Annotated in this window: 53 protein-coding genes and 1 pseudogene (1 of these 54 only partly in view); 18 read left to right on the top strand and 36 right to left on the bottom strand. The window is 58.6% G+C overall.

Features of this window, described 5'->3' with window-relative positions; all coding sequences use genetic code 11:
- The 5 genes from ACRER8_RS18475 to ppc form a co-directional block, all read right to left on the bottom strand.
- On the bottom strand, nt 1-860 hold the 5' portion of the coding sequence (locus ACRER8_RS18475; protein WP_431747669.1) for a DUF72 domain-containing protein. 22 nt of this gene lie to the left of the window's left edge; the window shows 860 of its 882 coding nt (coding positions 1-860); it begins with the start codon at nt 858-860; its stop codon lies off the left edge, out of view.
- Between the two features lie 2 nt (nt 861-862).
- On the bottom strand, nt 863-1,156 hold the full coding sequence (locus ACRER8_RS18470; RefSeq protein WP_431747656.1) for a hypothetical protein: 294 nt from the start codon (nt 1,154-1,156) through the stop codon (nt 863-865).
- Between the two features lie 297 nt (nt 1,157-1,453).
- Nucleotides 1,454-2,128, bottom strand: coding sequence for a tRNA (adenosine(37)-N6)-threonylcarbamoyltransferase complex dimerization subunit type 1 TsaB (tsaB, locus tag ACRER8_RS18465; RefSeq protein WP_431747655.1), 675 nt, complete (start codon nt 2,126-2,128; stop codon nt 1,454-1,456).
- A gap of 117 nt (nt 2,129-2,245) precedes the next feature.
- On the bottom strand, nt 2,246-2,893 hold the full coding sequence (gene adk, locus ACRER8_RS18460) for an adenylate kinase (RefSeq protein WP_431747654.1): 648 nt from the start codon (nt 2,891-2,893) through the stop codon (nt 2,246-2,248).
- A 285-nt stretch (nt 2,894-3,178) separates the two neighbouring features.
- Entirely contained in the window at nt 3,179-5,815 is a 2,637-nt protein-coding gene (ppc, locus tag ACRER8_RS18455) for a phosphoenolpyruvate carboxylase (protein WP_431747653.1), read from the bottom strand.
- A gap of 243 nt (nt 5,816-6,058) precedes the next feature.
- Here ppc and ACRER8_RS18450 point away from each other — a divergent pair, with 243 nt between their 5' ends.
- Together ACRER8_RS18450 and ACRER8_RS18445 are read left to right on the top strand one after the other, a co-directional pair.
- Nucleotides 6,059-6,367 (top strand): hypothetical protein, encoded by a 309-nt coding sequence (locus ACRER8_RS18450; protein WP_431747652.1) that lies wholly within the window; start codon nt 6,059-6,061, stop codon nt 6,365-6,367.
- 89 nt (nt 6,368-6,456) lie between these two features.
- Nucleotides 6,457-6,777, top strand: coding sequence for a hypothetical protein (locus ACRER8_RS18445; protein WP_431747651.1), 321 nt, complete (start codon nt 6,457-6,459; stop codon nt 6,775-6,777).
- A gap of 34 nt (nt 6,778-6,811) precedes the next feature.
- Here ACRER8_RS18445 and ACRER8_RS18440 read toward each other — a convergent pair whose 3' ends face one another.
- The 3 genes from ACRER8_RS18440 to ACRER8_RS18430 all read right to left on the bottom strand — a co-directional run bounded on the left by ACRER8_RS18440 (nt 6,812) and on the right by ACRER8_RS18430 (nt 10,104).
- Nucleotides 6,812-8,584, bottom strand: coding sequence for a P-loop NTPase fold protein (locus ACRER8_RS18440; RefSeq protein ID WP_431747650.1), 1,773 nt, complete (start codon nt 8,582-8,584; stop codon nt 6,812-6,814).
- Nucleotides 8,585-8,689: 105 nt separating this feature from the next.
- Nucleotides 8,690-9,832 (bottom strand): hypothetical protein, encoded by a 1,143-nt coding sequence (locus ACRER8_RS18435; protein ID WP_087715924.1) that lies wholly within the window; start codon nt 9,830-9,832, stop codon nt 8,690-8,692.
- Nucleotides 9,833-9,870: 38 nt separating this feature from the next.
- Entirely contained in the window at nt 9,871-10,104 is a 234-nt protein-coding gene (locus tag ACRER8_RS18430; RefSeq protein ID WP_054889483.1) for a hypothetical protein, read from the bottom strand.
- A 189-nt stretch (nt 10,105-10,293) separates the two neighbouring features.
- On the opposite strand from ACRER8_RS18430, the pseudogene ACRER8_RS18425 reads away from it, so the two are divergent.
- The 3 genes and pseudogenes from ACRER8_RS18425 to ACRER8_RS18415 all read left to right on the top strand — a co-directional run.
- Nucleotides 10,294-10,392: pseudogene (locus ACRER8_RS18425) on the top strand (pilin assembly protein); the annotation flags it as partial.
- Between the two features lie 280 nt (nt 10,393-10,672).
- Nucleotides 10,673-11,098 (top strand): DUF4398 domain-containing protein, encoded by a 426-nt coding sequence (locus tag ACRER8_RS18420; protein ID WP_431747649.1) that lies wholly within the window; start codon nt 10,673-10,675, stop codon nt 11,096-11,098.
- A 47-nt stretch (nt 11,099-11,145) separates the two neighbouring features.
- Nucleotides 11,146-11,928 (top strand): OmpA family protein, encoded by a 783-nt coding sequence (locus ACRER8_RS18415; protein ID WP_431747648.1) that lies wholly within the window; start codon nt 11,146-11,148, stop codon nt 11,926-11,928.
- Between the two features lie 228 nt (nt 11,929-12,156).
- On the opposite strand, the gene ACRER8_RS18410 is transcribed toward ACRER8_RS18415, so the two are convergent.
- The 8 genes from ACRER8_RS18410 to ACRER8_RS18375 all read right to left on the bottom strand — a co-directional run bounded on the left by ACRER8_RS18410 (nt 12,157) and on the right by ACRER8_RS18375 (nt 20,113).
- Complete coding sequence (locus ACRER8_RS18410; protein ID WP_431747647.1) at nt 12,157-12,483, bottom strand: hypothetical protein; 327 nt, start codon at nt 12,481-12,483, stop codon at nt 12,157-12,159.
- A complete protein-coding gene (locus tag ACRER8_RS18405) occupies nt 12,480-13,415 on the bottom strand; it encodes an alpha/beta hydrolase (RefSeq protein ID WP_431747646.1) in 936 nt (311 codons plus the stop codon). The genes ACRER8_RS18410 and ACRER8_RS18405 overlap by 4 nt, the downstream gene beginning before the upstream one ends.
- Before the next feature lie 204 nt (nt 13,416-13,619).
- Nucleotides 13,620-14,897 carry a flavohemoglobin expression-modulating QEGLA motif protein gene (locus ACRER8_RS18400; RefSeq protein ID WP_431747645.1) on the bottom strand — a complete coding sequence of 426 codons (1,278 nt, stop codon included), beginning with the start codon at nt 14,895-14,897 and terminating at the stop codon, nt 13,620-13,622.
- 28 nt (nt 14,898-14,925) lie between these two features.
- Entirely contained in the window at nt 14,926-15,483 is a 558-nt protein-coding gene (locus ACRER8_RS18395; protein WP_431747644.1) for a hypothetical protein, read from the bottom strand.
- A 37-nt stretch (nt 15,484-15,520) separates the two neighbouring features.
- The gene (locus ACRER8_RS18390; protein ID WP_431747668.1) at nt 15,521-16,243 is read right to left on the bottom strand and encodes a TetR/AcrR family transcriptional regulator; all 723 of its coding nucleotides are present in this window, start codon (nt 16,241-16,243) and stop codon (nt 15,521-15,523) included.
- Between the two features lie 240 nt (nt 16,244-16,483).
- Nucleotides 16,484-17,986, bottom strand: a complete 1,503-nt coding sequence (gene lysS, locus ACRER8_RS18385) for a lysine--tRNA ligase (protein ID WP_431747643.1) — start codon at nt 17,984-17,986, stop codon at nt 16,484-16,486.
- A 112-nt stretch (nt 17,987-18,098) separates the two neighbouring features.
- Nucleotides 18,099-19,194 (bottom strand): peptide chain release factor 2 gene (gene prfB, locus ACRER8_RS18380; RefSeq protein WP_431747642.1). Its coding sequence is split into 2 segments (ribosomal slippage): nt 18,099-19,121 and nt 19,123-19,194, totalling 1,095 coding nucleotides; the frame shifts between segments, so codons are not numbered across the junction.
- Nucleotides 19,195-19,381: 187 nt separating this feature from the next.
- A complete protein-coding gene (locus ACRER8_RS18375; RefSeq protein ID WP_431747641.1) occupies nt 19,382-20,113 on the bottom strand; it encodes a tellurite resistance TerB family protein in 732 nt (243 codons plus the stop codon).
- Between the two features lie 84 nt (nt 20,114-20,197).
- Here ACRER8_RS18375 and ACRER8_RS18370 point away from each other — a divergent pair, with 84 nt between their 5' ends.
- The 7 genes from ACRER8_RS18370 (at nt 20,198) to ACRER8_RS18340 (ending at nt 29,308) form a co-directional block, all read left to right on the top strand.
- Nucleotides 20,198-20,503, top strand: coding sequence for a hypothetical protein (locus tag ACRER8_RS18370; protein WP_431747640.1), 306 nt, complete (start codon nt 20,198-20,200; stop codon nt 20,501-20,503).
- A gap of 262 nt (nt 20,504-20,765) precedes the next feature.
- Nucleotides 20,766-21,917, top strand: coding sequence for a putative ABC transporter substrate-binding protein YdcS (gene ydcS / locus ACRER8_RS18365; protein ID WP_431747639.1), 1,152 nt, complete (start codon nt 20,766-20,768; stop codon nt 21,915-21,917).
- A 207-nt stretch (nt 21,918-22,124) separates the two neighbouring features.
- Complete coding sequence (locus tag ACRER8_RS18360; RefSeq protein ID WP_431747638.1) at nt 22,125-23,177, top strand: ABC transporter ATP-binding protein; 1,053 nt, start codon at nt 22,125-22,127, stop codon at nt 23,175-23,177.
- Nucleotide 23,178: 1 nt separating this feature from the next.
- Nucleotides 23,179-24,129, top strand: a complete 951-nt coding sequence (locus ACRER8_RS18355; RefSeq protein WP_431747637.1) for an ABC transporter permease — start codon at nt 23,179-23,181, stop codon at nt 24,127-24,129.
- A complete protein-coding gene (locus tag ACRER8_RS18350; RefSeq protein ID WP_431747636.1) occupies nt 24,119-24,946 on the top strand; it encodes an ABC transporter permease in 828 nt (275 codons plus the stop codon). The genes ACRER8_RS18355 and ACRER8_RS18350 overlap by 11 nt, the downstream gene beginning before the upstream one ends.
- 204 nt (nt 24,947-25,150) lie before the next feature.
- Nucleotides 25,151-26,575 carry a gamma-aminobutyraldehyde dehydrogenase gene (locus ACRER8_RS18345; protein ID WP_431747635.1) on the top strand — a complete coding sequence of 475 codons (1,425 nt, stop codon included), beginning with the start codon at nt 25,151-25,153 and terminating at the stop codon, nt 26,573-26,575.
- Between the two features lie 309 nt (nt 26,576-26,884).
- A complete protein-coding gene (locus ACRER8_RS18340; RefSeq protein WP_431747634.1) occupies nt 26,885-29,308 on the top strand; it encodes a PAS domain S-box protein in 2,424 nt (807 codons plus the stop codon).
- Between the two features lie 193 nt (nt 29,309-29,501).
- Here the strand turns inward: ACRER8_RS18340 and ACRER8_RS18335 are convergent, their stop codons facing one another.
- From ACRER8_RS18335 to ACRER8_RS18325, 3 genes are all read right to left on the bottom strand, one after another.
- Nucleotides 29,502-30,608 carry an NADH:flavin oxidoreductase/NADH oxidase gene (locus ACRER8_RS18335; RefSeq protein WP_431747633.1) on the bottom strand — a complete coding sequence of 369 codons (1,107 nt, stop codon included), beginning with the start codon at nt 30,606-30,608 and terminating at the stop codon, nt 29,502-29,504.
- 100 nt (nt 30,609-30,708) lie between these two features.
- Nucleotides 30,709-32,430 (bottom strand): single-stranded-DNA-specific exonuclease RecJ, encoded by a 1,722-nt coding sequence (recJ, locus tag ACRER8_RS18330; RefSeq protein WP_431747632.1) that lies wholly within the window; start codon nt 32,428-32,430, stop codon nt 30,709-30,711.
- Nucleotides 32,431-32,492: 62 nt separating this feature from the next.
- On the bottom strand, nt 32,493-33,035 hold the full coding sequence (locus ACRER8_RS18325) for a YaeQ family protein (RefSeq protein WP_431747631.1): 543 nt from the start codon (nt 33,033-33,035) through the stop codon (nt 32,493-32,495).
- Nucleotides 33,036-33,324: 289 nt separating this feature from the next.
- Here ACRER8_RS18325 and ACRER8_RS18320 point away from each other — a divergent pair, with 289 nt between their 5' ends.
- A complete protein-coding gene (locus ACRER8_RS18320; RefSeq protein WP_431747667.1) occupies nt 33,325-34,218 on the top strand; it encodes a TIGR02285 family protein in 894 nt (297 codons plus the stop codon).
- Nucleotides 34,219-34,380: 162 nt separating this feature from the next.
- On the opposite strand, the gene ACRER8_RS18315 is transcribed toward ACRER8_RS18320, so the two are convergent.
- Both ACRER8_RS18315 and ACRER8_RS18310 read right to left on the bottom strand, forming a co-directional pair.
- A complete protein-coding gene (locus tag ACRER8_RS18315; protein ID WP_431747630.1) occupies nt 34,381-34,677 on the bottom strand; it encodes a DUF3509 domain-containing protein in 297 nt (98 codons plus the stop codon).
- 181 nt (nt 34,678-34,858) lie between these two features.
- Nucleotides 34,859-35,047, bottom strand: coding sequence for a hypothetical protein (locus tag ACRER8_RS18310; protein ID WP_431747629.1), 189 nt, complete (start codon nt 35,045-35,047; stop codon nt 34,859-34,861).
- 101 nt (nt 35,048-35,148) lie between these two features.
- Here ACRER8_RS18310 and ACRER8_RS18305 point away from each other — a divergent pair, with 101 nt between their 5' ends.
- On the top strand, nt 35,149-35,808 hold the full coding sequence (locus ACRER8_RS18305; RefSeq protein ID WP_431747628.1) for a response regulator: 660 nt from the start codon (nt 35,149-35,151) through the stop codon (nt 35,806-35,808).
- Here ACRER8_RS18305 and ACRER8_RS18300 read toward each other — a convergent pair.
- From ACRER8_RS18300 to ffh, 11 genes are all read right to left on the bottom strand, one after another.
- Nucleotides 35,777-37,030, bottom strand: coding sequence for an EAL domain-containing response regulator (locus ACRER8_RS18300; protein ID WP_431747627.1), 1,254 nt, complete (start codon nt 37,028-37,030; stop codon nt 35,777-35,779). The genes ACRER8_RS18305 and ACRER8_RS18300 overlap by 32 nt on opposite strands.
- An 85-nt stretch (nt 37,031-37,115) precedes the next feature.
- A complete protein-coding gene (locus ACRER8_RS18295; RefSeq protein ID WP_431747626.1) occupies nt 37,116-40,742 on the bottom strand; it encodes an ATP-binding protein in 3,627 nt (1,208 codons plus the stop codon).
- A gap of 121 nt (nt 40,743-40,863) precedes the next feature.
- The gene (gene thrC / locus ACRER8_RS18290) at nt 40,864-42,273 is read right to left on the bottom strand and encodes a threonine synthase (protein WP_431747625.1); all 1,410 of its coding nucleotides are present in this window, start codon (nt 42,271-42,273) and stop codon (nt 40,864-40,866) included.
- Nucleotides 42,274-42,376: 103 nt separating this feature from the next.
- Nucleotides 42,377-43,681, bottom strand: a complete 1,305-nt coding sequence (locus ACRER8_RS18285; protein WP_431747624.1) for a homoserine dehydrogenase — start codon at nt 43,679-43,681, stop codon at nt 42,377-42,379.
- A 135-nt stretch (nt 43,682-43,816) separates the two neighbouring features.
- On the bottom strand, nt 43,817-44,557 hold the full coding sequence (dsbC, locus tag ACRER8_RS18280) for a bifunctional protein-disulfide isomerase/oxidoreductase DsbC (RefSeq protein WP_431747623.1): 741 nt from the start codon (nt 44,555-44,557) through the stop codon (nt 43,817-43,819).
- A 168-nt stretch (nt 44,558-44,725) separates the two neighbouring features.
- On the bottom strand, nt 44,726-45,622 hold the full coding sequence (gene xerD, locus ACRER8_RS18275) for a site-specific tyrosine recombinase XerD (protein ID WP_431747622.1): 897 nt from the start codon (nt 45,620-45,622) through the stop codon (nt 44,726-44,728).
- 255 nt (nt 45,623-45,877) lie between these two features.
- A complete protein-coding gene (gene rplS / locus ACRER8_RS18270) occupies nt 45,878-46,228 on the bottom strand; it encodes a 50S ribosomal protein L19 (RefSeq protein WP_008018567.1) in 351 nt (116 codons plus the stop codon).
- 43 nt (nt 46,229-46,271) lie between these two features.
- On the bottom strand, nt 46,272-47,024 hold the full coding sequence (gene trmD, locus ACRER8_RS18265; protein WP_431747621.1) for a tRNA (guanosine(37)-N1)-methyltransferase TrmD: 753 nt from the start codon (nt 47,022-47,024) through the stop codon (nt 46,272-46,274).
- A 3-nt stretch (nt 47,025-47,027) separates the two neighbouring features.
- Entirely contained in the window at nt 47,028-47,564 is a 537-nt protein-coding gene (rimM, locus tag ACRER8_RS18260; protein WP_431747620.1) for a ribosome maturation factor RimM, read from the bottom strand.
- A 5-nt stretch (nt 47,565-47,569) separates the two neighbouring features.
- On the bottom strand, nt 47,570-47,821 hold the full coding sequence (gene rpsP, locus ACRER8_RS18255) for a 30S ribosomal protein S16 (protein ID WP_110949946.1): 252 nt from the start codon (nt 47,819-47,821) through the stop codon (nt 47,570-47,572).
- Nucleotides 47,822-48,068: 247 nt separating this feature from the next.
- On the bottom strand, nt 48,069-49,445 hold the full coding sequence (gene ffh / locus ACRER8_RS18250) for a signal recognition particle protein (protein ID WP_431747619.1): 1,377 nt from the start codon (nt 49,443-49,445) through the stop codon (nt 48,069-48,071).
- Between the two features lie 242 nt (nt 49,446-49,687).
- On the opposite strand from ffh, the gene ACRER8_RS18245 reads away from it, so the two are divergent.
- The 3 genes from ACRER8_RS18245 (at nt 49,688) to ACRER8_RS18235 (ending at nt 53,375) form a co-directional block, all read left to right on the top strand.
- A complete protein-coding gene (locus tag ACRER8_RS18245) occupies nt 49,688-50,500 on the top strand; it encodes a cytochrome C assembly family protein (protein WP_431747618.1) in 813 nt (270 codons plus the stop codon).
- 12 nt (nt 50,501-50,512) lie between these two features.
- Nucleotides 50,513-51,751 (top strand): CNNM domain-containing protein, encoded by a 1,239-nt coding sequence (locus ACRER8_RS18240; protein WP_431747617.1) that lies wholly within the window; start codon nt 50,513-50,515, stop codon nt 51,749-51,751.
- Between the two features lie 301 nt (nt 51,752-52,052).
- Nucleotides 52,053-53,375 carry an MFS transporter gene (locus tag ACRER8_RS18235; RefSeq protein ID WP_431747616.1) on the top strand — a complete coding sequence of 441 codons (1,323 nt, stop codon included), beginning with the start codon at nt 52,053-52,055 and terminating at the stop codon, nt 53,373-53,375.
- A gap of 201 nt (nt 53,376-53,576) precedes the next feature.
- On the opposite strand, the gene purT is transcribed toward ACRER8_RS18235, so the two are convergent.
- From purT to ACRER8_RS18215, 4 genes are all read right to left on the bottom strand, one after another.
- Nucleotides 53,577-54,758, bottom strand: a complete 1,182-nt coding sequence (gene purT / locus ACRER8_RS18230; protein WP_431747615.1) for a formate-dependent phosphoribosylglycinamide formyltransferase — start codon at nt 54,756-54,758, stop codon at nt 53,577-53,579.
- Between the two features lie 239 nt (nt 54,759-54,997).
- Nucleotides 54,998-55,237 (bottom strand): DUF1289 domain-containing protein, encoded by a 240-nt coding sequence (locus tag ACRER8_RS18225; RefSeq protein ID WP_431747614.1) that lies wholly within the window; start codon nt 55,235-55,237, stop codon nt 54,998-55,000.
- Nucleotides 55,237-55,761 (bottom strand): gamma carbonic anhydrase family protein, encoded by a 525-nt coding sequence (locus ACRER8_RS18220; protein ID WP_431747613.1) that lies wholly within the window; start codon nt 55,759-55,761, stop codon nt 55,237-55,239. Before ACRER8_RS18220 ends, ACRER8_RS18225 begins: the two co-directional genes overlap by 1 nt.
- A 74-nt stretch (nt 55,762-55,835) precedes the next feature.
- Complete coding sequence (locus ACRER8_RS18215) at nt 55,836-56,444, bottom strand: CoA pyrophosphatase (protein WP_431747612.1); 609 nt, start codon at nt 56,442-56,444, stop codon at nt 55,836-55,838.
- Between the two features lie 173 nt (nt 56,445-56,617).
- On the opposite strand from ACRER8_RS18215, the gene ACRER8_RS18210 reads away from it, so the two are divergent.
- Nucleotides 56,618-56,811: NUDIX hydrolase (locus ACRER8_RS18210; protein ID WP_431747611.1), on the top strand; the 194-nt coding region annotated here is incomplete at its 3' end.

Genomic DNA, 56,811 nt, shown 5'->3' with positions numbered 1-56,811 from the left:
ACCTCTGGCCCACGCTCAAGGGTCGGCAATTCAGGCAAGCCCGGCAGCAATGTCATCAACTGTCGATGGAAACGCCGCGCAAGGTCTGGGGCCTGAACATTGTCTGGTGTGTGCAGAAACACATAAGGCGTGCGCCCTTCCTCGATCCAGCCAGCGACCTTCTGCGCCCATTGCTCGACGAAACTGTCATTGGCCTCCAACTCCGGGCGCCCAATGAAACGCACTTGAGGGAACTGCGTCAGCGCGGCCGGCCGTACCGGAACTTTCGGTTTCTTCGATTGCGCGTGTAAAACCGCAGCATCGCTGGATACGCAACTGAACAGCGGTCTCGAATCCAGGCAGATGCGCTCGACACCACGATCCAGCAACAGGCGGTTTAGCCTACGCTCATCCTCGCCCTTGTCGAAGAAGCCCATGTTGCGCACCTCCACCGCCAGCGACCGGCCCCCCAGCGCCTGACTCTGCAGCGCATCGATGAACGTCGCCAACTCGCCAACACGATTGGGCGTGAAACTCGCGGGCAACTGTAGCCACAGCGGCTGAGCGCGGGCACCCAGCGGGGCAAGCAATTGCAGGAAGTCTTCAGCAGCGGTCAGGTGTTCGCGCAGGTCGCCCGCGTGGCTGATATCGCCGGGAAATTTGGCGGTAAAACGAAAATGCTCGGGCAGGACCTGCGCCCAGCGTTGCAGGATAGAGTCCTTGGGGCGAGCATAGAACGTGGTGTTGCCTTCAACGGCGTTGAACACCTGCGCATACAACCGCAGAAATTCGGAACTGTGAGCATCTTCGGGATACAGCGACTGACGCCAGGCGTTTTCACTCCAGGACGGGCAACCGATGTAGTAAGGCGGGTTGGCAATATTCAAACGTGCAGATCTAGACCCGAGACTTCCAAATCCCAATCCACGAACGTGGATGTTGTCAGATAGCTGCTAAGGGCATAGGCAACCCGTGAGCTCATGGCACGCGGAAAGATGATGTCCTGCTGACGAGCTGGAACGTTGGCCGTGCTGCCGGTTTGACTACGAGCCGTCTGCGGAGCGACTTCGATAACGTCGTCGATCACTTCTTCGGAGGTGCTGTCGATCGTCGCAGAGCCGTTGCGGGGCTTGCGCTTGATCGGGTACGAATGTTGTGAAAGACCGTTGATCCGCATCGATAGTTACTCGGCGTCTTGTAGTGGCAATTTAATTTCACGCGCGCATTTAAGCAAACGCGCGAACGATAACTAGACCACAGTTATTGCCAAATGTTTGAAGCCACGGGCAGAAACGCTTTATTTGTCGCCGAACGGTAGTAATTGCTTTGACTTGGGCCGCGTTCGGGGGGCAACGAACTAGAGCTTGTAGGAGCCGGCTTGCTGGCGAATGCGGTGCCAGCCAAGCGCAACGTGTCTGACCCAGGGCGTTCGCCAGCAAGCCGGCTCCTACAGTAGTGCGCGCTAAACGGCAGTTCAGCGAGCCTTGGGGGTCGCCACTTTATCCCGCAGATAAACCGGCTGAGCATCGTCCGCAACGATAGCCTCGCCGCGGCTCCAGGCGAAGGTGCCGAGGGTCAGCAGATCCTGCGCGTGGGGCAGCATGGTGGCGTCCTGACCGGACAGGTCGACCGCGATGCGATCTGCGTAGCCCCAACCCGTACCGGCGCCGAACCATTGGCCAGTCGCATCATCGGGCAGCGAAGCGTGTTCCGGCGGCATCACGGCTTCGGCGCCCACCAGCCTCATTTCGCCAGCGGTCTCGCGATAGCAGCCCCAGTACACCTCGTCCATGCGCGCATCGATGGCAGCGGCTACTTGAGTGACGCCATGCTCGCGCAGTGCGCGCTGCGCCAGCACGGCCAGATTGGACACCGGCAACACCGGTCGATCCAGCCCGAACGCCAGCCCCTGCACCACGCCGATGGCAATACGTACCCCGGTGAATGCACCCGGGCCGCGACCAAATGCAATCGCATCCAGCGCCGACAAGCCGATCCCTGCCTCGGCCAGCAGATCCTTGATCATGGGCAATAGCTTTTGCGCATGCAGCCGCGGGATCACCTCGTAGTGAGTCAGCACTTTGCCGTCGTGCAGCAAAGCGACTGAGCAGGCTTCAGTGGCGGTGTCCAGGGCCAGCAAGGTCGTCATCGGGGTTTCCAAGTTGTGCAAAGAGGTTATGCAATTGAGGGTTGTGCGAAAAAACGTCGCATTATAAACAACAACGACCCGCAAGCGGGCCGTTGTTCATTGTGTCGAAAACTCGACTCAGCTCAGAGCTTCGAGCACCTTGGCGGTAATCGATTCGACCGAGCCGACGCCCTCGATGTGGCTGCACTTGGGCGTGCCATCTTTTGCCTGCAGCTTCTCGTAGAAGTCCACCAGCGGCTTGGTCTGTGAGTGATAGACCGACAGACGATGGCGCACAGTGGCTTCCACGTCGTCCTTGCGCTGTACCAGTGGCTCGCCGGTCACATCGTCCACACCTTCAACCTTCGGTGGGTTGAAGACGGTGTGATAAACCCGGCCCGAACCTTCATGCACACGACGGCCGGAAATACGCTTGACGATCTCTTCGTCATCGACCTTGATCTCCACCACATGATCGATCGCCAGGCCCGCATTCTTCAGGGCTTCAGCCTGAGGAATGGTGCGTGGGAAACCGTCGAACAGGCAGCCGTTGGCGCAGTCGGGCTGCGACAGGCGATCCTTGATCAGGCCGATGATCAGGTCATCGGAAACCAGACCGCCGCTGTCCATGACGCTTTTGGCTTTCAGACCCAGTTCGGTGCCCGCCTTGACTGCTGCGCGCAGCATGTCGCCGGTGGAGATTTGCGGAATGTCGAATTTCTTCGTGATGAACGTAGCCTGAGTACCTTTACCGGCCCCGGGAGCTCCCAGCAGAATCACGCGCATTGTTGTGCTCCTCAATTTTTATAGAGATTTCGTCGGATTCGCCTAAATGGGGCCAATCACCTAAAAAGATTTACTGACCCAACGGCCAAAGGCTGATCAAGATACACAGCCGATTCATGCCGCACAAGACGCCGAAAGTCGCAGCAACCCGCGAAAAACCAGTAGCTTGCCAACGATCAATACTTTGCTACGGCCCGGTGCGACTTAACGGATGTACACCGCTGCCAGTCAGCCCCGCAGCGCGGGATGAGGGCCTTCGCCCTCACCCGTGTCGGAAAAGTCGCGTCAGCCGGTGTTACGCAAACCGGCGGCAATGCCCGCGACAGACACCAGCAGCGCCTGTACCAAAGGACTGTCCAGAGCGGCCTCCTGGCTGCGCGATCGGGCAAGCAACTCGGCCTGCAATAGATGAAGCGGATCGAGGTAGGTGTTGCGCAGGCTGATGAACTTCAGCGTCTCGGGACTGTGGGCCAGCAGCTGCTCCTGATCGGTCAGGCCGAGCACCACGTCACACGCCTGCGACAATAGGTCGCGCAAATGCGCACCTAAATGCAGCAGCCCCGGCTCCACCAAACGTTCATCGTAGAGCTGCGCGATGTCGCTGTCGGCTTTGGCGAGGACCATCTCCAGCATGTCGATACGCGTGCGGAAGAACGGCCATTGCTCGCGCATCTGCCCCAGAAGCTCGCCCTGCCCTCGTTCAAGCGCCTTGTTCAGGGCGTTTTCCCAGCCAAGCCAGGCAGGCAGCATCAGGCGCGTCTGGGTCCAGGCGAAGATCCACGGAATCGCTCGCAGGCTCTCGACGCCGCCTTCGCGGCGCTTGGCCGGACGACTGCCCAGCGGCAAACGGCCCAACTCCTGTTCCGGCGTGGCCTGACGGAAGTATTCGACGAACTCGGGGTTTTCCCGCACGACCGCACGATAGGCGTTTACGCCATCTGCCGCCAGTTCATCCATCATTTGCCGCCATGCAGGCTCCGGCAGGGGTGGCGGCTGAAGCGTCGCCTCCAACACCGCAGCCAGATACAGGTTGAGATTTTGCTCGGCAATGTCCGGCAAACCAAATTTGAAGCGAATCATCTCGCCCTGTTCGGTGGTGCGGAAACGCCCCGCGACCGATCCTGGTGGCTGCGACAGAATCGCCGCGTGAGCAGGTCCGCCACCACGGCCGACGGTGCCTCCCCGACCGTGGAACAGCAGCAGCTCGACTTGCTGGGCGCGGCAGATGTCCACCAGTTTTTCCTGAGCGCGATACTGCGCCCAGGCAGCCGCCGTGGTACCTGCGTCCTTGGCTGAGTCGGAGTAGCCGATCATGACCTCCTGCGGGCCGTGAAGGCGCAGGCGATAGCCGGGAAGGCTGAGCAAATGTTCGATCACGGGCCCGGCGTTATCCAGGTCGGCAAGCGTCTCGAACAACGGCACCACGCGCATGGGTCGCTGTAATCCAGCTTCTTTAAGCAGCAGTTGCACGGCCAACACATCGGACGCCGCGCCCGCCATGGATATCACGTAGGAACCCAGCGATGCCGCAGGTGCAGCGGCCACTTCACGACAGGTCGACAGCACTTCGGCGGTGTCAGCAGCCGGTTTGAAATGCGGGGGCAACAGCGGGCGTTTGTTGCCCAACTCACGCAGCAGGAATTCAATGCGTGCGTCTTCATCCCACTCGTTGTAGCGGCCAAGTCCGAGATAATCGGTAATCTCGGTCATTGCCGCGCTGTGGCGGGTGGAATCCTGGCGCACATCGAGCTTGACCAGAAACAGGCCGAAGGTGACGGCACGACGCAGGCAGTCGAGCAGCGGGCCGTCGGCGATCACACCCATGCCGCACTCGTGCAATGACTGGAAACACAACTGCAACGGTTCGAGCAATTCGCGGTTACTGTTCAGCACGCCTTCAGGCGCAGGTTGCGTGACGCTCAGCGAGGCATGGGCCCAGTTTCGCGTCGCACGCAGACGCTCGCGCAGCTTTTTCAAAACGCTGCGATATGGCTCGGCGCTGTCTCCGGCCACCTCCAGCAGGGCAGGGCTCGCCTGTTGCATCGACAGTTCGGCCGCCAGTTGGTCGACATCGCGCAGATACAGGTCGGCTGCCATCCAGCGCGCCAGCAGCAATACTTCGCGGGTGACAGCGGCGGTGACATTAGGGTTGCCGTCGCGGTCTCCACCCATCCAGGAGGCGAACCGAATCGGCGCTGCCTCCAGCGGCAAGTGCAAGCCGGTGGCGGCATGTAGCGCATGATCGGCCTTGCGCAAATAGTTCGGGATCGCCTGCCACAGCGAGTTTTCAATGACCGCAAAGCCCCACTTGGCCTCATCTACCGGAGTGGGACGCACGCGGCGGATTTCTTCGGTGTGCCACGCTTCGGCAATCAGCCGCTGCAGGCGCTCGGTGATCTGTTCACGCTCGTGGTGGTTCAGGTCGCGATGATCGAGGGCGGCCAGTTGCGCGGCGATGGCGTCGTATTTCTGGATCAGGGTACGGCGCGCCACTTCAGTAGGATGCGCGGTCAGCACCAATTCGATTTCAAGCTTGCCGAGTTGTCGGGCCAGGGCTTCAGGTGACTGCCCCGACTGCTTCAAACGCTCCAGCAACTCGGGAAGTACCCGCGACTCGAAAGGCTGCGGTTTGCTGTCATCGCGCCGATGGATCAGTTGATACTGTTCGGCGATGTTGGCCAGGTTCAGGAACTGGTTGAACGCGCGTGCCACCGGCAGCAGCTCGTCTTCACCGAGGCTTTCCAGGTTGGAACTCAGCTGCTCGGTACTCTGTGTCGAGCCGTGCCGACCGGCCTTGGCGCTCTTGCGAATACGCTCGATCTTGTCGAGAAAATCAGCCCCGTGCTGATCGCGAATGGTGTTGCCCAACAGCTCACCCAGCAGGTGAACGTCCTCGCGCAATCGTGCATCGATATCAGCCATCCAGCCTTCTCCTTCAGCGTTTGTCGTTTTGTGCTGAGTCAGTTCCGTGATCCGAACTGAACGCCCTCGTAAGTTTTGCCTCTATCTATGTGTATAGAGCGACAAATTCATACGCTTACGCAACCCTTTGCCTTACATCTGCCGGGAGCAAGCTAATCTCATGCATGAGCCCCGCTACTGGTTGGAAAGCGGCTCGAAAACTCGCCTTTACCCGCCATCTCGCGGGTCGTTGAAGAGGTCTCTATGAAAATCCGTGAGCTCGCAAAACACTGGGAAGACTCCGCAAAAGGTCGCTTGATCAAGACCGGTTACGCGGTTCACCTGGATGTCGAAGCGGCGGCCCGGCTGGCCGCAATTACCGAAATGTATCCCAAGCGCTCCGCCGAGGAGTTGCTAGGAGAACTGACCGGCGCCGCTCTCGAAGAACTGGAAGCCAGCTTTCCGTACATCAAGGGACAGCACGTGGTCGCGACCGATGAGGAAGGCGATCCGCTGTATGAAGAAAGCGAGCACGCAATAGGAAAAACTCAAGATCTCTTGAAAGCCGCGTAGAACATGGGTTTGCGATCATTTCAGCGAACCATGAATGGCAAAGACAGTCACAGATTTACGAACACATGTAGCCTCGCCGGAGATATCCCATGGACACCTTCAAAACGATGCTCAGCAACTGGGAAAACAAGGCTCAAGAAACCTCGGAGCTTGCTGAAATCACCCTGACTATTCGCAAACAAGACTTAGTGAAAATCAAAGCGTTTGCGGAAGCCTACGGACTAGATGAAAGCATCATCACGGAAGGTCTGATCCACACCGCTATAAAAGAAGCGGAAACAGCCATGCCCTACGTCAAAGGGTCTGAGGTGATCCGAGTGGAGGAGGGTGAAGAGATCTTTGCCGACGCTGGTAAGACACCCGCCTACGTCGAAGCTGAACAAGCAATTTCAAAGACTCTACGGGGATAGGGTCTTTGAGACGGAACACTAGCCTCGCAAGGGGCTATTCAACCTTACCTTGGCGAGAGAGTATTTCCTTTTCAATCTGTGCATAAAGCTTTTCGTAACCTTGAAATTTACTCATTCTGGCTTTATTGAGAGGAGAGCCTTCGCACATTTTCATTAGGCAACGGTACATCTTGAAAAAAATATCATGATAACCATCCTGAATATCTTTATCAGGAGAACTAACCTGACCGCATTTCAAGCACATCCGCACAAGGTTTGTGAAATTATAATCATCTATGTTTGAAAAATATTCTAAGAATTCAGCTTCTGTTTTTTTGGCAACGCTATTTCTAACATCAGAATTTTCAAAACCAGAAACGTTATAAGCGTAATTTATCAGATCAGGCAGACTCTTTTCTATTACCAGACCATCAAAAAACTCTTCAAGCTTCTGTTGAATATAGGCATTCGCAGGCCAGCGAAAAACATCGCTTTTTTCACGTATATCACTTGGTGCAACAACCTCAATAAAATACTTATCTATGTCGCCGTTTATTTTATCGATCCGTCCCAAATCGTAATAAATAGAAGCAACCGAATCTAAATCATTTATTGAAAAATTGACCAAGGAAACATCTATAGCCAAATCGAATGCGGCAAAAACCTCATCATCATTTTTTGAAAAAGAAGCGTGGAAGACATTCCAAGCTTTCTGTAACAAAGCAATATCTTCATCATGCTTAATTTTGACTTCCAACGCGACGACTAAATCTCGCATTGACTGATCGTCAGCATAACCTTTTCTAACTAAATTTATGATCGCAACGTCGAATTCATCAGTGGAGCTGAATCCATAATCTTGCAAATATTCAATCTTAAGGTCTATTTCAGCGAGTAATTTTATTTCTTCTGGGGATCGATCATCATCAGGCATACGATACCCAGATAAGCCACCTTGGTAAGTCAACAGGAAGTCGATATCTACGCCTGCCGAATTCCCGCCATAGATTGAAAGAACTGCAAGAGGCAACGTCCTATAAGCCTGCCGCTGCACAAGCTCATTACAACCATTCAGCCGCTCATGCAGAAGACTTGCGAAATAATCAATTTTCTTGAGCAAACGAACATTGTTTATTTTCAGCTTAATGGCGTTTTCCGAAACTATCTTACGTGCCTCACCGGATGGGCTAAAAACCAAAGAGGCTGACTCTTGCACCGAAGGACTAAAAACAATCTCATAATCGAAAACTTTTTCACTGTATGTGAAAAACTCATCATCCGGCTTGAGTGACCCTTCATTCAAAATCAAGATGACCGAGCAATTCTTTTTCTCGATCAAATTTGACACCAACCCTAATACATCCCGTGCAGATAAAGAATTACCGCGACGTTCAAAATCGTCGATGCATATTATTGTTTCTGTTACCAGAGAGTATTGAATTGAATCAATAACTCCGCCAAAACTCCCTACATAAGGAATTTTTGCTTCTCTTCCATAGCCAAAAATCTTTCTTAAACCTACAACCCCATCACTGAAATCAAGCTTCTTGATATTTTCGACAACAGAGTTTTTGGTAGTGACAACACCGGCACTTTTGCTAGGAACAGAATTATCAAAAATTGAACGCTTCAAGTCAGCTAGCGAATTGATACCGAAAAGTGAAACGTAAGAATAGTTGACGCGAGCAAAATTAAGTCGATGCTTCTCAATCACAGCGTTCCAGAGATAGGTCTTTCCTGTTCCCCACTCCCCTTTCAAGACAATTGCTGAACCCATCCTTTTAACAGCGAAATCATGCAGTGCTTTTTCAACCTGAGCAATGGACATTAAAACCTCACATGATAACTCTGAGAACTAAATATAAATTTAAAATTACAAAAAACTGAAAAAATTATCGGCCACTCTAAGAATGACCGAAAACATTTGACGAATTTAGATTATCGTATTTGCAACCATAGTATTCAAAAGCGACAGACGGTTTAATATCTGGCCTTGATGTATGACAACGCCAAATGTGTCGTCGATGAGCCACTTCCCGTTAGCATCACGAACATGAACGTGAATACCCCTTTCCTGTGGGCGATCAGCAGTCCACAAGATTGCGGGGGTAGAAGCCCAAACATCGAAACTACAGCCGACATAATGATCCAAATCAATTATGCTTTGCACATCAATATATTGATTTGCCTTACTAAATTGATCATGCAAAGGCTTCAATGGAGTCGAGGCAATAGGACCTCTACTCCAAGTATTGTCTCTACCGCAGTTGCCGCACAGATGTTTAGCATGGGGAATACGTGCAAAATCACCTAAGTCAAGATGGGGATAACCGCAATCCCTGCAATTGATACAACCCATTTCTAGCCCATTTTCCAACGCAAGCACAAACTCCAACGCAGCAGGCGGCGTAACATGAACCTTTGTGATTTCGTTGTTAGCGAATAGATCGCCTGCAGGGTTGTAGTGGAGTGAAATTGCGTCGAAATCAGTATCCACATGCTTACGACCAGCAGGGTCAGCACGCAAATGAACATGAATCTGCGGGCGGCGTTTCACCTGAACCTGATCAGTGGTCAAGGCAGGTGGTAGTGAACACCAGATTCCGACCTCAGAGTGGTCTTCCATCTTCACATGAGGCGGATTGATGACGTAGGACATCGGTTGCATGTGATTAGAGCATTTGACCACACCGCTAGCACGAGCCGCCGCGATATCACCTTTTGTTCCCCAATGCTTCTGATGAGTCCGGCACCACCACCTTTTTTGACCGTTACGCATTTTCCCGGCTTCTACGATGTCGCAAGCCAGAATGGCATCATCCCCCCTGTCGCTAGGGAAGCTGCCAAGCAGCTCTTCACTGACAACTGCAATGTTCCCTAGAGTACGCCCGTAAGACCAACAAATCGCCTCTTTCACATGGTGCGATGGGCCATGACCGAGCTGCAATGGCTGCTCATAGCCCAAAAACTGACGATTGACCTTGTACGCAGGTGTGGACTGAAGATCCCAATCATATGCCCAAAGCTCTACCCGCCCACCACTGTCAGCTATACGCTCGACTTCCATTTTGTTCATTCCCGATGAACCCTGCTCAAAGCAAGGTATTTTCAATATCAAATAGGTGAAAAATCGTAGTCTTTTGCGACAAGTACCACAGCATTGCCATAGGCGACAAAAAGGCTTGCCTCTTTGGCTTGCTTGATTACGTCATCCAAAAAAGCGTCTTTCATTCGTTCGCGATCAGCAACAACGTAGAATTTTTTCCAAGTCAGAGTTGCTACATCCTTGCCTGATTTGTTCAGCATCTCACGCAAATCAAGGATTACAGCGGCTACAGATTTAGCCATTACTCAATTCCCCAGCAGGAAAACGAAAAAACCGTAAGGTGATCGTAGCACCATCCTAAGGTAGGCGTAAGGATTCTTAGAGATGTTTTCTGACGCAAGAAGTTGACTATTGATTAGAGCTGCCCACGTCACGGGAGCAATACAGCATGAGAAACTTCTGTTTTTGGGTGTTTTTCCCTATTGCTCTACCCGCTGTACGAAGACGTCGGTCCGACGCCACGATTCCTCGCCCTGTCGCGCCGCTATCTGCAGGATTTGTCCGAGCAACAGGACAGCTCTCAACACTGATCGCGACGTCGTTTTCAGACCATTCAGAATGACTCACCGTCTCGCCGTACCGGGCACGGAGGGTCTTTTTTTGCGCCAATATTCAAGCGCCAGATTAACAACACTCAACAAAATGCCGGACGTTAAGAGCGAAAACGTCTGAACTATTCAAAAAACGCGCAGGTCCGAGCAGTTAGCCATTACAGAAAAAGCCGACAGGTGGCAGCGCAAATTGACCCGGTAATGCCTCCGCCAAGGCCAGGACTGAAATGGAAAAATCTAGTTTTTCAGGAGTTTCAAAATGGAGTTGATCACCATGAATACCAGCACTGCCTCCACCACGTTCAAAAGCCTGCGCGGGCTTAAACTGGCCGCGCTGGCCTTGGGCACCAGCTTCCTGCTCGCCGGTTGCGCGGGCAAGCCTCCTAGTGAGCAATATGCCGTGACGCAATCTGCCGTGAACGCCGCGGTCAGCGCAGGCGGTACCGAGTACGCGGCAGTCGAAATGAAGTCGGCTCAGGACAAGTTCAAGCAAGCTGAACTGGCCATGCAGGAAAAGCATTACGACGAAGCTCGCAAGTACGCCGAGCAAGCTGAATGGGACGCTCGAGTAGCCGAGCGCAAGGCGCAGGCGGCGAAGGCACAGAAAGCGGTGCAGGATGCTCGTCAGGGCGTCAATGAACTGCGTGAAGAAGGTCTGCGCCAGGCTCAGCCGACCGGCCAGTAACCCTTCGCACTTCATGCATTGCCACTGATTTAAAGGATGAAACTATTATGCGTAAACAAGTACTGATCCCTGCCCTGCTGGCCCTGAGCGTTGGTCTGGCTGCCTGCTCCTCGCAACCGAACGTGAACCTGGAACAGGCACGCACCAACTATTCGGCGCTGCAAAGTAACCCGAAAGCCACCGAACTGGCGGCACTGGAAACCAAAGATGCCAGCCAATGGCTGGACAAGGCGGACGCCGCCTATCGCAATAACGACGATGAGAAGAAAGTCGATCAACTGGCCTATCTGACCAATCAGCGCGTCGAACTGGCCAAGCAGACCATCAATCTGAAAACCGCTGAAAATGATCTGAAAAACGCAGCGGCGCAACGCGCCCAGGCGCGTTTGGATGCTCGCGATGCGCAGATCAAGGCGCTGCAGAACAGCCTCAACGCCAAGCAGACCGAGCGCGGTACGCTGGTGACCTTTGGTGATGTGCTGTTCGATTTGAACAAGGCTGAGCTGAAATCTTCCGGTCTGGTCAACGTCAACAAGCTGGCCCAGTTCCTTCAGGAAAACCCTGATCGCAAAGTGATTGTCGAGGGTTACACCGACAGCACCGGTTCGGCGAGCTATAACCAGTCGCTGTCTGAGCGTCGTGCCAACTCCGTGCGTATGGCCCTGGTGAAAATGGGCGTAAGTATGGATCGCGTCGTTTCGCAGGGCTATGGCAAGGAATACCCGGTTGCTGACAATGCCAGCGCTTCGGGTCGTGCAATGAATCGTCGAGTGGAAGTGACCATTTCCAACGACAACCAGCCGGTCGCGCCGCGTTCGTCGATGCAGTAATCCGGTTGTAGCAATACATGGAAAGCCCCGCCTGTTGATGAGCAGGTGGGGCTTTTTTGTGGGCGCGATTTAACCGTGTAACTCCTCATTTGTAGAGCCGGCTTGTTGACGAAAGCGGTGGGTCAGCAACAGGTAAGGTAACTGGCACACCCTGTTCGCCAGCAAGCCGGCTCCTACAAGTGCTGCGTCGGCCATAAAGCTCAGGCACAAACAGAATCAGCGCCAGAGTCACTGCACCTTCTGCGGCGTCTCCTGCCCCATGCAGCGCACAGCCTGTTTACGGTCGTTGACCAGCACTCCGGTCAGGCCCTTCTGCTCGGTATCGAACAACACCATCACCCCCTCGACACACTGCGCAGCCTGAGGAGCCGGCTCAAGCGCGACCTTGTAGTCCTCGCCTGGCATGGTCTTGAGCATCGTAAACTGGCTCAGTTCCAAGGCATCTTCCGGTTTGGCGAAGTGCAGATAGCCGTAATACCACAACACGCCTACCGTTGCGAAAATACAGGCGATGCCGGTGAGAATCTGCGGAATGAGGTTACGTTCTTCGCTCATTGTGGGGCCTCTGCAGGTTGGGTTTCCGACGGGGCAGAAGTCTTATTGCTGGCATCAGCATCGGGATAATTGGGGATTTCGGCCAGGCGCCGCAGACCGTTGAAGTGCAGTGGATCGTCGAGATAACGAACCATGACCTCCCGCCAGGTCGGATCGGCGAAGGTCTGCACATGCGGGCCCCGAGTCAGTTGCAGCACCCTGGGTGGCGGCGCGGCTTGATACAGGCTGATGCCGTTGTACAGCGGCACCTGCGCGTCGTCCAGGCTCTGGAACATCAGCGTCGGCGTGCCTTTGAGTTGCGTGATGCCGTTGATGGCACTGTCACCGTCCGGGATTGCCCAAGACAGTGGTCGCTTGAACGGCCAGGTCAGCCAGGATGTACCGAGGGTATACCGCGCCACCTCGCGATAACTGGCGGGTACGCCGTCGAGCACCAGCGCCTTGACCCGCGAGCGCTGCTGAGGGTGCGCGGCGAGATAATGCACACCCAACGCGCCACCGATGCTCTGCCCCAGGACCACCAGTGGCTTGCCCTGGACTTCAGGGGCTTTGTTCAGCCAATCGAATGCGGCGTCGATGTCCTGATAAATCGCTGGCAGGCTGGGCTCACCCTCGGATCGGCCGTAGCCGCGATAATCGAGCAATAACACCTGATAGCCCTGCTCGGGCAACCACCAGCTGCCACCCAGATGCCAGGCCATGTTGCCGCCGTTGCCATGCAGATGCAGCACCGTGCCTTTGACTGGCACACCCTCCTTCGCAGGCAACCACCAGCCGCTGAGCCTGGTGCCGTCGGCTGCTGTAAGGGTAATTTCCCGATAGGAAAGATGGGCCTTTTCCGGAGTCAGCGGCACGTCGCGCTCAGGGTAGAACAGCAGTTGGCTGCAACCGGTCAGCGACAAAAGCAGGAGAAGGGTGAGAAAAGGCTTCAAGCGATGTCCTTTTTTTCTGATATTCGCAACGCACCGCACAAAACATCAGCAGGCAGTGAGTGGACCTGTGGGAGCGAATTCATTCGCGATGCGGTCTGTCAGACGATGAATTTATGGGGATGTGCCGACCAATCGCGAATGAATTCGCTCCCACAGCCCCCATTTCCATGTGACAACACGCTGTCCGCAATAGTGATGGACGACCTATAGGATATTCGAATAATCGGCCTCGATCCGGTCCAGGCTCAGATGGTTGAGGAAGTTGGAGAAGCACATCCATGCCGACAGCGCGTTCATATCGCGGAACTGGTCGGGCAGGTATTTGGGCGGCACCACCAGACCTTCATCCACCAGCTGACGCAAGGTGCGCATGTCTTCCAGCGTGGTCTTGCCGCAGAACAGTAAAGGCACCTGCTCAAGCTTGCCCTTTCTCACGGCCAACTGGATGTAGTTGTAAACCATGATGAAGCCCTTGAGGTAGGACAAATCCTTGGTGAACGGCAGGCCATCAGGCACCGAACCACGGAAAACGCGACTGGCGTTGCCGTAGCTTTCCGACATGCCGAAGCCCTGGTCGCGGTAGAACTCGAACACCTGCAGAAAATCCGCCCCCGCTTCAGCCATGTGAATGGCGCGGGTGCGGTTGGTGAGTTTACGCAGACGGCTCGGGTATGACGCAAAGCCGATCACCTCCATCAGTATCGCCAGGCCTTCCTGAGTGACGGTGGACGATGGTGGCCCTTTGGCGAGGAAGGTGCAGATCGGCTGATTCAGACCATTGAGTGTCGTGCCGACATGCACCAGCCCTTCATGGACCTCCAGCGCACGCACATCACGCTCGTTGAACATCGCGTCGCTGCGAATCTTGATGTAGTCGGCGCCCGCCGCCGCGTCGGCGACGATACCATCGGACTCGAACACGCGAATGGTTCCTTCCGCCTCGCCAAACGTGCGATTCAAACGGCTCTGCAGCATTGCCACCGCGTCCTTGGCGTTCAGCGTTTTGGGCTCGTCCTTGAGGTCGCCACGCCCGGCGATGTTGTTCAGGTAATCAGAGAGCATCAGACCAAGGTCGGACAAGGTTGGGTCACCGGCGTGAAACGCGTCGGAAGCCGCACCGTACAGTTCCTGGGAGATCAACCCGAAATCCGGTGTGCCGCGCGCTTCGAGCATGCGGATGACCATGCGGTACTCTTTGCACATGCGGCGCATGATCTGCCCGACCGGGTTGAACTGCCCAAGCTGCCGGGTAATGTCCCGTTCAATGTTCTGGAACTCGAGCTTCAACGCCCCGGAATCGAACCCCAGCGGGCGATTCTCGTAGTAGGCGCGATCGATTTCGGGCAGTTGCTTGCCCTTGGTAGCGAGGAAACTCTTGCGGATGCTGTCGTCCCACTTCACCGCATCGAGCACGCGAATCGGCGTCTGCGCCAACACGATGCGGTCGGACAGCGTGCGAATGGTCTGCTGGTATTCGTCCACCCAGTACCCCTTTGATTAACCCGTTGCGCTATTTGGTCATGCGCTGATATTGAGCCGCCTTGAGAAAGACGTCGGAATTTGCCGTGTCGTCCAGGTAGGCGAACACTTTATCCATCGAAGTGGTGATCAGCACGCCGTCGCCCTTCTCGGTTTCGATCGGCTGGCCCTCGAAAGTCTTCTGCTCCACCAACTGCTGCATGCGCTCAAGATCCAGGTCGTAGATCACCAGTTCGTCGGCGGCGTTGTCATTGTCGATCAGGTCGAAACCGCCGATCACGTAATTGGCGCCGTACTTCTGCGGCAGCGCGGCCGAGACGTACCAGCGGCTGCCATGCCGGGACACGGTGAAGGCGTATTCGTCACGGTTTTTGCGATCGCCCTTGCGATAGCTGACCGCCTTGTACTGGTTGGCGCCGGCACGGCTGATTTCCAGTTCCAGCGGCTCGCCCCAGGCGTTCTTGCTGGTCCAGGTGCCGAGCAGTTTCGGCGGCGCGGTATCGCTGGTCGGAATCGGGTCCTTGAAAGTCACCAGACATCCGCTCAACAGCGCGAACGACAAGGCGAGCAAGACGCTCCAGACTTTCATCGCTTCTCCTGAAGGTGATTCCTGAAATCAAACGTTCTCAGTCAGCCAATGGTCGGGCGGTGCCCAGCACCAGATGCATCTGGCGAGTAAGAATAGCGAGCATTTCGTTGTCTGCGTCGGGGCGCAAACCTTCGAGCAGCCCTTGATATTCCATCCGCCCGATAATCCCCGTCAACACCTGAGCATCCACTTGCGGTTGGGTCGAGCCCATGACCTCGAGAAACTGGGCACTTCCCTGCAAAAGAATTTGCTGGTGCGCAGCGACCAGAGGCGCCAGGCGCGGATTGATCAGCGCTTCCAGGCGAAACGCGTGCTCGGCGATCAGTTGGTCGCGACGCGTCAGCAACTGGTGGCGCACGTATTCCATGGTCATGCGCGCGATCTCGTCGGCCAGCCGTGCCCGGGCCTGGGCGCTGCCGTCGTTGCGCGCGACCATCTCGCGCAGCAGGTCTTCGGTGTTGGTCCAGAGTTTGGCCATGTAGGCGGCGCTGCGTTCGACGTATTGCGCGAAGGCATCGGTGAGCAGGTCATCGATGTCCTTGAAGTAGTAAGTGGTGGCCGACAACGGCACTTGCGCTTCGGCCGCCACGGCGCGATGACGAACAGCGCGCACGCCATCACGAATGAGGATGCGCATGGCTGCGTCGAGAATCTGTTGCCGACGCTGCTCACTGCCCTGCCGGCTGGCCTTGCGGCCTTGGTACTGAACACTCTGCGCGACGGCCGTGGCCAGGCCGGCGGCTCCCTTTTGAGCGATCATGCGATTCACGACGGGGTTTCCTTTTTCAGTCAGTGCGGGGACGGAAGGCCAGCATGTACATGCTTAGCGGGCAAGCATGGGACTCACTGTGGGAGCGAATTCATTCGCGATGCAGTGAGCCAGCCGATACACCTTTATCGGATGTACCATTTTCGCGAATGAATTCGCTCCCACAGTTAATGCGCATTGCGGCCACAGACAAAAAAAAGCCGCCCGGTTAAGGCGGCTTGTTTTTGACACTTAAGCTTGCGGCCGCATGTGCGGGAACAGGATCACGTCGCGGATCGACGGGGAGTTGGTCAGCAGCATGACCAGACGGTCGATACCGATGCCCTCGCCTGCGGTCGGCGGCATGCCGTATTCCAGGGCACGAACGAAGTCAGCGTCGTAGTGCATCGCTTCGTCGTCGCCTGCGTCCTTGTCGGCCACCTGGGCCATGAAACGCTCGGCCTGGTCTTCCGCGTCGTTCAACTCGGAGTAAGCGTTGGCGATTTCACGACCACCGATGAACAGCTCGAAACGGTCGGTGACGTTCGGGTTGTCGTCGTTGCGACGGGCCAGCGGCGACACTTCGAACGGGTACTGAGTGATGAAGTGCGGCTGCTCGAGCTTGTGCTCGACCAGCTCTTCGAAAATCATCACCTGCAGTTTGCCCAGACCTTCGAAGCCCAGCACCTTGGCGCCGGCTTTCTTGGCGATGGCACGCGCCTTGTCGATGTCGTTCAGATCGTCGGCGCTCAGCTCGGGGTTGTACTTGAGGATCGAGTCGAACACCGAAAGGCGCGCGAACGGCTCGCCGAAGTGGAACACCTTGTCGCCGTACGGCACGTCGGTGCTGCCCAGAACCAGCTGAGCCAACTCACGGAACAACTCTTCGGTCAGGTCCATGTTGTCTTCGTAATCGGCGTAAGCCTGATAGAACTCCAACATGGTGAATTCCGGGTTGTGACGGGTCGAGACACCTTCGTTACGGAAGTTGCGGTTGATCTCGAACACTTTTTCGAAGCCACCAACCACCAGACGCTTGAGGTACAGCTCCGGCGCGATACGCAGGAACATTTCCATGTCCAGGGCGTTGTGGTGGGTTTCGAACGGCTTGGCCGCCGCACCACCAGGAATGGTCTGCAGCATTGGGGTTTCGACTTCGAGGAAGTCGCGTTTCATCAGGAAGCTGCGGATGTGGGCGATGACCTGCGAGCGTACGCGGAAGGTCTGACGCACGTCTTCGTTGACGATCAGGTCGACGTAGCGCTGACGATAGCGTTGCTCGGTGTCGGTCAGGCCGTGGTGTTTGTCAGGCAGAGGACGCAGCGATTTGGTCAGCAGACGCACGCTGGTCATCTCGACGTACAGATCGCCCTTGCCGGAACGGGCCAGCGTGCCTTCGGTGGCGATGATGTCGCCCATGTCCCAGGTTTTGACCGCGGCCAGGGTTTCCTCGGGCAGCGTCTTGCGGTTGACGTAGACCTGAATGCGACCGGTCATGTCCTGAATCACCATGAACGAGCCACGGTTAAGCATGATGCGACCCGCAACCTTGACCGGAATCGCCGCCTCAGCCAGCTCTTCCTTGGTCTTGTCCGCGTACTGTTTCTGCAGGTCGTTGCAGTAGTTTTCGCGACGGAAGTCGTTCGGGAAGGCGTTGCCCCTGGCGCGCTCGGCAGCAAGCTTTTCCTTGCGCAGGGCGATCAGGGTGTTTTCTTCCTGTTGCTGGGCTTGCGGGTCGAGTTGTTGGTCGCTCATGTCTTTAGATTTTCCATCACGGTTTCATTGCCCCTGGCCAGCCCGGAATGTGCGGCGCGGGATCGCGGGCCGTCGTCGTCTGACGCGCAGGCCCGCAACGGTGGTGTCTCGATTACAGCCCCTGCTTGAGGCTCGCGATCAGGTATTCGTCGAGGTCGCCGTCGAGCACCTTGTCGCAGTCGCTGCGTTCGACGCTGGTACGCAAATCCTTGATGCGTGAGGCATCGAGTACGTATGAACGAATCTGGTGACCCCAGCCGATGTCGGACTTGGTTTCTTCCAGCGCCTGCGATGCCGCGTTACGCTTCTGAACTTCCTGCTCGTACAACCTGGCCCGCAGCATTTTCATGGCGGTGTCCTTGTTCGCGTGCTGGGAACGTTCGTTCTGGCAGCTGACCACGGTGTTGGTCGGTACGTGGGTGATACGAACCGCCGAGTCGGTGGTGTTAACGTGCTGACCACCGGCACCGGATGAACGATAGGTGTCGATGCGCAGGTCTGCAGGGTTGATGTCGATTTCGATGTTGTCGTCGATTTCCGGCGATACGAACACTGCCGAGAACGAGGTGTGACGACGGTTGCCGGAGTCGAACGGGCTCTTGCGGACCAAGCGGTGCACACCGATTTCGGTACGCAGCCAGCCAAAGGCGTATTCGCCCTTGATGTGCACGGTCGCGCCCTTGATACCGGCGACTTCACCGGCCGACAGTTCCATGATGGTGGCGTCGAAACCGCGTTTGTCGGCCCAGCGCAGATACATGCGCAGCAAGATGTTGGCCCAGTCCTGAGCCTCGGTCCCGCCGGAACCGGCCTGGATGTCGAGGTAGGCGTTGTTGGCATCCATGTCGCCGCTGAACATACGGCGGAATTCCAGTTTTTCCAGAGACTCGCGCAGGCGGTCGACTTCAGTGACGACATCGGCGACAGCGCCTTCGTCATCTTCTTCGACAGCCATGTCCAGCAGGTCTTTGGCATCGGCCAGGCCGGAAGTCATTTCGTCGAGCGTTTCGACGATTTGCGCCAGCAACGAACGTTCGCGGCCAAGCTCCTGGGCGTACGACGGGTTATTCCAGACGGCTGGATCTTCGAGCTCGCGGTTGACTTCGGTCAGACGATCACTTTTGTGATCGTAGTCAAAGATACCCCCGAATGGCTTCGGAGCGCTCGGACAGGTCCTTGATGCTGTTTAGGATCGGGTTGATTTCCATGGTGGGCAGCACTCGCAGGCGAAATTTACAAAGCCGGCGAGTATACCTGAGCCGCCGCGGGGATGGCAGCCCGTTGGGCAGGGCCAGGAAGCAGTTCATAGCCCGTTTAGCGGTCCGGCTTGCCGGCGGTGGCATTTGCACGATCGCCGCCACCGGCACGCCGGACTGCTACAGCAGCTCTTTTTATTTACTGCGCCTGGCGCACCTGAGCTTCCAGCTCTGCCTTGAGCCCCGGCTCGATCTTGAGTTGTTTGGCCAGCTCATCCAGATACGCGCGCTCCATGAAGTGCTCTTCATCGACCATCATCACGCTGGCCAGGTACATCTCGGCGGCGATTTCCGGTGTGCGAGCCGATCGGGCGACGTCCGCAGGGTCCAGCGGCTTGTTCAATTCAGCATGTAGCCAGTGCTGCAATTGCTGGTCGCCAGTCAGCCGATTGAATTCGCCCTCAATCAACTGACGCTCGTTGTCGTCCACATGCCCATCGGCCTTGGCCGCCGCGACCAGCGCCCGCAGAATCGCTTCGCTGTGTTGCTCGACCTGCGCCGGCGGCACGCGGTCGACCGTTTGTGGCTGACCCGACGTCGCGCCCGGCTGATTCGCCTGCCAGTTGCCGTAGGCCTTGTACGCCAGCACGCCCAACGCCGCCAGCCCGCCATAGGTCAGGGCCTTGCCACCGATCTTACGCGCGCTTTTGTTGCCCAGCAGTAGCCCCATCGCCCCGGCGGCCAATGCTCCCCCACTGCCGCCTGACAAGAATCCACCGAGATTGCCCCCACCCACTTTGCCAAGCAGGTCATTGAGTCCACCCAAGCCACCTTTGCCCTGCGGGTCGGAGTGCGCAGCGCCGCCCGTCTTGCTCTGCAGCAAGTCCTGACCGGATTTCAGCAGTTGATCGAGCAAGCCACGGGTGTTCATAAGAAACCTCCTGAAATGGAATAGACGATTCGACCCGCAGGGTAAGTCCAAGTCATCGCAGCCGGTTTTCAGGTGTGCTTCCAGATGTTGCAGACCAAATGTGCCACCGGGCTGCGCATGGCCTCGGTCAACGTGTGCAGCGTCACTTTCGGCTGGTCACTGGCAGGCGAAATTACCGAAGCCCGGCCGATTACCGACCCGACACAAACCCAGAACGTCGGCCTGGCCTGGCCTCGCGGCCCTGCGCGTGCTTCGCTCGTCGATCCTTTTCTCGGCGTCGCCTGGGAACAGCCGCATCCTCGACACGGCCATCGATTCAGTCGAAAGCTGCGTTCGGTATTAAGAATTTGTCGACGACTGGATGTGGCACTAGGCTCTGGGTCTATCTGAGACTGTTTCAAACATGTTCAGACGGTCACCTACGGGTAGCAGTGCGGCATGCCGGAGGTGCGTTTTTGAGTCCGTCGCCGCCGGCCAGCTTCGAGCTTCAAGGCAGCGTCAGTTCCGAGCTCAAAGCAATAAGAAAAACGCAGAAGCAACTGTATTTCCCGGCTACAAGTAAGAGTGGGCGCGACGAACACTTTCAGCTTGTAGCTTGCGGCTCACAACTGGTTCCACCCTGCCCAAAAACATCAATAACGAGGGAACCCCCATGTCAGTGCAAAAAACCGTGCTTATGAGCGCCATCATCACCGCGTTGTTTGCCAGCGGCACGTTGCAGGCGGCAGAAACGCTCAAGGCTGTCGGCGATGGCGAAGGCCAGCTGGATATCGTGGCATGGCCGGGGTACATCGAACGGGGCGAAAGCGACAAGGCCTATGACTGGGTCACCGGTTTCGAGAAGGAGACCGGTTGCAAGGTCAACGTCAAGACGGCTGCGACCTCCGACGAGATGGTCAGTCTGATGACCAAGGGTGGCTATGACCTGGTAACGGCGTCCGGCGATGCATCGCTGCGACTGGTGGCAGGCAAGCGGGTGCAGCCGATCAACACCGATCTGATTCCCAACTGGAAAACCCTCGACCCGCGCCTGAAGGACGGCCCGTGGTACACCGTCAACAAGCAGTCGTATGGCACGCCTTATCAGTGGGGCCCGAACGTGCTGATGTACAACACCAACGTGTTCAAGACCCCGCCGGTGAGCTGGAGCGTGGTATTCGAGGCGCAGGATCTGCCCGATGGCAAGCCGAACAAAGGCCGCGTGCAGGCTTATGACGGCCCAATCTACATTGCCGACGCCGCGCTTTATCTGAAGACGGCCAAGCCTGAGCTGAAGATCGAAGACCCGTATCAACTGGACGAAACCCAGTACAAGGCCGTGCTCGATCTGTTGCGCGCGCAGCAGCCGCTGGTGCACCGCTACTGGCATGACGCGACGGTGCAGATGAGCGACGTGAAAAACGAAGGCGTGGCGGCGTCGAGCTCCTGGGGCTACATGGTCAATGGGCTGGTCGCCGACAAACAGCCTGTGGCTTCGACCATCCCGCAGGAAGGCGCGACCGGTTGGGCAGATACCACCATGCTGCACGCCGACGCCAAGCACCCGAACTGCGCCTACAAGTGGATGGACTGGTCGCTGCAGCCGAAAGTCCAGGGCGACATTGCGGCCTGGTTCGGTTCGCTGCCGGTAGTACCTGCCGCGTGCAAGGCCAGTGATCTGCTCGGCGCCGAGGGTTGCTCCACCAACGGCTTCGACCTGTTCGACAAGATTGCCTTCTGGAAAACCCCGCAGGCCGAGGGCGGCAAATACGTGCCGTACAGCCGCTGGACTCAGGATTACATCGCGATCATGGGCGGGCGTTAGTGCCGTCGCCCGGGCTTTTCCCTCTGTGGGAGCGAATTCATTCGCGATAGCGGCGCATCAGACAAAGATGATGCAGATGTGCCGCCGCCTCGCGGGAATCCGCTGCCACAGGGAACCCGGGGTTGCCTGCCCCGTCTCCAGCAATACGCATTGATACACCGGGCGGACCCGCCTCGCCGGCGTTCGCTTTCACTTGAGGTTTCACCCATGACCCTTGCAGTCCAGTTCACCCAGGTTTCCCGTCAATTCGGCGAAGTGAAGGCAGTTGATCGGGTCTCTATCGACATCAAGGACGGCGAGTTCTTTTCCATGCTCGGCCCCTCGGGTTCGGGCAAGACCACCTGCCTGCGCCTGATCGCAGGCTTCGAACAACCCAGCGCCGGCTCGATTCGCATTCACGGCGAAGAAGCCACGGGCCTTGCGCCCTACCAGCGTGACGTCAACACGGTGTTTCAGGATTACGCCCTGTTCCCGCACATGAACGTACGCGATAACGTCGCCTATGGCCTGAAGGTCAAGGGCGTCGGCAAGAGCGAACGCCTGGCTCGCGCTGAAGAAGCCCTGAGCATGGTTGCCCTGGGGGGCTATGGCGAGCGCAAGCCGGTGCAGTTGTCCGGCGGGCAGCGCCAGCGCGTGGCCTTGGCTCGGGCCTTGGTCAACCGCCCGCGCGTCTTGCTGCTGGACGAGCCCCTCGGCGCCCTCGACCTCAAGCTGCGCGAACAGATGCAGAGCGAGCTGAAAAAGCTACAGCGCCAACTGGGCATCACGTTTATTTTCGTCACCCACGATCAGACCGAGGCATTGTCGATGTCGGATCGGGTCGCGGTGTTCAATAAGGGCCGCATCGAGCAGGTCGACACGCCGCGCAATCTGTACATGAAGCCGGCGACCACCTTCGTCGCTGAGTTCGTCGGCACCTCCAATGTGCTGCGTGGCGAACTGGCGCAGCAGTTGAGCGGCAATCCCACCGCCTTTTCCATTCGCCCCGAGCACATCCGCTTCGCCGAAGGCCCGGTGCCCAGCCACGAAATCGAAGTCAGCGGTCTGCTCCACGACATCCAGTATCAAGGCAGCGCCACCCGCTACGAGCTGAAGCTGGACAACGGCCAAACCCTGAGCGTCAGCCAGCCCAATACCCAATGGCTGGACACCGGCGCGCAGCACCAGACAGGCCAGCGCATCTGCGCACGCTGGGCGCGCGAGGCGATGATTCCATTACATGACGTTGCAACGGAAAGCGCCGTGAGCGAGACCCCTTGAGATGAACCAGACACTCGTTCACTCGGCGCCAACGCACGGCCAATCGCCTCTGCGGCGCTTCGCCAATCTGCTCTATCGACGGCCGAATCTGTACCTGTCGCTGTTGCTGATCCCGCCGCTGCTGTGGTTCGGCGCGATCTATCTCGGCTCATTGCTGGGCCTGCTGTGGCAAGGGTTCTACACCTTCGACGATTTCAGCATGGCGGTGACCCCGGACCTGACCCTGGCCAACTTCGCCGCGTTGTTCAACCCGGCCAACTTCGACGTGATTCAGCGCACGCTGAGCATGGCCATCGTCGTGTCCATCGTCAGTGCGGTCGTGGCCTTTCCCATCGCCTACTACATGGCGCGCTACACCACCGGCAAGACTAAGGCGTTTTTCTATATCGCGGTGATGATGCCGATGTGGGCCAGTTACATCGTCAAGGCGTACGCCTGGACCCTGCTGCTGGCCAAGGGCGGCGTTGCGCAATGGTTCGTTCAGCATCTGGGACTGGAGCCGGTATTGCAGCTGATGCTGGACATTCCCGGTGTGGGCGGCAGTACCTTGTCGACCTCGCATCTGGGGCGCTTCATGGTCTTCGTCTATATCTGGCTGCCATTCATGATTCTGCCGATCCAGGCCTCGCTGGAGCGCCTGCCGCCATCCTTGCTGCAGGCCTCGGCGGACCTTGGCGCCAAGCCTCGGCAAACCTTCATGCAGGTGATCCTGCCGCTGTCGGTGCCGGGTATCGCCGCCGGTTCCATCTTTACGTTTTCGCTGACCCTGGGCGACTTCATCGTGCCGCAATTGATCGGCCCTCCTGGTTACTTCATTGGCAGCATGGTCTATGCCCAGCAAGGCGCCATCGGCAACATGCCCATGGCCGCGGCGTTCACCCTGGTGCCGATCGTGCTGATCGCCATTTATTTGTCCATCGTCAAACGACTGGGGGCTTTCGATGCGCTCTAAGCCTTTAAAACAAGGTGACCAGGCCTCGTGGGGCCTGAAATTCGCGGCTTGGGGCGGGCTGGTGTTTTTGCACTTCCCGATCCTGATCATCTTCGTCTACGCCTTCAACACCCAAGACGCCGCCTTCAGCTTTCCCCTGCAAGGCTTCACTCTGAAGTGGTTCAGCGTGGCGTTCTCGCGGCCTGATGTGCTGGAGTCGATCAAGCTGTCGCTGCAGATCGCCTGTGTCGCCACGCTGATCGCGATAGTGCTGGGCACGTTGGCGTCGGCGGCGTTGTACCGGCGCGATTTTTTCGGCAAGGACGGCATTTCGCTGATGCTGATCCTGCCTATCGCCCTGCCCGGCATCATCACAGGGCTTGCGCTGCTGTCCGCGTTCAAGACGTTGGGGATCGAGCCGGGGATGTTCACCATCATCGTCGGCCACGCGACCTTCTGCGTGGTGATCGTCTACAACAACGTCATAGCCCGCCTGCGCCGCACGTCCCACAGCCTGATCGAAGCCTCGATGGATCTGGGCGCCGACGGTTGGCAGACCTTTCGCTACATCATCATGCCCAACCTCGGCTCGGCATTGCTGGCGGGCGGGATGCTGGCGTTCGCGCTGTCGTTCGACGAAATCATCGTCACCACCTTTACCGCGGGTCATGAGCGGACCTTGCCGATCTGGCTGCTCAACCAACTCAGCCGTCCTCGGGATGTACCGGTGACCAACGTCGTCGCGATGCTGGTGATGATCGTGACCATGCTGCCGATTCTGGGGGCGTATTACCTCACTCGGGGCGGTGAGGGCGTGGCCGGGAGTGGCGGAAAATAAACACAGCGTTACCAGGATGCGCCGTTGACCCCTTGTAGGAGCGAATTCATTCGTGAATCGGTGTCATTGCCGACAGATACGTATCGGTTGTGCCGACGTCTCGCGAATGACTTGCTCCCACAGACAGCGTTCCACCCAATAGATATTCAGCGGCCAGCGTGTCGGCACGACGCATTCAAAACAAATCAACAAGAGGACAAACCCATGCAAACCAAACTGCTGATCAATGGCCATCTGGTCGTCGGTGAAGGTCCCGCGCAACCGGTGTTCAACCCCGCGTTGGGCCGTGTGCTGGTGGAGATCAACGAAGCCAGCGAAGGCCAGGTCGACACCGCCGTGCGCGCCGCCGATGCCGCTTTCGACAATTGGTCGCAGACCGCGCCGAAAGACCGTTCGCTGTTGCTGCTGAAACTGGCCGACGCCATCGACACCAATGCCGAGGAACTCGCCAGACTGGAATCGGACAACTGCGGCAAGCCTTATCACGCGGCGTTGAACGATGAGCTCCCGGCGATTGCCGACGTGTTCCGTTTCTTCGCCGGCGCCAGCCGCTGCATGGGCGGAGCCGCGGCGGGTGAATACCTGCCGGGGCACACCTCGATGATTCGACGCGACCCCGTGGGTGTGGTCGCCTCGATTGCGCCGTGGAACTACCCGTTGATGATGGTCGCCTGGAAAATCGCCCCAGCCCTGGCCACAGGCAACACGGTGGTGCTCAAGCCCTCGGAGCAGACGCCGCTGACGGCGCTGCGGCTAGTGGAACTGGCCAACGACATCTTTCCCGCGGGTGTACTGAACCTGGTATTCGGTCGCGGCCAGACAGTCGGCAATCCGCTGGTGACGCATCCGAAGGTGCGCATGGTCTCGCTGACCGGCTCCATCGCCACCGGTTCGCACATCATTTCCAGCACCGCCGACAGCGTCAAACGCATGCACATGGAACTGGGCGGCAAGGCGCCGGTGATCATCTTCGACGACGCCGACATCGACGCTGCTGTCGAAGGCATTCGCACGTTCGGTTTCTACAACGCAGGCCAGGATTGCACCGCCGCCTGCCGTATCTATGCGCAGAAAGGCATCTACGAGCAATTCGTGCAGAAACTCGGCGAGGCGGTCAGCACGATCAAAGTGGGGCCGCAGGATGACGCTGAAACCGAGCTGGGCCCGCTGATCACCGCTCAGCATCGCGACCGCGTCACCGGCTTCGTCGAGCGCGCCGTCGCCCAGTCCCACACCCGTCTGATCACCGGCGGCAAGGCGATCGAGGGCAACGGTTTCTTCTTTCAGCCGACAGTGATCGCCGACGCTCAGCAGGACGACGAAATCGTACGCCGAGAAGTGTTCGGGCCCGTAGTATCGGTGACTCAGTTTGAAAATGAAGCCCAAGTGCTCGGTTGGGCCAACGATTCGGACTACGGCCTGGCCTCGTCGGTCTGGACCCAGGACGTCGGCCGTGCCCATCGTCTCTCGGCACGCCTGCAATACGGCTGCACCTGGGTCAACACCCACTTCATGCTCATCAGCGAAATGCCCCACGGCGGTCAGAAGTTGTCTGGCTACGGGAAAGACATGTCCATGTACGGCCTGGAGGACTACACCGCCGTGCGGCATGTGATGTTCAAGCATTGAGGAATTCGGGGTCAATCTGCTGTAGCAGTCCGGCTTGCCGGCGGCGGCAATCCTAAGCCCGCCTCCCCGACAAGCCGAGCGGCTACAGAGGAGCGCTTAAACTGATTAGAATGTGATATCACACGCAACCCCCACGCTGCTTCATGGTCAACATTTCAGACGCTGCCACGCCTTGGCCCGGGGCTTACCGATATCCTTTCGAATACCTTAAATTCGAATAGACACCCACCAACCATTCAATCGGATATGAATAGTGAGGATTTTCTCAATCCGGCTTCGTACGCTGATCCCCCACTGGAGTTTGCCTCGTTGACCAGATATCCCCGTTTCCCCGCAGGCGACAGTGAGGCAGGTCGTATCATTGCGGAGATCGACTGGAGCGCGACGACCCTCGGGCCTATCGAGCAGTGGCCTGCCGCGTTGAAGATCCATCTGAATCTGATGCTCAATTCTCCCGAATCGATGTACGTGGTCTGGGGTCCTGACCGGCTGTTTTTCTACAACGACGCTTACGCCCCCATTCTTGGCCCGCGAAGGGATCGGGCCATGGGCGCGCGGTTTCACGAGTTGTGGTCGGACGTCTGGAGTCAGGTACAGCCCTTGGCGGACATTGCGTTTAAAGGGAAGTCGTACGAATGCGAGGACTTGCCTCTGACCATGGCGCGCTATGGAGAGATCGAGCGTACGTGGTGGTCGTTTTCGTTCTCGCCGATGATCGATGAGCACAACGAAGTGGTCGGCTTGTTCTGTGTCACCAACGAAACCACGCGCCGGGTGCTTGATCAGCGTGCGTTAAGGGCCAGCGAGAAGCGCAGACTTGAGCTGATCGCCGATCTCGAACGTCAGGTGATCGAGCGCGCGCACGAACGCGGACTGACGTGGCAAGTCAGCCCCGACCTGCTCTCGGTCATGACCGCTGACCTGCGCTTCGCAACCACCAATCCGGCCTGGCGTCGGGTGCTGGGCTGGTCCGAGGACGAGCTGGCCGCTTTTGCTTTCACCGATTTGATTCATCCCGATGACAGGGCGAGAAGCCAGGATGCCTTTGCTGCATTGGCTAGAAATCAACCGGTGCTGAATCTGGAAAACCGCTATCGACGCAACGACGGCAGTTATCGCTGGCTGTCCTGGGTCGCAGTGCCCGAGAGCGGCAAGATGTATTGCAGCGCCAGGGACATCACCACGGAAAAGCAGCAGGCCGAGGCGCTGGCCGCCAGGACGGCAGAACTCAACTGTCTCTGGGACATTTCGCCGGACTTGCTGGCAATGGTGGATTTCGACGGCCTGTTTTTGCGCCTAAATCCGGCATGGACCACCGTTCTGGGCTATGAACCGGCCGAGCTGATCGGCACTCATGTGCTGGCGCTGGCCCATCCCGATGATCTGGCCTCCAGCACGATGGCTTTGCTCCACGCCACTGACGGCGTGCTGCCGCTGGTCGAGAACCGCTACCGGCACAAAGACGGGACCTATCGCTGGATTGGTTGGACCGCAGCGCCCGATACCGGGCGATTCTTCGCGCTCGGCAAACACATGACCGTCGAAAAGGAACGCTCCGAAGCCCTGCGCACCGCCGAAGAAGCGTTACGACAATCCCAGAAAATGGAGGCTGTTGGTCAGCTCACGGGCGGTCTGGCGCATGACTTCAACAACTTGCTGATGGGCGTCAGCGGCAATATCGAACTGCTGAAAAAGCGTGTCGCCGACGGTCGGACCGAAAACCTCGGGCGCTACATCAACGCAGCACTGGAAGGATCACGTCGGGCTGCCGCGCTCACTCATCGGCTGCTGGCGTTTTCTCGACGACAGACGCTTGATCCCAAACCTACCGACGTCGATCAACTGGTCGATGGCATGGCCGAACTGATCCGCCGCACTGTCGGCCCCTCCATCGCCATGGATGTGATCGCCACGCGCGGCTTGTGGGCAACGCTGGTGGACTCGCATCAACTGGAAAACGCCCTGCTCAATCTGTGCCTCAATGCTCGGGATGCGATGCCTGATGGCGGACAATTGCTGATCGAGACCTGCAACAAAACTGTCGATGGCTCTGATACGCGTGAGCTCGAACTCCCCGAGGGCAACTATGTTGCGCTATGCGTCAGCGACAACGGCAGTGGCATGACCAGCGACGTGGTCAAGCGGGCGTTCGATCCGTTTTTCACCACCAAACCCATCGGCATGGGTACGGGCCTGGGGCTGTCGATGATTTATGGTTTTGCCCGGCAGTCAGGCGGCGGCGTGCGCATTCAGTCGACGCTGGGCAAAGGCACGCAGGTGTGCATTTTCCTGCCGGCTCAGAGTGACGTCGTTGTGGTGGAGTCAGAGCCATCCGCGCCGCATGAACCGGCCAACTATGTGGCAGGAGGGGAAACGGTGCTGGTGGTGGATGACGAGCCCTCAGTCCGTGCACTGGTCGCCGAAGTACTGACCGATCAAGGCTATCGCGTGCTGGAGGCGGACAATGGCGCGACGGCGCTGGAGATTCTGCAAACCCGACAAAGCATTGATCTGCTGGTGTCGGATGTCGGGCTGCCCGGCGGCATGAACGGTCGGCAGCTGGCCGACGCAGCCCGCTCGTTGCGCCCAGGCCTGAAGGTGCTGTTCGTGACCGGTTATGCGGAAAAAACGGCGTTGGGTGAAGGACGGCTCGAGCGAGGGATGCATGTGCTGACCAAACCGTTTTCGATACCGGTGCTCAGTGAGCGGGTGAAGGTGTTGCTGGAAGAATGATTGGTTGCGGACCGGTCCTGCATCGTCTGCGGGTCGATTCCGACGCATCTACCGCGATCCTTGTAGGAGCCGGCTTGCTGGCGAAAGCGTCAGGTCAGATACATCAATGTGATTGACCCGGCGAGTTCGCCAGCAAGCCGGCTCCTCCAGTGTTGCGGTGTGTCATAAAGAACACGGCCACGTGCAGCGGCGATTAATCCCGCAAATCCGACTCATGAATCGGCTGATCGCGATGCGTCGCGCGTTGATATTGCGCAGGCCATACCGCCTGCCGTCCGCCCAGATCATCATCGGCATGCAGCGGCCAGTACGGATCACGCAAAAGCTCCCTCGCCAGCAGGATCAGATCAGCCTGACCGGTGCGCAGGATCGTGTCGGCCTGGAACGGCTCGGTGATCATGCCCACTGTCCCGGTCGCGATGCCAGACTCACTGCGCACGCGACCGGCGAATTCAGTCTGATACCCAGGTCCTACCGGAATCTCCGCGTTGGCCGCAGTGCCGCCTGACGACACATCCACCAGATCGACACCCAGGGTTTTCAGGCGCCTGGCCAGCTCGACCGTCTCATCCGGATTCCAGCCATCCTCCACCCAATCGGTGGCCGACACGCGCACGAACAGCGGTAACTCCTGAGGCCAGATGTCGCGCACCGCTTTGGTGACTTCCAGCGTCAGGCGGATGCGGTTGTCGAACGAGCCGCCATATTGATCCTGGCGCTGATTGCTCAATGGCGAGAGAAATTGATGCAGTAGATAGCCGTGGGCGGCGTGGATTTCCACCACCTTGAAGCCCGCGGTCAAGGCGCGCTTCGCGGCCGCGACGAACGCCTGAATCACCTGCTGAATCTGATCCTCGTCCAGCGGCGTCGGCGGCGTATGCTTCGGATCGAAGGCAATTTTCGAAGGCCCCCACGGCGTCCAGCCGCCCTGATCCGCAGCAATGCTGCCCTGCTTGCCCAGCCACGGACGCCAGGTGCTCGCCTTGCGTCCGGCATGGGCCAGTTGGATACCGGCTACCGCGCCCTGAGCGGTGATGAAACGGGTAATGCGTTGCAGCGGTTCGATCTGTTCATCGTTCCAGATGCCGAGGTCTTCCGGCGTGATGCGACCATCTTCGGTCACAGCGGCAGCCTCGGTGAAAATCAGCCCGGCGCCACCCACGGCTCGGCTGCCGAGATGGACCAGATGCCAGTCGTTAGCCAGGCCATCCTTGGAGGAGTACTGACACATCGGCGATACCGCGATGCGGTTGCGCAAGGTCAGTTGGCGTAGCGTGTAGGGTTCAAGCAGCAGGCTCATGGGCACCTCTCGAAGTTGCGTTGGAAGGTTCCTTTTGTTCTGAACCTTGAGCCTAGTCGACAACCCGAAAGAAGCGGCGGTTCCTGCTGTCTTGCGCGAATCAGCGCGGCGAAATATGCGCCACCATCAGTTGCACGGTTTCATTGCCGCGAAACTCGTTCAAGTCGAGCTTATAGGCCAGTTCGACCCAGCGGACGGTCGGATTGGGCCACACATCGCGATCGACACCAAACGCGATGCCATCGAGCTTCACCGTGCCGCATTCGGTCTTCAGGATCATCTTCAAATGACGCTCGCCGACTACGCGCTGCTCCACCAACTGGAACACGCCGTGGAACAGCGGCTCAGGAAAATGCTGCCCCCAAGGCCCGGCATTGCGCAGCGCCCGTGCCAGTTCCAGGTGGAACTCTTCGACGGCCAGGGACCCATCCGACAGCAAGCGTCCGGTGAGGTCTTCTTCGGTGAGCTGGCGGCGCACCTCGGCATCGAAAGCTTCAGCGAACGCCGGGAAGTTCTCGGCCGGCAACGAAAGCCCGGCGGCCATGGCGTGTCCGCCGAACTTGCTGATCAGCTCAGGATGCTTTGCCGCCACCGCGTCCAGTGCGTCGCGAATGTGGAAACCCGGCACTGAGCGCGCCGAGCCTTTCAATACACCCTCACCCTCACCCGCACTGGCGAAGGCGATCGTCGGACGGTGATAACGCTCTTTCAGACGCGAGGCCAGGATGCCGATCACGCCCTGGTGCCATTCAGCTTCATAGAGGCACAAGCCGAACGGCATTGATTCCACGGGCAGATCCCTAAGCTGGGCCAGCGCCTCGCGCTGCATGCCCTGCTCAATGGATTTGCGGTCCTGATTCAGTTCGTCGAGTTGCACGGCCATTTCCCGCGCCAGCGTCTCGTCATCGCACAGCAGGCATTCGATGCCCAGACTCATGTCATCCAGCCGCCCCGCCGCGTTCAAACGTGGCCCGAGGATGAAACCCAGGTCAGTGGAAGTAATGCGCGACGGCTCACGACGCGCCACTTCCAGAATGGCCCGCAACCCCGGACGGGCACGACCGGCGCGAATCCGCATTAAGCCCTGATGCACCAGAATGCGGTTGTTGGCGTCCAGCGGCACCACGTCGGCGACGCTGCCCAACGCGACCAGATCCAGCAATTCGCCCAGATTGGGTTGCGCGCGACCATTGGCCTCGAACCAGCCGATATCGCGCAAACGCGCACGCAGGGCCATCAATACGTAGAACATCACTCCGACACCGGCCAGCGCCTTGCTCGGGAACGTACAGCCGGGCTGGTTCGGATTGACGATGGCATCGGCGGCGGGCAGTTCGTGGCCCGGCAAGTGGTGGTCGGTGACCAGCACTCGCAGGCCCGCAGCCTTGGCGGCCGCAACGCCGTCGACACTCGATATGCCGTTGTCCACGGTCATCAGCAGATCGGGCTGGCGCTCAAGGGCGACTTTGACGATCTCCGGGGTCAGGCCGTAGCCATACTCGAAGCGGTTCGGCACCAGATAATCGACATGCGCGGCGCCAAGCAGGCGCATCCCCAGCACCCCCACTGTACTGGCGGTGGCGCCGTCGGCATCGAAGTCGCCAACGATCAGAATGCGCTGACGCTGCTGCAACGCAGTCACCAGCAGGTCCACCGCCGCATCGATGCCCTTGAGCTGTTGGTAAGGAATCAGTCGCGCCAGCCCCTTGTCCAGTTCGTGCTGCGACAGCACACCACGAGCGGCATACAAACGTGTCAACAAGGGCGGCAGATCGCCCAGAAAAGGCAAGGTGTCGGGCAACTGGCGTGATTCGATGCGCATGCGGGTTCCGCTGATGTGTTCTATTGGTGCTGAGGCAGTAGCGTGTGGCGAGTCGTCGGCGATCAGCCGCGCTCACCGGCCAGCCACTGCAATTGCACTTCATGCTGACCACGATCGTCGGTCACGAAAATGGTGCCTTCGCTGATCATGACGTCCCACTTGATGACCCGGGGCATGTCCTTGGCCAATGTCTCGAGCACTCCCTGCGGCACGGCGGCGATATTGACGTTCTTCAGATTTTTCACCGCCGGGACGACTTTGCCTTCCCATACCCGCAGGCTGCCATAAGCCAGCAAGCTGGTGCGCTCGGTGCGTCGGGAGCACCAGGTCAAGCGATCGGCATCCGGCTGACCGACTTCGATCCAGTGCAGGACGCGGTCATCCAGGCTTTTTTCCCACAGTGCCGGTTCGTCGACATCTGACAGACCGCGGCCAAACGAAAGCTGCTCGCTGTACCAGAACGCGTAGGCCAGCAGGCGCACGGCCATGCGCTCTTCGGTCTCCGAAGGGTGGCGGGCGATGGTCTGTTTGACGTTTTCGTAAACCCCGCGATCAAGGTCGGTGAGGTTCAGTTCGAATTTGTAGGTCGTGGACGGCTGGGCCATGAACGGGCTTCTAGAGACAGGAAAGGCGCCAAGTCTAACCGATGCGCACCCCGTTGAACGACCGAACCCGATGATTGATCGGCGCGGCGATGCAAAATCGATGTGCGCACATTCGCTGCGGTGCTTTACTCCTCTCAAGGTGGTGACTGTTAAACAAATGATTCACAACGCCGATAATCTTACTGCGAGACCCTCTAGCATGAAGTTCACAGAGTGGCCCGCCGCGAAATCGGACCCCTGCGGTCAGTGCGGCGGACTCAGTCAGTTTTTTCGGGATTTACATCGACGGATGGTCAATCGTTACTCGCCCCCCCTTCGCTCAGGACTGTTGCTCCTGCTTATCACCTCGGCATTGAGCGCAACGCCCGGGACCGCACACGCCAGGGAAACGCTGACGTGGCTGCTGCGTGACTTTCCGCCGCTGACGATTTTTTCCGGCCCGCAAACCGGTCAGGGTGCGATCGACAGGTTGATGCCGGAACTGATCGCGCGGATGCCGGAATACGACCATCAAATCATGCACGTCAATCGCGCTCGCGGGACGCAAATGCTTCAGGACCCCGATGTGTTCGCCTGCGATCCGACTCTGCTGTGGACGCCGGAACGGGGGCAAACCATTCTGTTCTCCATTCCCACTTACGCGACCCCCGGTAATGGCGTGACCATAGAGCGCAGCAATCACGGGATGTTCGCACCTTTCCTCACTGAGGACCGGCATATTGACCTGAACGCGCTGCTGGCCAGCAATACGGTCAAGACCGGCATCGTCGCCGAGCGCAGTTATGGCCCGGTGATCGACAAGATCCTGCGCAGCACTGCCCACCCCGACAGCCTGATCCTGCATTACGGCAACGCGGCGGTGAGCAGCATGCTGCAGATGGAGCGCCTCGATCGCTTCCAGGCGATCATCAGCTATTGGCCGGAGGCCCGCTACCACGCACAGCAGCAAGGCATCCCGCTGGATGAATTGGAATTTTTCCCGGTCAAGGACGCGCCGAAATATCAGTTCGCCCATATCGGCTGTTCGAAGACCGATAAGGGTCGCGACGCCATCGAGATCATCAACCGCGAGATGCGCGTGTTGAGAACGACGAAACTGGTCTTGTTTTATGCCGACTGGATGGTCAACAGGCAGGAATACCTGCGAGACGCGCGGACGTTTTTCGAAGAACCGCAGCACTGAAAAACGCCAGGCAAAAAGAAACCCCGAGCAGCGGGGAGACTACTCGGGGTCAACCGTGGTCCATCTTGGACCCGTACGGCAGGCAACATAAACACCGGAGCACAATGCCTGCGCCTGCCGTAATGGATAGGAGCTTACTTAAGGAATAAGGTTCCCCGACACTCACGCAAACCCGCGACCAACGGCGAATGTATTTGCCTGTGCGGCATTGCGCATGGCAGCGATCACGCAAGGCTCGATTCGCCCCTCGGCGACCATCAAATCACGATGAAGCCCGTCGACCACATCGGTCAGCTGGCGCTTGTCACATAGCTGGGCAGCGGAATAAACGCGTTCGATCACGATCGCACCGGCTGCATTTCTCAGCGTCACCAGACGCTCGCCATTCACACCGGCAGCTCCCAGGCTCGCCTGATAAGGTGCCAGTGCTTCGCTTAGCAGTAAGCTGATATTTTCCATCTGGATCACCACTCAACAGTTTGAATGCAAAGGTGCTTATCAATGACCATCGGCACAGTCGGAAAGTTCTTTTCGCCGCAGCTTTCGCTTTGAGCTGGGTGATGGCAGCAACCTGTTGTTGAGCATGCCTGCTGAATGTGACAGACAGAATTCACTATTTTGAAGACGCCGGCCTCAGGCCTCAGCCAAGCACTTTGAGGATGGTGGACGAAACGTCGCTGCCGTCATCCTGCTGGATATGGCGATAGCGATGGATGGCCTGTCGAACCGAATAGCGACAAGGCGTGATCCGCGCCACAAAAACGGTACTCGGGACTGTAGAACCGGCACGCTCAGCCCGACATGCTCTCTGTTCCTTGAACGTTTTCATCGGTAACTTTCCATTTCAGGATGATTGGCGGAGAGTCTGAGCCAGCGTCGACGCCAAACATTTAGGACACGTCCGAATTTTCATCCAGAGGAGCCGCCAGCATGGCAGCCAACGAACAAGCGTTGCGCGTGATCCTGGCGGATGACCACCCGATATTCCTGATCGGGTTGAAGGTTGTGATCGAGCAGAACCAGCGCGCAACGGTAATTGCCCAGGCCAGTGCGCCGGACGAGCTGCTGGAGACCCTCAAGGGTGAGGCGTGCGACCTACTGGTCACCGATTTCATGATGCCCGTCCAGGATCAGAACGATGGCCTGCGCCTGCTCGAGCGAATCCGCCGCGAGCATCCGACGCTGCCGATCATCGTGGTGACCATGCTCAACAACGCCGGGCTGTTTCGCTCGATGCTCGCACTGAATGTCGACGGGCTGCTGAGCAAGGCCAGCATGGCGGAAGAACTGCCCGCCGCCATCGATCACGTCAGCAATGGCAAAACGTTCATCGCCGATTCGGTGCAGCGCATGTTGCTGGAGGCGACCGATCATGGCTCCGATATCCTAGTGGCGCTGGAAGACCTTTCGCCTCGCGAGCTGGAAGTCATTCGCCTGTTCGCGGCAGGCAATGCAGTGGGTGCCATCGCAGCGCAGCTTCATCGCAGCAAACAGACGGTGAGCGCGCAGAAGGTCAATGCCATGCGCAAGCTGGGGCTGGCAAACGACGCGGCGCTGTTCATCTACCTGCAGGAGCATGGTCTGGCGTGAGCGACCAAAACGCCAGCACGCGCTCCGGATGATGCTCAAGCTCATCCAGCCAGTTCATCAAATCGGCTTCGCACATCGGCCGAGCAATAAAATAGCCCTGAATCGCCGGACTGCCCAGCATCGACACCGCGTCATAGTCTTCAACTGTCTCGACACCTTCGACCACGACGTCCAGGGCCATTTTTCGCGCCATGAACAATGCGCCGCCGACCACCGCCGATTTGCGTGGGTCGTCCGCCATGCCACGGACGAACTCCGCTGGAATTTTCAGTTCGCTGAACGGTAATTCCAGCAGCCGCTGGATGTTCGATGCGCCTGTTCCGAAATCGTCGATAGACAGACGGCAGCCAGCCATTCGCAACCGCAGCAGATTCTCGAATTGCACGACAGCCATCTGGCGCGCGGACTGCTCGACCACTTCCAGCGTCAGCATCTGCGGACGAACCGCAAAGCGTTCCAGCAGCAACAGCAAGCGCGGCACGAACTCCGGCAGATCGAGCATCTGTGGAGGGATATTTACGGCCACCGGCAAGGCGCGGCGATGAGACAGCAGCAAGCGATGGGACAGGCTCAGTGCAAGTTCCAGCATGTGCCAAGTCAGGTCCGGTATCAGCCCTGCCTGCTCCACCTGCAAAAGAAAACGGCCCGGTAGCAACAGACCTAGAGCTGGATGCTGCCAGCGGGCCAGCAATTCGACTCCGACCAGTTCACCATCAGGTCCCATCTTAGGCTGGAAATGAGCAATCCATTGAGCCGAATAGTCCTGCGTGTCATCGAGCGGCGACAACGCTGGCAGGGCCGAGGCCATGGGTTGGGTGGCCGACCCTGGGTCGCCAGCCAGCCTCATCCACTTATTGAGCAGGTCGCCAATGGCGGCCACCGAGGCCGGCTTCTGCAGCACGCCAAGCACGCTGATTCCTTGCTGTCGGGCCAGCTGCGCGGCGCTGTCGATTACCGAAGCCTCGGCGCTGCTGAGAATGATCACCGCCCGCGCCAGCCCGGTCACGGCAAGGTGTCCGATCAGCGAAAGACCGTCTTTACCATCCATCTGCAGGTCACAGATGGCGATATCCACCGGACCTCGCCGCTTCAGCGAACGCAGCGCCGTTTCGACGCTGCCCCCCGTCAGTACGTCGAACACCTGATTGGCATTGAGCATCTGATGCAGCGCCATCAGCTGGAACGGATTGTCTTCGAGTATCAGAACCTTGAGCGAACGCACGCTGAGCCCTCTGCGATCGAAGCCTGAGCCGGCTTCGGGATCTGCAATCTAAAGATCCGCCCAACTGCCCCCCATAGGACACGTCTTAAAGTGCAGGCACCTCGTCCAGGTGGGCCTCAAGTGCGTGGCTCAGCGCCGCCATCGACGCGTGCAGCACCTGCCATGCGCTATCGACCGAACCGTGGGTCCGCGCACGCACGTCGCTGTCCAGTTGCGCACAGGCCCTGGCCAGCGGCGCGGCATCGATCAGACAGGCCACACCCTTGAGACGATGAAGACTGGCGCTGAGGGTTTTCCAGTCCCGCGCGGCGATGGCAGGCTCAAGGAGTTCGCGCTCCTGCCGCAGGTTTCTCCACAGTTCTTCGAGCATTTTCTGAATCTGCGCTTCATTGGCCTGAGTCATGCGGTGCAGAACCTGAACGTCGAACTGTTGCGCGACAGACTCCGCAGGGGCGACCACCTCGTCGAGCTTTTCGGCCAATTGCGCCAACGACACCGGCTTGATGAGCAAGGCATCCATTCCCGCCTCCTCACAGCGAGCGCGCTCCTCGTGCATGGCGTTGGCGGTGCAGCCGATGATCGGGCGTCCCGCGCACTGCTCCAGCCGCTCGATGGCACGAAGCGTCCGCGTCAGTTCGTATCCGTCCATGTCCGGCATGTTGCAGTCGGTAATCAATGCATCGAAATAACCGTCGCGCCAGGCTTCCAGCGCCGCGGCCCCGCTGTCGACGGCAGTAACCTGATGCCCCAGCAGTTCCAATTGCCCGGTCAGCACCAGGCGGTTGGCCGACAGATCATCGGCCACCAGAATTCGTAGCGCCGTTTCGGCTGTTCGGGGCCGATCCGGCAGAAGCCGTGGCGCGACCGAAGTCTCTGCCGCCATCACAGGCAGGTCGAACGTGACTCGAGTGCCCTCGCCCAAGGCGCTGGCAATGCTGATCTGCCCGCCCATCAATTCCACCAGTTGCTTGCAAATGCTCAGCCCCAGGCCAGTGCCACCAAACTGCCCGGCGGTCTGCGCATCGGCCTGCGCGAAAGGCTGAAACAAACGCGCCTGATGTTCGGGGCTCATGCCCATCCCGGTGTCGACTACCTCGATGCGCAACCCCGGCGGGTTCTGGGCGCCGGGGCGAGTGCTGACATGGATGGTCACCGAACCCTCGGACGTGAACTTCAACGCATTGCTGATCAGGTTGTGCAGGATCTGTCGTAGACGCAGCGGATCGATCCAGTAAGCTTCCGCAACCCGCGGTGCGCAGTTGAGGATGAACAGCAGACCGCGCTCCTGCGCCTGTACCTCGAATAACTGGTAAACCCCGTCGAGCAGCGGCTGCAATGAGGTGACTACCATTGACAGCTGCAACTGACCGGCCTCGATCTTCGCCAGATCCAGGCTCTCGCCGATCAATTCCACCAATTCCCGTGCCGAACGATGAGCGACCTCCAGCCCCTCGGACGGCGTTCCGCCACGCAGTCGGGTGTGTTCGCGTTCAAGTTCCAGCAAACCGACGATGGCTGACATGGGCGTGCGGATATCGTGACTCATGTTCGCCAGAAACGTGCTCTTGGCCCGATTCGCCTGTTCGGCCTGCTGCTGGGCCAATGTCAGCTCGCGCTCCAGGCGCTTGCGCTCGGTAATGTCTATCCAGCCACCCAGCAGCCCTTGTAGCTGACCATCGGCGCTGTAAAACGGTACGGTCCATTGCCAGGCCTCAATGCGTCGCCCGGAAAGCACCATACTGCGATCGACGAAGACCGGCTCTTGGGTTTGCAGCAGGCTCATGTAATCCGCGTGCATCCGCTCGGCGCTTTCGCGAGGAATCAGATCGACATCAATCAGGCGCCGGCCATTCATCTGTTCATAGCTGATACCGAAGCTTTCCTCGTAGCTGCGGTTGCAAGAGACCAGCCGCCCCTGAAGATCTCGAACGTAGATAGGGTTGGGGATACCGTCGAGCAGTGCGCGCTTGAACGCCAGCTGGTCGCTGAGCTGTGCTTCAGCGCGCAGCCGATGATGAATCTGCAACTTGAGTCGGCTGCTCCAGATCAGCGACACCAGCCCCAGTAGCATTGCCACCGCCAACAGCCAATACACCCAGGCAGGAATACGCTGCAGGAAAGTCGGTTGCGACATTATTCCGCCCAGCCACTTCATGCGGATAGCCCGCATCTCTGCGACTGGAAACTCATCCAGCGCCTTGTTGAGGATGCTCAACAGTTCCGGCTCGGTCTTGATCACCGCAAAACGGTCAGGCGACCACCTGCCCTCCACGCTGCGCCCGACCTTCAGCTTGCCCGGGGGAGACATCCAGGCCCCTGCCTCGTTCTGAATGGTGGCCTCGGCCTGCCCGCCTTCCACCAACCGCCGAGCATCGGCGTAGGTCGGCACAAGTCTCAACTGCACGTCCGGGTAATTGTCGCGAATGAATTCCAGCAAGGCGTGTCGAGCTGGCATCGCCAGAACCTTGCCGGACATCTCGGCCAGGCTCACCGAAGAATCGTTGTCCGCTCGAATCACGTAGACCCAGCTATTGCCACCGTAGGCGTAGCTGAAGTCCAGGAATGTTCGGCGCCCCTGGGTTTCGGCAAGGGTGGTGTTCATGTCGGCCGCCCCGGAAGCCAAAGTATCCAGCGCTGCCTGAGTGGAAGGCATCGCCTGATGCACGAACTTGAGCCCAGTCATGCGCGAGATCCGGTTGAGGATGTCGATGTTCAGTCCGGCCCAATGACCGCTGACATCCTGGTAAATGTAGGGCGGATGCAGGGTCGAGGCGACCATGACCTGGGTGTGTCTGCCCACCCACTGCCGCTCGTCCGCACTGAGCCGAATGCGCTGGCCCCGTATATCCGCGCCAAGACCGACGGTCCAGCGTCCTTGAATTTCCCGGCTGACCGAATCATCCAGATCGCCAAGTGCTCGCTCCAGCAGCGCCAGCAGCCTCGCGTCCTCCTTGCGGGTGACAAAGGCAAAGCCACCAGGAGGCAGCAGACTTTCGAACCTGATTTGCAGCCCCAGATAGGGTCGCAAAGCGTTATAGGAACGAACGATCACTTCGTTGCCGACGAAGGCGTCGACATCGCCCTGTGCCAGGGCTTCCATCGCACTGAACAGCGTCGGCGCCAATATGACCTCGCTGTCTGGATACACCCGATGCACGATATCGGCATCGGCATAGCCGTCGAGCAGGGCGATGCGCTTGCCGCTCAAGGAAGTCGACAATGTGTGATCGTCACCGCGCCCCACCACTACTGCCCGATCCGGCAGGTAGTCGCGAGTGAACGCCAATCCCGATACCCCTCGTTCATAGCCACTGGCGCTGCTCAAGAGGTCGACCTCGCCGGCAAGCAGCGCCGCGACCGCCTGTTCGCGTTTGGCAAACCCCGAGACGCGCACGGGAATCCCCAGCTTGGCACTGATCAGGCTCAGATAATCGGCACTGAGGCCCTGGTAGCGATTGCGATCGCTGGTGATATCAATGGGCTCGTAGTCGGCAATTGAAATACCGACCCGAAGCCGCCGATGTTCATCCAGCCATTGATGATCAGAGTCGTCGAGCTGCAATGCCTGCTGGCTCAAAAAGGGAGCGCCCAGCACAAAAGGCAGATTTTCCGCCCCATGGCCTGCTCGGTTCCAGACACACGCCAGCAGCACCAGCGCGCACAGCATGTATCGAAAAATCCTGTTCTGGACGGGCATTCCTTGCGTGTCCATGTTCATGTTCTCTACCGCCAATTGTTTATCCGCGAAAATCAGAAATATCGCGCAAGTGTGGCATGCAGAAACGATAAGGCCCGCCGATGGGCGGGCCTTAAGTTGTTACATAGCGATACTGTCAGAGCGGTTTGCCACGATTACCGTGCTGACTGACGAAGGCCTGCACGGCTTTCAGGTCATTCGGCAGAACAGTGCAGCGCTCGTCACGCTCGAACAAATCAGACAAATGTGCAGGCAACTCCAGTGCTTTTCCTACGCCCGCCTTTTGCACCGCGTCCGGGAATTTGACCGGATGCGCGGTCCCCAGAATGACCATCGGGGTGTCCAGACTGCGACGGCAATCACGGGCCGCCTTCACGCCGATGGCGGTGTGCGGGTCAAGCACCTCGCCGGTGCTGGCGAAGACCTCTGCGATGGTTTCGCAGGTCTGTTCATCGCTCACTGCCAGCGAATCGAATAGCTTGCGGGTTTCGGTCCAGCGATCTTCTTCTACGCTGAAACCGCCACCCTGTCTGAAGCTGTCCATCAACCCTGCGATCACGGCGCCGTTGCGACCGTGCATGTCGAACAGCAGACGTTCGAAGTTCGACGACACCATGATGTCCATGGACGGCGACAGCGTGGCGTGCAGGGTTTCCTTGACGTACTGATTGCCACTCATGAAACGGTGCAGGATGTCGTTGCGGTTGGTTGCGACGATCAGTTGGCTGATCGGCAGGCCCATGTTGCGCGCCAGGTAACCGGCGAAGATATCGCCGAAGTTGCCGGTCGGCACCGAGAACGCCACCGAACGCGCAGGACCGCCCAGCTGCAGGGCCGCGTGGAAGTAGTAGACGATCTGGGCCATGATCCGCGCCCAGTTGATCGAGTTCACCGCCACCAGGCGCGTGCCTTTCAGGAAGCTCTGGTCGGCGAAGCTGTTCTTGACCATTTCCTGGCAGTCGTCGAAGTTGCCTTCGATGGCGATGTTGTGGATGTTGTCGCCGAAGATGGTGGTCATCTGGCGCCGTTGAACGTCCGATACGCGATTGTTCGGGTGCAGGATGAAGATGTCGACGTTCTCGCAACGACGGCAGCCTTCGATGGCCGCCGAGCCGGTGTCACCGGAGGTTGCGCCGACGATCACCACGCGCTCGCCGCGTTTTTCCAGGACATAGTCCAGCAGGCGACCGAGCAGCTGCAGAGCGAAGTCCTTGAATGCCAGGGTCGGGCCGTGGAACAGCTCCATGACCCACTCGTTGCCGTTCAACTGACGCAACGGCGCTACCGCGCTGTGCGCGAACACGCCGTACGTTTCCTCGAGAATCTTTTTGAAGTCGGCATCCGGAATACTGCCGGCGACGAAGGGGCGCATCACCCGGAACGCCAACTCGTGATACGGCAGGCCCGCCCAGGAGGCGATTTCTTCCTGAGTGAAACGTGGCAGGTTTTCCGGAACGTACAGGCCGCCATCGGTGGCGAGGCCGGCAAGCAGCACGTCTTCGAAGTTCAGGGCCGGCGCCTGGCCGCGAGTACTGATATAACGCATTTTTCAAACCTTCGGTTTAGCTTCAAGTTTCAAGCTATAGGCTGCAAGCCGAGCGTCGATTGCTTCTGACTTGTCGCTTGTAGCTTGCCGCTCGACGCTGCTGTTAATTGAGGTGTTCGACACGAATGCGAACGACCGGTCCAGCCACATCCTGCAGTGCCTCCAGGGCTTCGATGGCGTCGTTCATACGTTGCTCTACCACGCGGTGAGTCAGCAGGATCATCGGCACCAGGCCGTCCTGTTCTTCGACTTCTTTCTGCATGATCGATTCGATGTTGATGCCACGCTCGGACAGGATGCTCGCGACCTGAGCCAGCACGCCTGGGTGGTCCTTGGCCTGAATACGCAGGTAGTAGGCGCTCTCGCAATCCTGGATCGGCAGGATCGGGTGAGCCGACAGCGAGTCAGGCTGGAATGCCAGATGCGGAACGCGGTTTTCCGGGTCGGTGGTCAGGGCGCGAACGACATCGACCAAATCAGCGACGACGGACGAAGCAGTCGGTTCCATGCCAGCACCGGCGCCGTAGAACAGCGTCGAGCCAGCGGCATCACCATTGACCATCACAGCGTTCATCACGCCGTTGACGTTGGCAATCAGGCGATCCGCTGGAATCAGCGTCGGGTGTACACGCAGTTCGATACCGGCCGGGGTGCTGCGCGCAACGCCCAGGTGCTTGATGCGATAACCCAGCGCTTCGGCGTAGTTGACGTCAGCGGCGGTCAGTCGGGTGATGCCTTCGGTGTAGGCCTTGTCGAACTGCAGCGGGATCCCGAACGCGATCGACGCCAGAATGGTCAGCTTGTGCGCTGCATCGATGCCCTCGACGTCGAAGGTCGGATCGGCTTCGGCATAACCCAGCGCCTGGGCTTCGGCCAGCACGTCGGGGAAGGTACGGCCCTTCTCGCGCATCTCGGTAAGGATGAAGTTGCCGGTGCCGTTGATGATGCCGGCCACCCAGTTGATACGGTTGGCGGCCAGGCCCTCACGAATCGCCTTGATCACCGGAATACCGCCAGCGACTGCGGCTTCGAAGGCAACGATGACGCCCTTCTCGCGGGCCTTGGCGAAGATTTCGTTGCCGTGAACGGCGATCAGCGCCTTGTTGGCGGTGACGACATGCTTGCCGTTCTCGATGGCCTTGAGCACCAGCTCGCGGGCGACGGTGTAGCCGCCGATGAGTTCGATGACGATGTCGATTTCAGGGTTGCTGGCCACCTCGAAAACGTCGGTGGTGGTCGGGGTACCGGTAATCTGGCAATTGGGGTTTGGTCTACGCACGGCGATTTGCGCCACTTCGATTCCACGCCCGGCACGGCGGGCAATTTCCTCGGCGTTACGCTTTAGCACATTGAAGGTACCGCCACCGACAGTACCCAGCCCACAGATGCCTACTTTGACCGGTTTCACTATGAACTCCCCATAAAACGGCCGACGCGAGGCCGGCCGTGAAAACAGCCGCAGTGGATGCGGCTCGCTATTGATGAAGCACCGACAGTTACGGCACTTCAATGCCCGTCGCAGACAAGGCCGCGACGAGCAGAATTACTTGGCGCTGAGTGCCAGTTTGGCAACTTGCGGTGCCGGCTGGTAGCCCGGAATCACCTGACCGTCCGCCAGAACGATGGCTGGCGTGCCGTTCACGCCAATCGCCTGGCCGATTTCGAACTGTCGGGTGACCGGGTTATCGCATTTCGGCGCCTTGATGTTCTTGCCGTCGACCATACGATCCATCGCGTCGCGGCGATCCTTGGAGCACCATACGGCCTGCAGTTGTTCGTCACCCGGCGAACCCAGGCCCTGACGCGGAAATGCCACGTAACGCACCTCGATCCCGCGCTTGTTGAGCTCAGGTACTTCGCCATGCAACTTGTGGCAATACGGGCAGGTGGTGTCGGTGAAGACGGTGATGTGCGACTTGGTCTCGCCCACCGCCGGATAGACGACCATTTCTGCGGTCGGGATGCCGTTGATGGTTTTGGAGATCGCCTGACGCTCGACCTTTTCGGTCAGGTTGACCGGCTTGCCACCCTGGACCTGGTAGAGATTGCCCTGCATGACGAACTGGCCGTCAGCGCTGGCATATAGCACACGTCCGCCCTTCAGATTGACTTCGTACAGACCATTGAGCGGGCTGCTGGTGATGCTCTCGACCGGGATTTCCAGGTTCAATGACTCCAGGGTCTTGCGAATGGCCTTGTCGGACGCCTCGTCGGCGTGGGCGAACAGAGTGAAAGTGCTGGCCAGCGCTACGACGGCAGCACCGATAAAACGAGTCACGCGCATGAAAACTCCTCGAGCGGTGGGCAGACGGGCATGAATGAAAACAGCGGACGCGGACGTGCCGGGAGGTTTTCGACGCTCCAATCTGCGAAACCGGCAAAGCCTATCACATAAGGCTGGCAAGACCGACGCCCACTGATGTAAGACTCGTCGTAAATTACCGCTACCGAATTACCCGCGTGGATGATGTTTTGCGTGCAGATCCTGTAGGCGAGCTCGCGCGATGTGGGTGTAAATCTGCGTAGTGGACAAATCGCGGTGCCCCAGCAACATCTGCACTACTCGAAGATCCGCGCCGTGGTTGAGCAGATGAGTCGCAAACGCATGGCGCAAAGTGTGTGGCGACAGGGATTTGCCGATGCCAGCGACCTTGGCCTGAAGCTTGATCCGGTGCCAGAAGGTCTGGCGAGTCATCTGTTCGCCCCGCAGGCTGGGGAAAAGTACATCGCTTGGACGACCATTGAGCAGCTCCTGCCGGGCGTCACGCATGTAGCGTTCGACCCAGACGATGGCTTCTTCGCCCATGGGGACCAGACGCTCCTTGCTGCCCTTGCCCATGACCCGCAATACGCCCTGACGCAGGTTGACCTGTTCGAGGGTCAGACTCACCAGCTCCGTCACCCGCAGGCCGCAGGCGTAGAGCACTTCGAGCATCGCCCGGTCACGCTGGCCGATAGCTTCACTCAGGTCCGGCGCGGCCAGCAGCGCGTCGACATCCGCCTCGGACAAGGATTTGGGCAGCGGCTTGCCCAGTTGCGGCATGTCGACCTGCAACGTGGGATCGACCGTGATCAGCTTTTCCCGCAGCAGATAGCGATAAAAGCCACGCACGCCGGAAAGGAACCGTGCAGATGAGCGAGCCTTATAGCCGTTGTCTACCCGCCAGGCCAGATGATCGAAAATCACCCCGCGCCCGACGCTCATCAGTTCAATTCCCCGTTCCTGCAACCAACCGTTGAACAACGTCAGGTCACTGCGATACGAATCCCGAGTGTTGTCCGACAGCCCCTTCTCCAGCCAGAGGGCGTCGAGGAAGCGGTCGATCATGGGGTGGTCTAAAGCGGGCATGGGATCAGGCTTGAGCGGGGGAAACGGTAGGCAGTCTTTCATATCTCCCAACGCGACACAAAAAACATCGGACCTGCAAAATGACTTGTGGGAGAGAATTCATTCGCGAGAGGTTGGTACAAACAACACATCCCGGTCGGCTGAAACATCGTCTCGCGAATAAATTCGCTCCCACCGGTTGTACGCCGCCTGGATATTTCACAGGCAACAAAAAAGCAGCCCGAAGGCTGCTTTTTCTTGCATCGGAGACTGGAATTAAACCAGTTTTTCCTTGATGCGAGCTGCTTTACCGGACAGGTCACGCAGGTAGTACAGTTTGGCTTTGCGAACGTCACCGCGACGTTTCACAGCCATGCTGTCGATTTGCGGGCTGTAGGTCTGGAAAGTACGCTCAACGCCAACACCGTTGGAGATTTTACGAACAGTGAAAGCACTGTTCACACCACGGTTACGCTTGGCGATTACAACGCCTTCGAACGCTTGCAGACGCGAACGGTCGCCTTCCTTCACTTTCACCTGAACGACAATGGTGTCGCCCGGGGCAAAGGGAGGGATCTCTTTGGTCATCTGCTCTGCTTCGAGTGCAAGAATGATTTTGTTGGTCATGCTGTGCTCCTAAGGTAAATCAGTCGGATTTACCATCGATACGTTAACTATCGTCCCGCTCACGGAGGTATTCCGCCAGCAGCTTCTTCTCTTCTCCAGAAAGCGAGCGGCTTTCCAGAAGATCGGCGCGTCGTTCATAGGTCCGCCCAAGGGACTGCTGTAAACGCCAACGCCGGATGTGTGCGTGATTGCCACTTAGCAACACGTCGGGAACACGCTGATCCGCATACACCTCCGGTCGGGTGTAGTGCGGGCAATCCAGCAGACCATCCGTGAAGGAATCTTCCTCCGCGGAATCCACATGCCCTAAAGCTCCAGGCAGCAGTCGCGTAACCGCATCTATCAGGACCATGGCCGGCAATTCACCGCCAGACAACACATAGTCACCAATCGACCACTCCTCATCGACATGAGCATCAATAAAGCGCTCGTCAATGCCTTCGTAACGACCGGCAATCAGGATGAGTGCTTCTTCCTGCGCCAGTTCGCGTACCGCAGACTGATCCAGTTTGCGGCCTTGTGGCGACAGGTAGATCACCTTCGCCGCATCCCCTGTTGCCTGCCTGGCGTGAACCAGAGCATCTTCCAGAGGCTTGATCTTCATCACCATGCCAGGGCCACCGCCAAACGGGCGATCGTCCACAGTGTGATGCCGATCCGTGGTGTAGTCCCGCGGATTCCAACAAGTGAGCTGCAACAGCCCTTGTTTCACCGCACGGCTGGTAATGCCGTATTCGCTGATGGCGGAAAACATCTCGGGAAACAGACTGATGACTTCTATGCGCAGGCTAGCCATTGCTTAGAAATCCGCGTCCCAATCCACCTTCATCTCGCCTGCAACCAGATCGACGGCCAACACGCATTGCTCCGTATAGGGCAACAAGCGCTCACGATCATCCAGACTGCCTGCGCAGGGCTTGACCACCATTACATCGTTCGAGCCGGTTTCCAGAAGATGATCGATTTTCCCGAGAAACTGTCCGAGGTGATCGATGACCTTCAAACCCACGAGCTGGTACCAGTAGTACTCGCCGTCGGTTAGATCAGGAAGCATGTTGCGCGGCACGCAGATCTCATAACCCGCCAGAAGACGAGCTTCTTCACGATCATCGAGACCCTTGAGCTTCGCGACCAGGAACTTGTCGCTCCCGCGCCCGCTGACCAGCTCAACCTGCTTCACATTGCCTTCGCGCTTGAGCGTCCAGGTTTTGTACTGCAACAGGTTTTCAGTCGGATCAGTAAAGGAATACACCTTCACTTCGCCGCGAACGCCATGAACAGAATAAATCTTGCCAATAACGATCAAGTCATCAGCAACAACTGGCGTCGCGTTCATATTGCTCAGGCCGCAGCCTTGGCAGATTCCTTCAACAACTGAGCAACGCGCTCAGAAGGTTGTGCACCAACGCTCAGCCAGTAGGCTACGCGCTCTTGGTTCACGGACAGACGGATTTCCTGACCACGGGCGACCGGGTTGAAGAAACCGATTTGTTCCTTGTGCGAACCGTCGCGTGGGTTACGGCTGTCGGTCACAGTCAGGTGGTAGAACGGGCGCTTTTTGGAGCCGCCAAGGGCAAGACGGATTGTTAGCATTGAACAAAGTTCCTGTAGTCGGTGCTGCAAATCTAAGATGCACAGCGGGCATGGGTGCCCGAAAGGCCGCATATTCTAAGGAATATCCGGACTTTTGCAAATGACTTTTTCCGGCAGGAGCCGCAAGGCCATCAAGATTTGCCAAGGAGCCGTCATCATCGACGGCCATTAAGCGCCTGCCGAAGCAGGCCAGTGGGAAGGTTTTCCCAAAGAAGAACGCGCGGAACAGGATCCCGCGCGGTGCAAATCACATCTTGGGCATGCCGCCGCCGGGCAACATTCCGCCCATTCCGCGCATCATCTTGGCCATGCCGCCTTTGGTCGAGAACTTCTTCATCATCTTCTGCATCTGCTTGTGCTGCTTGATCAGACGCCCGATGTCCTGCACCTGGGTGCCGGAACCCATGGCGATTCGGCGCTTGCGCGAACCGCTGATCAGCTCAGGGTCACGACGCTCGGCCGGGGTCATCGAGTTGATGATGGCTTCCATCTGCTTGAATTGCTTTTCTGCGGCGCTTTGCGCGTTGCCCATCTGCGACAGGTTGACGCCGCCGATGCTCGGCAGTTTGTCCATGAGGCCGCCAAGGCCGCCCATGCTCTTCATTTGTTGCAACTGATCGCGGAAATCTTCGAGGTCGAAGCCCTTCCCTTTCTTCAGTTTTTTGGCCAGCTTGTCGGCCTTTTCCTTGTCGAGGGTCTGTTCAGCCTGCTCGATGAGGCTGAGCACGTCACCCATGCCAAGGATGCGCGAGGCAATACGGTCAGGGTGGAACGGCTCCAGAGCTTCGCTCTTTTCACCCATACCGATGAACTTGATCGGCTTGCCGGTGATGGCGCGTACCGACAATGCAGCACCGCCACGGGCATCGCCGTCGACCTTGGTCAGGATCACGCCGGTCAGCGGCAGCGCATCGCCAAAGGCCTTGGCGGTGTTGGCGGCATCCTGACCGGTCATGGCGTCGACCACGAACAGGGTTTCAGCCGGTTTGACCGCTGCGTGCAGCGCCTGAATCTCGCCCATCATCTCGGCGTCGATGTGCAGACGGCCGGCGGTGTCGAGGATCACGACGTCGATGAACTTGAGCTTGGCTTCTTTAATGGCCGCTTCTGCGATAGCCACTGGCTTCTGGCTGATATCGGACGGGAAGAAGGTCACGCCGATGTCGTTGGCCAGGGTTTCCAGCTGCTTGATCGCCGCCGGACGGTAGACGTCTGCGGACACCACCATCACGGTTTTCTTTTTGCGCTCCTTGAGGAATTTCGCCAGTTTGCCCGCAGTGGTGGTCTTACCCGCACCCTGCAGACCTGCCATCAGGATCACCGCCGGCGGCGCGACGTTGAGGGTCAGCTCTTCGTTGGCGGCCCCCATCATCTCTTCCAGCTCGGCCTGGACGATCTTCACGAACGCCTGGCCCGGTGTCAGGCTGCGCGACACCTCGGTGCCGACGGCGCGTTCCTTGATGCGATTGACGAAATCCTTGACAACCGGCAAGGCGACGTCGGCTTCGAGCAGCGCCATACGCACTTCACGCAGAGTGTCCTTGATGTTGTCCTCGGTCAGCTTGGCTTTGCCGGTGACCTGGCGCAGCGTCTGCGAGAGACGATCTGTCAGATTTTCAAACATGCGTGATCCTTTGAGTTCGTCATGAACCCCAGTTGATGCGGCCCGGCCCTCTATATAGAACGCTTGAGTGCGATGCTTATATATAGAGGGAACAGCGCTCGGCGAGCCTGTGGCTTGAGCAGGTCGCGGATTATAGCGAAGACTCCGGCGCACGGACACCACGACGTCTGCTTCTGTGGTCTTTCGTGCAATGTCGGTTCTATGCCAAACTCAGCGGCTTTCGGGCACGCCCAACAGGATCTATGTTCCCCTTGTCACCGAGTTTGCTATTCAGCCTCGCCGCCGCCGTGCTTTACGCCGCTGCGACCCTCTATCAAGGCACCCGCCTGCGTCAGGGCAAAAAGGCCGATAAATGGCTGCTGTGCCTGATCGGCACCCTTGCCGTCGCCTGTCAGGCCAGTGCGCTTTTCGGCCAGCTGGTACGCCCGATCGGCCTGGGCCTGGACTTCTTCAGTGCCGCCAGTCTGATCGCCGTCGCGGTCATTATCGTGACCATGCTGGCGTGCATCCGCATTCCGGTGGAGATCCTGCTGATCCTGTTGTTCCCGCTGGGGCTTTTGACGACCCTGATGGCGCAGTTCGCACCCAGCGGCACGCTGCAGCCCATCCTCGGCGAACACGGCCTGATCGGTCACATTCTGCTGTCGATCCTGGCCTATGGCATGTTCACCATCGCGGTGTTTCAGGCCTTGCTGCTGCTGTTGCAAAACCGCCAGTTGAAGAACAAACACCCGTCAGGGCTGATCAAGAACTTCCCGCCGCTGCAAACCATGGAAAGCCTGCTGTTCGGTTTCCTGTGGGCCGGCTGGACGCTGCTGTCGATGTCGCTGATTTCCGGCTGGCTGTTCGTCGAGAACCTGTTCGCCCAGCATCTGGTGCACAAGACGCTGCTGTCGATCCTTGCCTGGATCGTGTTCAGCGTCCTGCTGTGGGGACGCACGCGTCTGGGCTGGCGCGGCCACAAGGCAATTCGCTGGACCCTGGGCGGATTCCTGCTGTTGATGCTGGCCTATTTCGGCAGCAAGCTCGTACGCGAATACATCCTGCACATCTGACGGGCGCTGATCATGGATAACCTGCCGATCGGCACGATGCTTGCGCTCCTCGCCTTGCTCACGCTGTGGTCCGCGCTGTTCACCGCAGTGGAAGCGGCCCATCACAACCTGCGTGCGGTGCATATCAACCCACGATCGAGCGAACCGCCCAAGCCGGCTCTTGCGTTCAACCTCAACAGCCTGATTCTCGGCAACACGCTGCTTAAAGTGCTGATCACGATCCTGGCAACCTTGCTGGCGATCGGTCAGTGGTACTACCACGGCCCGCTGATCGCCTGGATTGCGGTCGCCAGCGTGTTGGTGATCGTCACCGAATTCATTCCGCGCAAGCTCGCTGCCCGCCGCCCCGAAGCCATTCTGCTGTTGGGCAACAACGTGCTACGGGTTCCCATGCGCCTGCTGCGGCCACTGACCTGGATCTACAAGAACGTCGCCAAGCTGCTGTTGCGCCCGTTTCTGTCCAAGCGTCGGCCTGATACCGCCGCCGATGACGACGACATGGGACCAACCATCTACCAGGACAACGAAAGCCAGTTCGGTCGCTCCCGGGTCATTTCCGGGATTCATGCGCTGGACAGCATGACCGTCAACGACATCCTCGTGCCGCGCAGTGAAGTGGATGGCATCAATCTGGACGAGACCATCGAGGAAATCGCCGACAAGCTGATCATCTCGCGTCACACCCGACTGCCGGTCTACCACAACGACATCAACCAGGTTGAAGGGGTGCTCAACACCCGGATGATCAGCCACTTGCTGCCACGCGGACAGCTGACCAAGGAAGCGCTGAAAGCGGCCTGCTACGAGCCTTACTTCGTTCCGGAAAGCACGCCGTTGCAGCTGCAACTGCTGAATTTCCACAAGCAGCAGCGGCGCATGGGCGTTGTGGTCGATGAATACGGCGAGGTGCAGGGCATTGTCAGTCTGGAAGACATTCTCGAAGAGATCGTCGGCGAGTTCGAAAGCGAGCAATCCCTGGATAACCCGCATATTCATCCGCAGCCTGACGGACGGCTGGTGGTCGAAGGTGCGGCCTCGATCCGGGACCTGAACAAGAGCCTGGGCTGGCACCTGCCTGCCGACGGCCCCAAGACCCTCAACGGCCTGATCACCGAAGCGCTGGAAACCATCCCCGACAGCTCGGTGTGCCTCAAGATCGGGCCGTATCGCCTGGAAACACTGGAAACCGAAGACAATCGTGTCAGCCGCGTACTCATGTGGCAGAACAGCCGGACCAAGGACGTCATTTAAAGAGCATTGCTACGTTTGAAACACTTGTTTCCGCGCTGACGCCCTTCCTATAATCGAGTCGCTTACCCAGCCCCGCCGCCCCGCGTGCTACCCGCACAATGCGTGAGTCGGCCAGTCACTCAGCCTGACGTCTTAACGCGATTCCCCTGGCGCCCGCTCCCATCCCGAGCACTGCCAACGCTTTGCCCGCATCCGGGCTAGTCTGTTCAGCGCTGTACCCAAAATAATTAACGATTGCCCCAGCGCGCGCAGGACGTTTCTTCTCCCGCTGACAGGCAAGATGACTGCCAGGGATACCCGCATGACCAGTACCTCCACTTTCCCCTCTAGCGACGAGCGCGAGGCGCCTCCCGCCAACTCCGCCGCCCGCGTAGCCACCGCGAGCTTTATCGGTACCGCCATCGAGTTCTACGACTTCTACGTCTATGGCACTGCAGCCGCACTAGTGATCGGACCGGTGTTTTTTCCGCAAACATCCAGCACCGCACAGATGCTGTCGGCGTTTCTGACATTCGGCATCGCCTTTCTCGCACGACCGTTGGGTTCGGCGCTGTTCGGCCACTTCGGGGATCGCATCGGCCGCAAATCCACACTGGTGGCTTCGCTGCTGCTGATGGGCATCTGCACCACGCTGATCGGCGTGCTGCCGGGCTACGACGCTATTGGCTACTGGGCGCCGGTCCTGCTCTGCCTCCTGCGTTTCGGTCAGGGCCTGGGTTTGGGTGGTGAATGGGGCGGCGCGGCGCTACTGGCCACTGAAAATGCACCCAAAGGCAAGCGCGCCTGGTTCGGTATGTTTCCGCAATTGGGGCCTTCGATCGGATTTCTCGCTGCCAACGGCCTCTTCCTGACCCTGGCCATGAGCTTGAACGACGAGCAGTTCCGCGCCTGGGGTTGGCGGATTCCGTTTCTGCTCAGCGCCGTGCTGGTAGTGATCGGCTTGTACGTGCGGCTGAAGCTTGAAGAGACGCCGATTTTTGCCAAGGCCATTGCTCGCCACGAGCGGCTGAAAATGCCGATTATCGAACTCTTCGCGCAGTACTGGGCGCCGATGCTGCTGGGTGCGGCAGCAATGGTGGTGTGCTATGCACTCTTCTATATGTCGACCGTGTTCTCGCTCAGTTACGGGGTCAAAACGCTGGGCTACAGCCGCGAATCGTTCCTCGCCATGCTGTGCTTCGCGGTGCTGTTCATGGCATTGGCGACACCACTGTCGGCGTGGGCCAGTGATCGCTTCGGCCGCAAGCCGGTGCTGATCATCGGTGGTGTGCTGGCGATTCTGTCAGGTTTCCTGATGGAACCCCTGTTGACCCACGGCACCACTTGGGCAGTCACGCTGTTCCTGTCCATCGAGCTGTTCCTGATGGGCGTGACCTTCGCACCGATGGGCGCGATGCTGCCAGAGCTGTTTCCGACGCGCGTGCGCTACACCGGCGCATCGGCGGCCTACAACATCGGCGGCATTGTCGGGGCTTCGGTGGCGCCATTCTTCGCCCAGCAACTGGTGGAAATGGGCGGATTGAGCTGGGTCGGCGGATATGTGTCGGCGGCGGCGTTGCTGAGTTTGATTGCGGTGCTGTGTCTGAAAGAAACGCGGAATGCGGATCTGGATAAGATTGCCTGAGGACGCAGGCACAACCCGGACACAACCCTGTGGGAGCGAATTTATTCGCGAAAGATGTTTCAGGCGACAGATGTGTGTCGACGACACGAACGTTTCGCGAATGAATTCGCTCCCACAGGGGTTGTGTGCCCGGCTTGAGAGCTTCGTAGCCCAATAAAAAACGGCGCCTTTGAGGGCGCCGTTTTTTTATCAGGGGAAGATTTACAGCTGCACCTTCACCGCCATCGAAGCGCGCGTTGCCTTGCGGCGGGCAGCGTCGATGGATTCGTCACGTGCCAGGGCCACGCCCATGCGGCGTTGACCATTGACTTCCGGCTTGCCGAACAGACGCAGCGCGGTGTCCGGTTCGCTCAGGGCCTGTTCCAGATTGGCGAACGCGGTCTGGGTCGACTGGCCCTCCACCAGAATCACCGCCGAAGCCGACGGACCAAATTGGCGAATCAATGGAATCGGCAGACCCAGGATAGCGCGGGCGTGCAACGCGAACTGCGAGAGATCCTGAGAGATCAGGGTCACCAGGCCGGTGTCGTGTGGGCGCGGCGACACTTCACTGAACCAGACCTGATCGCCTTTGATGAACAGCTCGACGCCAAACAGGCCACGTCCGCCCAGCGCTTCGGTCACGGCTTTGGCAACGCGCTCGGACTCCGCCAGCGCAACCGGACTCATCGCCTGAGGCTGCCAGGATTCCTGATAGTCGCCCTTCTCCTGACGATGGCCGACGGGCGCGCAGAAGGTGGTACCGCCGACGTGACGCACGGTCAGCAGGGTGATTTCGTAGTCGAAGTCGATGAAGCCTTCGATGATCACCCGGCCCTTGCCGGCACGACCGCCTTCCTGCGCGTAATCCCAGGCTTTCTGGATGTCGGCTTCGGTCTTGAGCAGGCTTTGGCCCTTGCCCGAAGAACTCATGACCGGCTTGACCACGCAGGGGAAGCCCAGGTCTTCGACGGCCTTCTTGTAGTCTTCGAAAGTATCGGCGAAGTGGTACGGCGACGTCGGCAGGTCCAGTTCTTCAGCGGCCAGACGACGAATGCCTTCGCGGTTCATGGTCAGCTGCGCGGCGCGCGCGGTGGGAATCACGGTGAAGCCTTCGGTCTCCAGTTCAACCAGCGTCGCGGTGGCGATGGCTTCGATTTCCGGGACGATGTAATGCGGCTTCTCGGCCTCGATCACGGCACGCAGTGCAGCGCCGTCGAGCATGTTGATCACATGGCTGCGGTGCGCGACCTGCATGGCCGGAGCATTGGCGTAACGGTCGACGGCAATCACTTCAACGCCCAGACGTTGCAGTTCGATCACCACTTCCTTGCCAAGCTCGCCGCAACCGCAGAGCAAAACGCGGGTCGCGGTCGGCGACAGTGGAGTTCCGATTTGAGTCATCTCAGGTCCTCGTGGAGCAGATATCGAGGGCAGCCCGCCATGTGCGAGCAACCGCAGGGGAGAAAGGCGCGCAATTTACCACGATGGCCGGGAAATGGGATGCAGCGGCGGACGGGCGATCCAGCAATCAACGCAATCATTGTAGGAGCCGCCTGGCTGGCGAATGCGGTATGTCAGTCGACATTGATGTATCTGACACGACGCAGTCGCCAGCAAGCCGGCTCCTAAAAGAGGTAGCGTTAACCTCCACCCACCGAAAACATCACCCCGCCAACCCGCGCGCGTTCGCTGCACAGTGCCAGCACCGCGCGCCGTTGGTCATTACTCATGCGGCTCCAGCCGGTGATTTCCAGAACCGTGCGCTGGCAACCCACGCAAACGTCGGCCTCATCTAGCGCGCAGATGTTTACACACGGCGAACGCACGGGTTTTTCGTGGAGGACGTGAGGCGGGCTTTTATCGGGGTGTTCGACGGACATCAGTCTTCCTGCGGCGCCAGGTCGCGTGCGTAACGTTGTGCGTTTTGAACGTAATGGGCGGCGCTGGCTTCGAGCATCTTCTTCTGCGCGTCGGTCAATTCGCGCACGATCTTGCCCGGCGAGCCCATCACCAGCGATCCATCGGGGATGACCTTGCCTTCACCGATCAACGAATTGGCGCCGATGATGCAGTATTTGCCGATCTTCGCGCCGTTGAGGATCACCGAGTTGATGCCGATCAGCGTGTTGTCGTCCACCGTGCAGCCATGAAGCATGACGTTGTGGCCGATTGTCACGTTCTTGCCGATGGTCAGCGGCGAGCCCATGTCGGTGTGCATCACGGTGCCATCCTGCACATTGCTGTTTTCGCCGATGTCGATCAGCTCGTTGTCGCCGCGCAGCACGGCACCGAACCAGACGCTGGCATTGGCCTGCAGGCGAACGTTGCCGATCAATGTGGCGGTGGGGGCGATCCAGCTTTGCGGATGGGCTTGGACTCGGGCATCGCCCAGGCGGTATTTCATATTGTTTTCCTCGTGGGTCGGCTCTGCGGCCGTGGGGCGAGCGCGGGGCTCACGGTTGGATGAAAAAGCGTTGATCAGGACTTCGGTATCGCAATGGAAAGCTTGGGCGGGTGGTGCAGACTGATATTACTGTCGAACAAAACGTTCATCAGTTCGACGATCATGATTGCGGTCAGGCCCCAGATTTTGTACTCGCCAAAGCGATAGCTCGGCACATACCAACTGCGGCCCTGATAATCGATGCGGTGCGTGTGCTCGCGGACGTCCTGACGGAAAAATTCCAGAGGAACACTGAAGACGGCGGCGATCTCGCCATCGTTGGGTTTGTACTCGACGAAATCGGGAATGACGCCGACGTAGGGCGTGACCTTGATGCCGTGCTTAGAGATCAGCGGGCTGAGCGGGCCGACGATCTCGACAAGGCCGGGAGGCAGACCGATTTCTTCCTCGGCCTCGCGCAGCGCGGTGAACACCAGGTCGGGGTCTTCGGGATCCCGTCGCCCGCCGGGAAACGCAACTTCGCCACCGTGGGTCGACAGGCCGCTGGCGCGCAGGGTCAGCACCACCTCCGGTTCGTCACTGCGGGTGATGGGCACCAGCACCGCCGCCTCGGGAAAGCGTTTGTCCGTCTCCAGAGTGCCCGGCGTGTGGCTGCTTATACGGCGAAGTAGCTCGTCCAGCATGAGGATTCTCGATCTGTTGCCTGTCCGGCATGATGCACCAAAGTGCTGGTGGCCCCAAGCCCCCGCGTTATAACTCGGGAGCCTACAACTCTCGCGCCTGAAACAACACATAGCTTGCCGACCACCCGCGTGGCACGCCAAGATAGCCGCTGACTTCAGGAACCCGATCGATCATGAAATTCTGCAGCCTATGCGGCGAACAGGTCATCCAACGCATCCCCGAGGGCGACAGCCGCCTGCGTTATGTCTGCGAGCACTGCCATACCATTCATTACCAGAATCCCAACATCGTCGCGGGCGTGTTGCCGGTCTGGGATGGCAAGGTGCTGCTCTGCCGCCGCGCCATTGAGCCACGCCTGGGTTACTG

The organism is Pseudomonas sp. (genome assembly GCF_050739935.1).
Taxonomy (GTDB): Bacteria; Pseudomonadota; Gammaproteobacteria; order Pseudomonadales; family Pseudomonadaceae; genus Aquipseudomonas.
This window is presented reverse-complemented; position numbering and strand designations above follow the sequence as displayed.

Excerpts from the sequence above, each read along its gene's own strand:
- ACRER8_RS18470 (WP_431747656.1), bottom strand. The coding sequence starts at position 1,156 with ATGCGGATCAACGGTCTTTCACAACATTCGTACCCGATCAAGCGCAAG.
- tsaB (WP_431747655.1), bottom strand. The coding sequence starts at position 2,128 with ATGACGACCTTGCTGGCCCTGGACACCGCCACTGAAGCCTGCTCAGTC.
- adk (WP_431747654.1), bottom strand. The coding sequence starts at position 2,893 with ATGCGCGTGATTCTGCTGGGAGCTCCCGGGGCCGGTAAAGGTACTCAG.
- ppc (WP_431747653.1), bottom strand. The coding sequence starts at position 5,815 with ATGGCTGATATCGATGCACGATTGCGCGAGGACGTTCACCTGCTGGGT.
- ACRER8_RS18450 (WP_431747652.1), top strand. The coding sequence starts at position 6,059 with ATGAAAATCCGTGAGCTCGCAAAACACTGGGAAGACTCCGCAAAAGGT.
- ACRER8_RS18445 (WP_431747651.1), top strand. The coding sequence starts at position 6,457 with ATGGACACCTTCAAAACGATGCTCAGCAACTGGGAAAACAAGGCTCAA.
- ACRER8_RS18440 (WP_431747650.1), bottom strand. The coding sequence starts at position 8,584 with ATGTCCATTGCTCAGGTTGAAAAAGCACTGCATGATTTCGCTGTTAAA.
- ACRER8_RS18435 (WP_087715924.1), bottom strand. The coding sequence starts at position 9,832 with ATGAACAAAATGGAAGTCGAGCGTATAGCTGACAGTGGTGGGCGGGTA.
- ACRER8_RS18430 (WP_054889483.1), bottom strand. The coding sequence starts at position 10,104 with ATGGCTAAATCTGTAGCCGCTGTAATCCTTGATTTGCGTGAGATGCTG.
- ACRER8_RS18420 (WP_431747649.1), top strand. The coding sequence starts at position 10,673 with ATGGAGTTGATCACCATGAATACCAGCACTGCCTCCACCACGTTCAAA.
- ACRER8_RS18415 (WP_431747648.1), top strand. The coding sequence starts at position 11,146 with ATGCGTAAACAAGTACTGATCCCTGCCCTGCTGGCCCTGAGCGTTGGT.
- ACRER8_RS18410 (WP_431747647.1), bottom strand. The coding sequence starts at position 12,483 with ATGAGCGAAGAACGTAACCTCATTCCGCAGATTCTCACCGGCATCGCC.
- ACRER8_RS18395 (WP_431747644.1), bottom strand. The coding sequence starts at position 15,483 with ATGAAAGTCTGGAGCGTCTTGCTCGCCTTGTCGTTCGCGCTGTTGAGC.
- ACRER8_RS18390 (WP_431747668.1), bottom strand. The coding sequence starts at position 16,243 with ATGATCGCTCAAAAGGGAGCCGCCGGCCTGGCCACGGCCGTCGCGCAG.
- lysS (WP_431747643.1), bottom strand. The coding sequence starts at position 17,986 with ATGAGCGACCAACAACTCGACCCGCAAGCCCAGCAACAGGAAGAAAAC.
- ACRER8_RS18375 (WP_431747641.1), bottom strand. The coding sequence starts at position 20,113 with ATGAACACCCGTGGCTTGCTCGATCAACTGCTGAAATCCGGTCAGGAC.
- ACRER8_RS18370 (WP_431747640.1), top strand. The coding sequence starts at position 20,198 with ATGTTGCAGACCAAATGTGCCACCGGGCTGCGCATGGCCTCGGTCAAC.
- ydcS (WP_431747639.1), top strand. The coding sequence starts at position 20,766 with ATGTCAGTGCAAAAAACCGTGCTTATGAGCGCCATCATCACCGCGTTG.
- ACRER8_RS18360 (WP_431747638.1), top strand. The coding sequence starts at position 22,125 with ATGACCCTTGCAGTCCAGTTCACCCAGGTTTCCCGTCAATTCGGCGAA.
- ACRER8_RS18355 (WP_431747637.1), top strand. The coding sequence starts at position 23,179 with ATGAACCAGACACTCGTTCACTCGGCGCCAACGCACGGCCAATCGCCT.
- ACRER8_RS18350 (WP_431747636.1), top strand. The coding sequence starts at position 24,119 with ATGCGCTCTAAGCCTTTAAAACAAGGTGACCAGGCCTCGTGGGGCCTG.
- ACRER8_RS18345 (WP_431747635.1), top strand. The coding sequence starts at position 25,151 with ATGCAAACCAAACTGCTGATCAATGGCCATCTGGTCGTCGGTGAAGGT.
- ACRER8_RS18335 (WP_431747633.1), bottom strand. The coding sequence starts at position 30,608 with ATGAGCCTGCTGCTTGAACCCTACACGCTACGCCAACTGACCTTGCGC.
- recJ (WP_431747632.1), bottom strand. The coding sequence starts at position 32,430 with ATGCGCATCGAATCACGCCAGTTGCCCGACACCTTGCCTTTTCTGGGC.
- ACRER8_RS18325 (WP_431747631.1), bottom strand. The coding sequence starts at position 33,035 with ATGGCCCAGCCGTCCACGACCTACAAATTCGAACTGAACCTCACCGAC.
- ACRER8_RS18320 (WP_431747667.1), top strand. The coding sequence starts at position 33,325 with ATGGTCAATCGTTACTCGCCCCCCCTTCGCTCAGGACTGTTGCTCCTG.
- ACRER8_RS18315 (WP_431747630.1), bottom strand. The coding sequence starts at position 34,677 with ATGGAAAATATCAGCTTACTGCTAAGCGAAGCACTGGCACCTTATCAG.
- ACRER8_RS18310 (WP_431747629.1), bottom strand. The coding sequence starts at position 35,047 with ATGAAAACGTTCAAGGAACAGAGAGCATGTCGGGCTGAGCGTGCCGGT.
- ACRER8_RS18305 (WP_431747628.1), top strand. The coding sequence starts at position 35,149 with ATGGCAGCCAACGAACAAGCGTTGCGCGTGATCCTGGCGGATGACCAC.
- ACRER8_RS18295 (WP_431747626.1), bottom strand. The coding sequence starts at position 40,742 with ATGGACACGCAAGGAATGCCCGTCCAGAACAGGATTTTTCGATACATG.
- thrC (WP_431747625.1), bottom strand. The coding sequence starts at position 42,273 with ATGCGTTATATCAGTACTCGCGGCCAGGCGCCGGCCCTGAACTTCGAA.
- dsbC (WP_431747623.1), bottom strand. The coding sequence starts at position 44,557 with ATGCGCGTGACTCGTTTTATCGGTGCTGCCGTCGTAGCGCTGGCCAGC.
- xerD (WP_431747622.1), bottom strand. The coding sequence starts at position 45,622 with ATGCCCGCTTTAGACCACCCCATGATCGACCGCTTCCTCGACGCCCTC.
- rplS (WP_008018567.1), bottom strand. The coding sequence starts at position 46,228 with ATGACCAACAAAATCATTCTTGCACTCGAAGCAGAGCAGATGACCAAA.
- trmD (WP_431747621.1), bottom strand. The coding sequence starts at position 47,024 with ATGGCTAGCCTGCGCATAGAAGTCATCAGTCTGTTTCCCGAGATGTTT.
- rimM (WP_431747620.1), bottom strand. The coding sequence starts at position 47,564 with ATGAACGCGACGCCAGTTGTTGCTGATGACTTGATCGTTATTGGCAAG.
- rpsP (WP_110949946.1), bottom strand. The coding sequence starts at position 47,821 with ATGCTAACAATCCGTCTTGCCCTTGGCGGCTCCAAAAAGCGCCCGTTC.
- ffh (WP_431747619.1), bottom strand. The coding sequence starts at position 49,445 with ATGTTTGAAAATCTGACAGATCGTCTCTCGCAGACGCTGCGCCAGGTC.
- ACRER8_RS18245 (WP_431747618.1), top strand. The coding sequence starts at position 49,688 with ATGTTCCCCTTGTCACCGAGTTTGCTATTCAGCCTCGCCGCCGCCGTG.
- ACRER8_RS18240 (WP_431747617.1), top strand. The coding sequence starts at position 50,513 with ATGGATAACCTGCCGATCGGCACGATGCTTGCGCTCCTCGCCTTGCTC.
- ACRER8_RS18235 (WP_431747616.1), top strand. The coding sequence starts at position 52,053 with ATGACCAGTACCTCCACTTTCCCCTCTAGCGACGAGCGCGAGGCGCCT.
- purT (WP_431747615.1), bottom strand. The coding sequence starts at position 54,758 with ATGACTCAAATCGGAACTCCACTGTCGCCGACCGCGACCCGCGTTTTG.
- ACRER8_RS18225 (WP_431747614.1), bottom strand. The coding sequence starts at position 55,237 with ATGTCCGTCGAACACCCCGATAAAAGCCCGCCTCACGTCCTCCACGAA.
- ACRER8_RS18220 (WP_431747613.1), bottom strand. The coding sequence starts at position 55,761 with ATGAAATACCGCCTGGGCGATGCCCGAGTCCAAGCCCATCCGCAAAGC.
- ACRER8_RS18215 (WP_431747612.1), bottom strand. The coding sequence starts at position 56,444 with ATGCTGGACGAGCTACTTCGCCGTATAAGCAGCCACACGCCGGGCACT.